66 protein-coding genes, 1 other RNA gene and 1 pseudogene (2 of these 68 only partly in view) are annotated in these 56783 nt (G+C 42.7%); 33 read left to right on the top strand and 35 right to left on the bottom strand.

Going from position 1 to position 56783, the window contains the following annotated elements:
- The 3 genes from NAF17_RS05625 to NAF17_RS05615 all read left to right on the top strand — a co-directional run.
- Positions 1-509, top strand: the 3' portion of a protein-coding gene (locus tag NAF17_RS05625) for a 2'-5' RNA ligase family protein (RefSeq protein ID WP_252756999.1). It extends 94 nt beyond the left edge of the window; the window shows 509 of its 603 coding nt (coding positions 95-603); its start codon lies beyond the left edge, outside the window; the stop codon is at positions 507-509.
- Positions 510-701: 192 nt separating this feature from the next.
- Positions 702-800, top strand: an RNA gene (gene ffs, locus NAF17_RS05620) — signal recognition particle sRNA small type.
- 109 nt (positions 801-909) lie between these two features.
- Positions 910-1866 carry a YpdA family putative bacillithiol disulfide reductase gene (locus NAF17_RS05615; RefSeq protein ID WP_252756998.1) on the top strand — a complete coding sequence of 319 codons (957 nt, stop codon included), beginning with the start codon at positions 910-912 and terminating at the stop codon, positions 1864-1866.
- Here the strand turns inward: NAF17_RS05615 and NAF17_RS05610 are convergent, their stop codons facing one another.
- Positions 1867-2376: a 2'-5' RNA ligase family protein gene (locus NAF17_RS05610; protein WP_252756997.1), complete on the bottom strand. Its 510-nt coding sequence runs from the start codon at positions 2374-2376 to the stop codon at positions 1867-1869.
- A 347-nt stretch (positions 2377-2723) separates the two neighbouring features.
- On the opposite strand from NAF17_RS05610, the gene NAF17_RS05605 reads away from it, so the two are divergent.
- The 9 genes from NAF17_RS05605 (at position 2724) to NAF17_RS05565 (ending at position 9556) form a co-directional block, all read left to right on the top strand.
- Positions 2724-3383, top strand: a complete 660-nt coding sequence (locus NAF17_RS05605; protein WP_252756996.1) for a GNAT family N-acetyltransferase — start codon at positions 2724-2726, stop codon at positions 3381-3383.
- A 6-nt stretch (positions 3384-3389) separates the two neighbouring features.
- Entirely contained in the window at positions 3390-3752 is a 363-nt protein-coding gene (locus NAF17_RS05600) for a four helix bundle protein (protein ID WP_252756995.1), read from the top strand.
- A gap of 30 nt (positions 3753-3782) precedes the next feature.
- A complete protein-coding gene (gene argG, locus NAF17_RS05595) occupies positions 3783-4976 on the top strand; it encodes an argininosuccinate synthase (RefSeq protein WP_252756994.1) in 1194 nt (397 codons plus the stop codon).
- Positions 4977-4978: 2 nt separating this feature from the next.
- Complete coding sequence (locus tag NAF17_RS05590; RefSeq protein WP_252756993.1) at positions 4979-5329, top strand: cupin domain-containing protein; 351 nt, start codon at positions 4979-4981, stop codon at positions 5327-5329.
- A complete protein-coding gene (gene argC / locus NAF17_RS05585) occupies positions 5310-6305 on the top strand; it encodes an N-acetyl-gamma-glutamyl-phosphate reductase (protein WP_252756992.1) in 996 nt (331 codons plus the stop codon). The genes NAF17_RS05590 and argC overlap by 20 nt, the downstream gene beginning before the upstream one ends.
- Before the next feature lie 56 nt (positions 6306-6361).
- Positions 6362-7492 (top strand): aspartate aminotransferase family protein, encoded by a 1131-nt coding sequence (locus NAF17_RS05580; RefSeq protein ID WP_252756991.1) that lies wholly within the window; start codon positions 6362-6364, stop codon positions 7490-7492.
- A 112-nt stretch (positions 7493-7604) separates the two neighbouring features.
- Positions 7605-8555, top strand: a complete 951-nt coding sequence (locus NAF17_RS05575) for a Rossmann-fold NAD(P)-binding domain-containing protein (RefSeq protein ID WP_252756990.1) — start codon at positions 7605-7607, stop codon at positions 8553-8555.
- A 10-nt stretch (positions 8556-8565) separates the two neighbouring features.
- Entirely contained in the window at positions 8566-8946 is a 381-nt protein-coding gene (locus NAF17_RS05570) for a hypothetical protein (protein WP_252756989.1), read from the top strand.
- Position 8947: 1 nt separating this feature from the next.
- Positions 8948-9556, top strand: a complete 609-nt coding sequence (locus NAF17_RS05565) for an FMN-binding negative transcriptional regulator (RefSeq protein ID WP_252756988.1) — start codon at positions 8948-8950, stop codon at positions 9554-9556.
- Here NAF17_RS05565 and NAF17_RS05560 read toward each other — a convergent pair.
- The 6 genes from NAF17_RS05560 to NAF17_RS05535 form a co-directional block, all read right to left on the bottom strand.
- Positions 9553-10794, bottom strand: a complete 1242-nt coding sequence (locus NAF17_RS05560; RefSeq protein WP_252756987.1) for a cation:proton antiporter — start codon at positions 10792-10794, stop codon at positions 9553-9555. The genes NAF17_RS05565 and NAF17_RS05560 overlap by 4 nt on opposite strands.
- A 20-nt stretch (positions 10795-10814) precedes the next feature.
- Positions 10815-11294 (bottom strand): NAD(P)/FAD-dependent oxidoreductase, encoded by a 480-nt coding sequence (locus NAF17_RS05555; protein WP_252756986.1) that lies wholly within the window; start codon positions 11292-11294, stop codon positions 10815-10817.
- A gap of 77 nt (positions 11295-11371) precedes the next feature.
- Complete coding sequence (locus tag NAF17_RS05550; protein ID WP_252756985.1) at positions 11372-11509, bottom strand: FAD-dependent oxidoreductase; 138 nt, start codon at positions 11507-11509, stop codon at positions 11372-11374.
- A gap of 166 nt (positions 11510-11675) precedes the next feature.
- On the bottom strand, positions 11676-11897 hold the full coding sequence (locus tag NAF17_RS05545) for a hypothetical protein (protein WP_252756984.1): 222 nt from the start codon (positions 11895-11897) through the stop codon (positions 11676-11678).
- Positions 11898-11919: 22 nt separating this feature from the next.
- The gene (locus NAF17_RS05540) at positions 11920-13359 is read right to left on the bottom strand and encodes a M56 family metallopeptidase (protein ID WP_252756983.1); all 1440 of its coding nucleotides are present in this window, start codon (positions 13357-13359) and stop codon (positions 11920-11922) included.
- Positions 13356-13724 carry a BlaI/MecI/CopY family transcriptional regulator gene (locus NAF17_RS05535; RefSeq protein WP_252756982.1) on the bottom strand — a complete coding sequence of 123 codons (369 nt, stop codon included), beginning with the start codon at positions 13722-13724 and terminating at the stop codon, positions 13356-13358. Before NAF17_RS05535 ends, NAF17_RS05540 begins: the two co-directional genes overlap by 4 nt.
- Positions 13725-13991: 267 nt before the next feature.
- Here NAF17_RS05535 and argB point away from each other — a divergent pair, with 267 nt between their 5' ends.
- Both argB and proC read left to right on the top strand, forming a co-directional pair.
- The gene (gene argB / locus NAF17_RS05530; RefSeq protein WP_252756981.1) at positions 13992-14783 is read left to right on the top strand and encodes an acetylglutamate kinase; all 792 of its coding nucleotides are present in this window, start codon (positions 13992-13994) and stop codon (positions 14781-14783) included.
- A gap of 1 nt (position 14784) precedes the next feature.
- Positions 14785-15600, top strand: coding sequence for a pyrroline-5-carboxylate reductase (gene proC, locus NAF17_RS05525; protein WP_252756980.1), 816 nt, complete (start codon positions 14785-14787; stop codon positions 15598-15600).
- Positions 15601-15785: 185 nt separating this feature from the next.
- On the opposite strand, the gene NAF17_RS05520 is transcribed toward proC, so the two are convergent.
- Complete coding sequence (locus tag NAF17_RS05520) at positions 15786-15989, bottom strand: hypothetical protein (protein WP_252756979.1); 204 nt, start codon at positions 15987-15989, stop codon at positions 15786-15788.
- Between the two features lie 352 nt (positions 15990-16341).
- Between NAF17_RS05520 and NAF17_RS18070 the strand changes: the two genes are divergently transcribed.
- Both NAF17_RS18070 and NAF17_RS05515 read left to right on the top strand, forming a co-directional pair.
- Positions 16342-16464 carry a hypothetical protein gene (locus NAF17_RS18070; RefSeq protein ID WP_256474428.1) on the top strand — a complete coding sequence of 41 codons (123 nt, stop codon included), beginning with the start codon at positions 16342-16344 and terminating at the stop codon, positions 16462-16464.
- Between the two features lie 4 nt (positions 16465-16468).
- Positions 16469-16792 (top strand): hypothetical protein, encoded by a 324-nt coding sequence (locus NAF17_RS05515; RefSeq protein ID WP_252756978.1) that lies wholly within the window; start codon positions 16469-16471, stop codon positions 16790-16792.
- A 101-nt stretch (positions 16793-16893) separates the two neighbouring features.
- Here NAF17_RS05515 and NAF17_RS05510 read toward each other — a convergent pair whose 3' ends face one another.
- The 4 genes and pseudogenes from NAF17_RS05510 to NAF17_RS05490 all read right to left on the bottom strand — a co-directional run bounded on the left by NAF17_RS05510 (position 16894) and on the right by NAF17_RS05490 (position 21824).
- Entirely contained in the window at positions 16894-18243 is a 1350-nt protein-coding gene (locus NAF17_RS05510) for a PhoH family protein (RefSeq protein ID WP_252756977.1), read from the bottom strand.
- Positions 18244-18380: 137 nt separating this feature from the next.
- Positions 18381-18780: pseudogene (gene arr / locus NAF17_RS18185) on the bottom strand (NAD(+)--rifampin ADP-ribosyltransferase).
- Positions 18781-19806: 1026 nt separating this feature from the next.
- Positions 19807-20568 (bottom strand): TIGR03915 family putative DNA repair protein, encoded by a 762-nt coding sequence (locus NAF17_RS05495; protein ID WP_252756974.1) that lies wholly within the window; start codon positions 20566-20568, stop codon positions 19807-19809.
- On the bottom strand, positions 20568-21824 hold the full coding sequence (locus tag NAF17_RS05490) for a putative DNA modification/repair radical SAM protein (protein WP_252756973.1): 1257 nt from the start codon (positions 21822-21824) through the stop codon (positions 20568-20570). Before NAF17_RS05490 ends, NAF17_RS05495 begins: the two co-directional genes overlap by 1 nt.
- 115 nt (positions 21825-21939) lie before the next feature.
- Between NAF17_RS05490 and NAF17_RS05485 the strand changes: the two genes are divergently transcribed.
- From NAF17_RS05485 to NAF17_RS05475, 3 genes are read left to right on the top strand one after another with little or no spacing between them, the layout of a single operon-like run.
- A complete protein-coding gene (locus NAF17_RS05485) occupies positions 21940-22287 on the top strand; it encodes a DUF3140 domain-containing protein (protein ID WP_252756972.1) in 348 nt (115 codons plus the stop codon).
- A gap of 40 nt (positions 22288-22327) precedes the next feature.
- Positions 22328-22486, top strand: a complete 159-nt coding sequence (locus tag NAF17_RS05480; RefSeq protein WP_252756971.1) for a hypothetical protein — start codon at positions 22328-22330, stop codon at positions 22484-22486.
- 7 nt (positions 22487-22493) lie between these two features.
- On the top strand, positions 22494-22598 hold the full coding sequence (locus tag NAF17_RS05475) for a hypothetical protein (RefSeq protein WP_252756970.1): 105 nt from the start codon (positions 22494-22496) through the stop codon (positions 22596-22598).
- A gap of 112 nt (positions 22599-22710) precedes the next feature.
- On the opposite strand, the gene NAF17_RS05470 is transcribed toward NAF17_RS05475, so the two are convergent.
- From NAF17_RS05470 to ribD, 6 genes are all read right to left on the bottom strand, one after another.
- Positions 22711-23397 (bottom strand): DUF6624 domain-containing protein, encoded by a 687-nt coding sequence (locus NAF17_RS05470; protein ID WP_252756969.1) that lies wholly within the window; start codon positions 23395-23397, stop codon positions 22711-22713.
- 19 nt (positions 23398-23416) lie between these two features.
- Entirely contained in the window at positions 23417-24433 is a 1017-nt protein-coding gene (gene bioB, locus NAF17_RS05465; RefSeq protein ID WP_252756968.1) for a biotin synthase BioB, read from the bottom strand.
- A 27-nt stretch (positions 24434-24460) separates the two neighbouring features.
- Positions 24461-25810, bottom strand: coding sequence for a magnesium transporter (gene mgtE, locus NAF17_RS05460; RefSeq protein WP_252756967.1), 1350 nt, complete (start codon positions 25808-25810; stop codon positions 24461-24463).
- A gap of 81 nt (positions 25811-25891) precedes the next feature.
- Positions 25892-26506, bottom strand: coding sequence for an IMPACT family protein (locus tag NAF17_RS05455; RefSeq protein WP_252756966.1), 615 nt, complete (start codon positions 26504-26506; stop codon positions 25892-25894).
- Positions 26507-26509: 3 nt separating this feature from the next.
- Positions 26510-27373, bottom strand: coding sequence for an EamA family transporter (locus NAF17_RS05450; protein WP_252756965.1), 864 nt, complete (start codon positions 27371-27373; stop codon positions 26510-26512).
- Between the two features lie 12 nt (positions 27374-27385).
- Positions 27386-28438: a bifunctional diaminohydroxyphosphoribosylaminopyrimidine deaminase/5-amino-6-(5-phosphoribosylamino)uracil reductase RibD gene (gene ribD, locus NAF17_RS05445; RefSeq protein ID WP_252756964.1), complete on the bottom strand. Its 1053-nt coding sequence runs from the start codon at positions 28436-28438 to the stop codon at positions 27386-27388.
- A 33-nt stretch (positions 28439-28471) separates the two neighbouring features.
- Between ribD and prmC the strand changes: the two genes are divergently transcribed.
- On the top strand, positions 28472-29341 hold the full coding sequence (gene prmC / locus NAF17_RS05440; protein ID WP_252756963.1) for a peptide chain release factor N(5)-glutamine methyltransferase: 870 nt from the start codon (positions 28472-28474) through the stop codon (positions 29339-29341).
- Between the two features lie 130 nt (positions 29342-29471).
- Here prmC and NAF17_RS05435 read toward each other — a convergent pair whose 3' ends face one another.
- A complete protein-coding gene (locus tag NAF17_RS05435; RefSeq protein WP_252756962.1) occupies positions 29472-30377 on the bottom strand; it encodes a site-specific tyrosine recombinase in 906 nt (301 codons plus the stop codon).
- 40 nt (positions 30378-30417) lie between these two features.
- On the opposite strand from NAF17_RS05435, the gene aroQ reads away from it, so the two are divergent.
- Positions 30418-30840, top strand: coding sequence for a type II 3-dehydroquinate dehydratase (gene aroQ / locus NAF17_RS05430; RefSeq protein WP_252756961.1), 423 nt, complete (start codon positions 30418-30420; stop codon positions 30838-30840).
- 101 nt (positions 30841-30941) lie between these two features.
- Positions 30942-33506: a mechanosensitive ion channel family protein gene (locus tag NAF17_RS05425; RefSeq protein WP_252756960.1), complete on the top strand. Its 2565-nt coding sequence runs from the start codon at positions 30942-30944 to the stop codon at positions 33504-33506.
- 19 nt (positions 33507-33525) lie between these two features.
- Here the strand turns inward: NAF17_RS05425 and NAF17_RS05420 are convergent, their stop codons facing one another.
- Both NAF17_RS05420 and NAF17_RS05415 read right to left on the bottom strand, forming a co-directional pair.
- Complete coding sequence (locus NAF17_RS05420) at positions 33526-34584, bottom strand: glycosyltransferase family 2 protein (RefSeq protein ID WP_252756959.1); 1059 nt, start codon at positions 34582-34584, stop codon at positions 33526-33528.
- Positions 34581-35441, bottom strand: coding sequence for a lysophospholipid acyltransferase family protein (locus NAF17_RS05415; RefSeq protein WP_252756958.1), 861 nt, complete (start codon positions 35439-35441; stop codon positions 34581-34583). Before NAF17_RS05415 ends, NAF17_RS05420 begins: the two co-directional genes overlap by 4 nt.
- Before the next feature lie 59 nt (positions 35442-35500).
- Between NAF17_RS05415 and NAF17_RS05410 the strand changes: the two genes are divergently transcribed.
- Together NAF17_RS05410 and corA are read left to right on the top strand one after the other, a co-directional pair.
- Positions 35501-36112, top strand: coding sequence for a WbqC family protein (locus tag NAF17_RS05410; protein ID WP_252756957.1), 612 nt, complete (start codon positions 35501-35503; stop codon positions 36110-36112).
- Positions 36112-37236 carry a magnesium/cobalt transporter CorA gene (corA, locus tag NAF17_RS05405; RefSeq protein ID WP_252756956.1) on the top strand — a complete coding sequence of 375 codons (1125 nt, stop codon included), beginning with the start codon at positions 36112-36114 and terminating at the stop codon, positions 37234-37236. Before NAF17_RS05410 ends, corA begins: the two co-directional genes overlap by 1 nt.
- Here the strand turns inward: corA and NAF17_RS05400 are convergent.
- A complete protein-coding gene (locus NAF17_RS05400; protein ID WP_252756955.1) occupies positions 37233-37514 on the bottom strand; it encodes a helix-turn-helix domain-containing protein in 282 nt (93 codons plus the stop codon). The genes corA and NAF17_RS05400 overlap by 4 nt on opposite strands.
- Before the next feature lie 295 nt (positions 37515-37809).
- On the opposite strand from NAF17_RS05400, the gene NAF17_RS18065 reads away from it, so the two are divergent.
- On the top strand, positions 37810-37941 hold the full coding sequence (locus NAF17_RS18065) for a hypothetical protein (protein WP_256474426.1): 132 nt from the start codon (positions 37810-37812) through the stop codon (positions 37939-37941).
- Here NAF17_RS18065 and NAF17_RS05395 read toward each other — a convergent pair.
- The 8 genes from NAF17_RS05395 to NAF17_RS05365 all read right to left on the bottom strand — a co-directional run bounded on the left by NAF17_RS05395 (position 37938) and on the right by NAF17_RS05365 (position 42722).
- Positions 37938-38075 (bottom strand): hypothetical protein, encoded by a 138-nt coding sequence (locus NAF17_RS05395; protein ID WP_252756954.1) that lies wholly within the window; start codon positions 38073-38075, stop codon positions 37938-37940. The two genes, NAF17_RS18065 and NAF17_RS05395, sit on opposite strands and share 4 nt — an antisense overlap.
- A 33-nt stretch (positions 38076-38108) precedes the next feature.
- Positions 38109-38234, bottom strand: coding sequence for a hypothetical protein (locus tag NAF17_RS18060; RefSeq protein ID WP_256474425.1), 126 nt, complete (start codon positions 38232-38234; stop codon positions 38109-38111).
- Positions 38235-38439: 205 nt separating this feature from the next.
- Positions 38440-38598, bottom strand: a complete 159-nt coding sequence (locus NAF17_RS05390) for a hypothetical protein (RefSeq protein WP_252756953.1) — start codon at positions 38596-38598, stop codon at positions 38440-38442.
- A gap of 326 nt (positions 38599-38924) precedes the next feature.
- A complete protein-coding gene (locus NAF17_RS05385; RefSeq protein WP_252756952.1) occupies positions 38925-39128 on the bottom strand; it encodes a hypothetical protein in 204 nt (67 codons plus the stop codon).
- A 37-nt stretch (positions 39129-39165) separates the two neighbouring features.
- Positions 39166-39516 carry a hypothetical protein gene (locus NAF17_RS05380; protein WP_252756951.1) on the bottom strand — a complete coding sequence of 117 codons (351 nt, stop codon included), beginning with the start codon at positions 39514-39516 and terminating at the stop codon, positions 39166-39168.
- Positions 39517-39540: 24 nt separating this feature from the next.
- Positions 39541-39978, bottom strand: coding sequence for a hypothetical protein (locus NAF17_RS05375; RefSeq protein WP_252756950.1), 438 nt, complete (start codon positions 39976-39978; stop codon positions 39541-39543).
- 9 nt (positions 39979-39987) lie between these two features.
- Positions 39988-42351, bottom strand: a complete 2364-nt coding sequence (locus NAF17_RS05370; protein ID WP_252756949.1) for an endonuclease MutS2 — start codon at positions 42349-42351, stop codon at positions 39988-39990.
- Positions 42351-42722: a DUF4296 domain-containing protein gene (locus tag NAF17_RS05365; RefSeq protein WP_252756948.1), complete on the bottom strand. Its 372-nt coding sequence runs from the start codon at positions 42720-42722 to the stop codon at positions 42351-42353. Before NAF17_RS05365 ends, NAF17_RS05370 begins: the two co-directional genes overlap by 1 nt.
- 43 nt (positions 42723-42765) lie before the next feature.
- Here NAF17_RS05365 and NAF17_RS05360 point away from each other — a divergent pair, with 43 nt between their 5' ends.
- The 4 genes from NAF17_RS05360 to NAF17_RS05345 are packed head-to-tail and all read left to right on the top strand — an operon-like array spanning position 42766 to position 46062.
- A complete protein-coding gene (locus tag NAF17_RS05360) occupies positions 42766-43446 on the top strand; it encodes a YggS family pyridoxal phosphate-dependent enzyme (protein ID WP_252756947.1) in 681 nt (226 codons plus the stop codon).
- 37 nt (positions 43447-43483) lie between these two features.
- On the top strand, positions 43484-43999 hold the full coding sequence (locus NAF17_RS05355) for a GNAT family N-acetyltransferase (RefSeq protein WP_252756946.1): 516 nt from the start codon (positions 43484-43486) through the stop codon (positions 43997-43999).
- A gap of 4 nt (positions 44000-44003) precedes the next feature.
- Positions 44004-44819, top strand: coding sequence for an RsiV family protein (locus NAF17_RS05350; RefSeq protein WP_252756945.1), 816 nt, complete (start codon positions 44004-44006; stop codon positions 44817-44819).
- Positions 44806-46062, top strand: a complete 1257-nt coding sequence (locus NAF17_RS05345; RefSeq protein ID WP_252756944.1) for an aspartate kinase — start codon at positions 44806-44808, stop codon at positions 46060-46062. Before NAF17_RS05350 ends, NAF17_RS05345 begins: the two co-directional genes overlap by 14 nt.
- A gap of 1 nt (position 46063) precedes the next feature.
- Here the strand turns inward: NAF17_RS05345 and NAF17_RS05340 are convergent, their stop codons facing one another.
- From NAF17_RS05340 to NAF17_RS05320, 5 genes are all read right to left on the bottom strand, one after another.
- Positions 46064-46768, bottom strand: coding sequence for a DUF92 domain-containing protein (locus tag NAF17_RS05340; RefSeq protein ID WP_252756943.1), 705 nt, complete (start codon positions 46766-46768; stop codon positions 46064-46066).
- A 178-nt stretch (positions 46769-46946) separates the two neighbouring features.
- Entirely contained in the window at positions 46947-47123 is a 177-nt protein-coding gene (locus tag NAF17_RS05335; RefSeq protein ID WP_252756942.1) for a hypothetical protein, read from the bottom strand.
- 77 nt (positions 47124-47200) lie between these two features.
- A complete protein-coding gene (locus NAF17_RS05330) occupies positions 47201-47515 on the bottom strand; it encodes a DUF6686 family protein (RefSeq protein WP_252756941.1) in 315 nt (104 codons plus the stop codon).
- Positions 47516-47614: 99 nt separating this feature from the next.
- The gene (locus NAF17_RS05325) at positions 47615-48235 is read right to left on the bottom strand and encodes an HmuY family protein (protein ID WP_252756940.1); all 621 of its coding nucleotides are present in this window, start codon (positions 48233-48235) and stop codon (positions 47615-47617) included.
- A gap of 28 nt (positions 48236-48263) precedes the next feature.
- Positions 48264-50354, bottom strand: coding sequence for a TonB-dependent receptor plug domain-containing protein (locus tag NAF17_RS05320; RefSeq protein ID WP_252756939.1), 2091 nt, complete (start codon positions 50352-50354; stop codon positions 48264-48266).
- Between the two features lie 96 nt (positions 50355-50450).
- On the opposite strand from NAF17_RS05320, the gene NAF17_RS05315 reads away from it, so the two are divergent.
- The 4 genes from NAF17_RS05315 to NAF17_RS05300 form a co-directional block, all read left to right on the top strand.
- On the top strand, positions 50451-51419 hold the full coding sequence (locus tag NAF17_RS05315) for a helix-turn-helix transcriptional regulator (RefSeq protein WP_252756938.1): 969 nt from the start codon (positions 50451-50453) through the stop codon (positions 51417-51419).
- A 104-nt stretch (positions 51420-51523) separates the two neighbouring features.
- Positions 51524-51973 carry a DUF4112 domain-containing protein gene (locus tag NAF17_RS05310; RefSeq protein ID WP_252756937.1) on the top strand — a complete coding sequence of 150 codons (450 nt, stop codon included), beginning with the start codon at positions 51524-51526 and terminating at the stop codon, positions 51971-51973.
- Positions 51960-53849, top strand: coding sequence for an AAA domain-containing protein (locus NAF17_RS05305; RefSeq protein ID WP_252756936.1), 1890 nt, complete (start codon positions 51960-51962; stop codon positions 53847-53849). Before NAF17_RS05310 ends, NAF17_RS05305 begins: the two co-directional genes overlap by 14 nt.
- An 81-nt stretch (positions 53850-53930) precedes the next feature.
- A protein-coding gene (locus NAF17_RS05300; protein ID WP_252756935.1) for a DEAD/DEAH box helicase crosses the window boundary here: on the top strand, positions 53931-56783 show its 5' portion. The gene runs 519 nt beyond the window's last position; the window shows 2853 of its 3372 coding nt (coding positions 1-2853); the start codon lies at positions 53931-53933; its stop codon lies beyond the right edge, outside the window.

Raw genomic sequence — 56783 nt, 5'->3', positions numbered from 1 at the left:
TTGGTAATTTCAAAAGCATGGATGCGCCCGCCCATATCTCGGTAATACATATGGAACGCCAAAAGCCGTATTATGCCAATCATACCGTATCTCAAATTGAACGGGCCATTAACATCATGACGCCGGTTTTGCTTCATATCAACGGGTTTAAATATTTTAGTCACCTACATAGCCAATATACTATTTATGCGCACATCCGCATTACCACTGCGGTAGATGCCTGTTTTACCCTGCTCAAGAAAAACCTGAGCATCCGCAAAACGCTGGTGCCGCATGTAACCGTAGTTCGGAATGTTTCTGAGGCTGATTTCAAAACGCTGTGGCCGAATTTTAACAATAAAAAAGTTGTTGAGCCATTTTTGATCAAAGAACTAAAAATAGTAAAGCGTGAAACGTTTGGCGGCTCACTAAAATGGGAGGCATTTAAAACTTTCGACTTTAAAGGAATGAGGAATTTAGAGGTGGTAAATGATAATAAAGAAGTACGGAAGCAAATAAACTTATTTTAGATTTTTTGTCATCCTGAGCGATAGCGAAGGATCTAATGTACAACATGCAAATCGACGAGTAGATGCTTCACTATCATTCAGCATAACAAGTGGTTTGATTTTACCCCGCTGATTATCAACACCTCCACTCCTCAATTTCCTTTTTTAATAATTTCTTAACCTAAAATGCATCCTTTTTCTATCTTTGCGGCGGGATAAGTCTTTTACGGCCAGCTCCTCTTGAACTCCCCCAGGGTGGGAACACAGCAAGGGTAGAGAGTTGAGCGGCGCGATAAAAGTAGCTTATCCCATTTTTTTACCTTTTTTTCTGGGAGGTAGTCCATTCGCAACAACTTCGAAATTTTACATTCGGCATTTATTATTCGATATTATTTAGCTGCAATCTGCCTATCTTCGCCTTATGTTCGATATACTCATTATTGGCGGTGGCCCCATTGGTTTAGCATGCGGACTTGCAGCACAAAAAGCCGGTTTAAGTTTTGTTATTGTGGAGAAAGGATGCCTGGTAAATTCACTTTACAACTACCCTTCTACCATGACTTTCTTCTCCACTTCGGAGAAACTGGAGATTGGCGGTGTACCGTTTGTTACCGTGCACAACAAACCCACCCGTAATGATGCTTTAGAATATTATCGCCGTGTAGCATTATCAAATAATCTTCCGCTTAATTTATTTGAAGAAGTTACCAATGTAAAATCAATTCATGGTGGTTACGAGATATTGACAATTAAAACCACATACCAAGCTAAAAAAGTGATCCTGTCGACCGGGTTTTATGATATAGCCGTTAACCTTAATATCCCCGGCGAAGACCTGCCTAAAGTAAAACACTACTACCAGGATCCGCATTATTACACCTCGCAAAAAGTTGTGGTCGTGGGCAGTAGCAATTCGGCTATTGATGTGGCATTAGAAACCTACCGCAAAGGTGCTGAAGTTACTTTAGTTGTTCGTGGTGCCGAGGTAAGCAGCCGGGTTAAATATTGGGTTAGGCCTGATATTATTAACCGCATTAAAGAAGGAAGCATCAAGGCCTATTTTAATTCGAGCCTTTCAGCCGTTCGCCAAACTGAGGTAGATATTAATACTCCAGAAGGTAATGTGACCATCCCCAACGATTTTGTAATGGCCATGACGGGTTACAAACCTAACTTCGATTTCCTGGCGATGATAGGCATCCGGCTAACCGAGGATAAATTTATTCCAACCTATAACCCTTATACAATGGAAACCAACCAACCGGGTCTTTACCTTGCAGGTGTTGTGGTTGGTGGACTGGATACGCATTTGTGGTTTATAGAGAATTCGCGCATCCACGCGGATATGATTATTGCGGATATTATTGCTAAGCGATAGTTAACCAGTAAAATCAAAACTTTCTATAAACTTCCACGGCCCGCCCTGGTATTCCCAGAGGCTTAGGCCGGTTGCCTTTATCTCAAATGGCTTGAAATCGAAGGAAAGTTCTTGTAGTAATTGTTTAGCTTTTTCGGGGCTAACCTTGTTTTGTATGGTAATATGCGGCCAAAATTTGTTTTTATCTTGCGGAATAAGCAACTCTGCCCATTGTATTTGTAACTTCTTATAAAAAACCTGTAACTCATCGCTTACTATTTTGTAAGCAACACCATTGCCAATGCTGGATAATGCCGTTACCCGCAAAGTCATGTTTTTATACTCTCTTACGCCAGCATTGATGTCCTCGAAAATCTTTTTCTCATTAGCGGGCAATTGGTGAAACAACATTAAATGCGCATCCAAAAAATTCCGTTCGGGCGGGAAATACTGTTTCCGTAATTTATTAAAAAACAAGTGCGCCTCTGGCGTAATGTTAAGCGTGAGTAATAGCGGGTTGATTGTATCCATTAACAAATCTTAACCTCGGTATCAAATTAAAAGTTTTTCTTGCATAAGTAAATTATTATGCAATAATTTGCACAAAACTTTTAAATTATAACACTTTACACATAATGATCAAACAAAACATAAACAGAATGGATACCGAGGCGTTTTTTGCTATGGTTGCCACTGCTTTATTTTCTTTTGTTTTATTTTTCTCTCCCACCCGACGACGACTGTTCATCCCAAGGGTTTTAATCAGGCTTTAGTCTACCCTTTCAAAACAAAGAAGGATTATTAAACTTCTTTAAACAATGTCCCTCTAATTATTATGGCTTAAGCGCCAATAATTTAACGGTAACTTTTCTATTATAATGACCATACAAGATTTTGACATAACAGTAGCCACTGCACAACATGCAGATTTTGCGGCTACGATATGTGATGAAATGGCAGAATCGGCCAAGGCACGAGGTACGGGTATTGCCCAGCGTTCGCCAGAGTATGTCGCCAATAAAATGCTGGAAGGCAAAGCGGTGATAGCATTACATAAAGACGGTACCTGGGCAGGTTTTTGTTATATAGAAACCTGGAGCCACGGTGATTTTGTGGCCAACTCGGGTTTGATCGTAAATCCAATCTATCGTAAAGCAGGTTTGGCTAAGGCTATCAAACATAAAATATTTGAACTTTCGCGCAGTAAATACCCTAACGCAAAGCTATTCGGTTTAACCACGGGCCTGGCTGTAATGAAGATAAATTCCGAAATAGGTTACGAACCCGTTACCTACTCAGAGCTTACCCAGGACGAAGAATTTTGGAAAGGCTGCCGCAGCTGCGTTAACTACGATATTTTGATGAGTAAGGACCGTAAGAACTGCATGTGTACCGCCATGCTCTTTGACCCGGAAGTTGTTCAAAAACAACACGAAGAAAAGATGAAAAAGATTACGCACAAAGCGACATTGCTTGAGCGTATTGAAGCTGCCATTAAAAAGCGGATGGAGAAAATGATTCTGTTAGGTTTAAGGTAAAAGGTAATGAGAGATTATAAAAAACTTGATATTTGGAAAAAAGCCCACTTGTTTACAAAACAGTTGTATCAGGAAATATTACCTGTTATGCCGCCCGAAGAAAAATTTGCCTTAACCAACCAATTACGTCGATCAGCATATTCTATTCCTATGAATATTGTTGAGGGATGTGGAAACAATACTGATAAAGATTTTACGCATTATCTTGATAATGATTTAGGTTCGGCCCTTGAAGTAGAGTACACATGTTTGTTAATTTTCGATTTAGGATATATTTCACAAGAACAACACGATTTAGTTTACCAACCCATAAACGAGATTAAAGCAATGCTTATCTCATTCATTAAATTTTTAAGAGATGGAAAATAACCTTTCACCTTTTACCTTTTACCTTTTACCATGAAAAAGAAAGTAGTACTGGCTTACAGCGGCGGATTAGATACATCATTTTGCTGCATTTATTTAACACGCGATCTGGGTTACGAGGTTCACTCGGTAATTGTAAATACAGGTGGTTTTAGCGACGAAGAGCTTAAAGGCGTTGAAGAACGAGCTTACCAAATGGGCGTTACATCTCACCACGTGGTTGATGAGACCACTAACTTCTACAATACCTGTGTGCGCTATTTGATATACGGTAACGTATTAAAGAACAATACCTACCCTCTTTCGGTAAGTGCCGAACGTGTTAGCCAGGCCACTGCCATTGCCAACTATGCCAAAGAAATTGGTGCTGAATATGTTGCCCATGGCAGTACAGGTGCCGGTAATGACCAGGTGCGTTTCGATATGATATTTAACATATTGGTACCCGAGGTAAATATCATTACCCCTATTCGCGACCTTAAATTAAGTCGCGAAGCGGAAATTGAATACCTAAAGAAACACGGCGTTGAAATGAACTTCGAAAAAGCTAAGTATTCTATTAATAAAGGTATCTGGGGTACATCAGTTGGCGGTAAAGAAACTTTGACCTCCAACTTAGGTCTGCCGGAAGATGCATGGCCTACCCAGGTTACCGCATCTGAACCAAGAACTTTAGAACTTGTTTTTGAAAAAGGCGAACTGGTTGGCATCGATAACGAAAAATACGACCATCCAACAAGGGCTATACAGGCACTACAAGCCATTGCACAACCTTACGGTATAGGTCGCGATATCCACGTAGGCGATACCATCATTGGTATTAAAGGCCGTGTAGGTTTTGAGGCTGCCGCGCCGATGGTGATTATCAAAGCGCACCACACCTTAGAAAAACACGTGCTTACCAAATGGCAGCTATCATGGAAAGATCAGCTATCTGCATTTTATGGCAACTGGCTTCACGAAGGGCAGTTCCACGACCCTATTATGCGTAATATGGAGGCCTTTTTGGCTGATACGCAAAAGAACGTTAGTGGTAAAGTATTTATCGAGCTGCACCCATACCGTTTCCAGGTGATCGGTATCGAATCGGAACATGACCTGATGAGCAACAAATTTGGAAGTTACGGCGAAATGAATAATTCATGGAGCGGCGAAGACGTTAAAGGGTTCTCCAAGATCTTTGGTAACCAGGTGATGATATACCACAAAGTAAACGGACAGGATTAATTATGGCAAACCCCATCTTTTCGAGAAGCGAATGTTTAAGTACCTATAAATGGGGCGATGACTGCTACGGCTGGAACTATGTTGACACCGAAGCGTTATCAATAAAGCAAGAATTAATGCCACCCGATACAGCGGAGCATTTACATTATCACGAGAAAGCCTCGCAGTTCTTTTTTATACTGAAAGGCAGGGCAACTTTTACCATCAACGGAGAGATAAGTGTTTTAAAGCCCGAGCAGGGCATAGAAATTAAACCGGGCCAAAAGCACTTTGTAAGTAACAAAGAAAGCAGCGACCTGGAATTTATCCTCTACTCATCACCATCTACAAAAAATGACAGAATTAACCTCTAAAATAAAGGCAGGTATTGTTGGCGGCGCCGGTTATACAGGTGGCGAAATGCTGCGGATACTCATCAACCACCCAAATGTGGAGATTGTGTTTGTGCATAGCAACAGCAACGCGGGCAACCACGTTTACGATGTGCATACTGACTTATTTGGCGATACCGCTTTGCAGTTTACCGACCAATTGGCTTACAACATTGATGTTCTTTTCCTTTGTGTTGGTCATGGTGACGCTAAAAAGTTTTTAGAGGCTAACGAAATTCCTGAACATATTAAGGTGATTGACCTGAGCCAGGATTTTAGGTTAAGCCCAAATGCTGAATTTAAGAATAAAAATTTCGTATATGGCCTGCCTGAGTTAAACCGTGAGGCTATTAAAACCGCGGCCAATATAGCCAACCCCGGTTGTTTTGCTACTTGTCTACAATTGGGTTTATTACCGCTTGCAAGCAAAGGTTTGCTAAATAGCGAGGTACACATCACGGCAACAACTGGCTCTACAGGTGCAGGGCAAAGTCTCTCACCCACTTCACACTTTACCTGGAGGAATGATAACCTTTCGGTTTATAAAGTTTTTAACCACCAGCATTTGGGCGAGATCGGTCAATCGCTAAGGCAATTACAAGCAGGTTTTGATAAGGAACTTAATTTTGTGCCTTATCGTGGTGGCTTCACCCGTGGTATCATTGCATCGATCTATACGGAGAGCGATTTGAGCGAAGCGGAGGTTTTAAACCTTTATAAGGAATACTATGCAAGCCACCCATTTACACATGTAACCAATAAGAATATCGATCTCAAACAAATTGTGAATACAAATAAATGTTTTATTCAGGTTAATAAGCACGATAATAAGATTTTTATAATGAGTATAATGGATAATTTACTTAAAGGCGCGAGCGGCCAGGCGGTACAAAACATGAACATCATGTTTTGTCTGGATGAACGCGCCGGATTACGACTTAAGGCGACCGGTTTTTAAGCTGCGTTCGCCACTTTAGCGTTAGTCCATTAAGTATTAATTTTTTCAATAATAAAATGAAATTATTCGACGTATATCCAATCAATCCAATTAATGTCGTAAAAGGCGTTGGTAGCCTTGTTTATGACGACAAAGGCACCGAATATCTTGACCTTTACGGTGGGCACGCTGTTATCTCAATCGGCCACACCAACCCGTATTATGTAAAACGGTTAGAAGACCAGTTGCACCAGATAGGTTTCTATTCTAACTCGATAGAAATTCCATTACAAACCCAACTGGCAGAAAAATTAGGCCATATTTCAGGTAAGGAAGATTACCAGCTATTCCTTTGTAATTCTGGTGCTGAAGCAAATGAAAATGCTTTAAAACTGGCTTCTTTCTATAACGGAAAAAGGAAAATAATCGCCTTTAAAAAGGCTTTTCACGGCCGTACTTCGCTTGCAGTTGCGGCTACCGATAATCCTAAAATTATTGCCCCGGTTAACGAAACCGATAACGTAATATTTTTGCCATGGAATGATGAGACGGCTTTGGAAGATGCTTTCAAAAACAATGAGGTGTCCTCAGTAATTATCGAAGGCATCCAGGGTGTTGGTGGGATACAAGTTGCCCCTGTTAGCTTCCTGCAAAAGATAAGGTCGCTTTGCGATGAATATAACGCCGTTTTTATTGCGGATTCAGTGCAATGTGGTTATGGCCGTACAGGTAAATTTTTCTCGCACGATTTCGCTGGTATAAATGCCGATATTTATTCCATGGCAAAAGGTATGGGTAATGGTTTCCCTATCGGCGGTATTATTATATCCCCTAAAATTGCACCTGCTTATGGTATGCTGGGCACTACATTCGGTGGTAACCACTTAGCTTGTGCCGCGGGTTTAGCTGTGTTAGAAGTTATAGAACGCGATAACCTGATGCAAAACGCAGCAGAGGTTGGTTCTTATTTAATAGAGGAGTTAAAGAAATTCAATAAAGTAAAAGAAGTTCGCGGCCGTGGCCTAATGATAGGTATCGACCTGCCAGAGGAGTTAAGCAACGTTAAAAAAGACCTGCTGTTCAAGCACAAAATATTTACAGGGGAAGCAAAACCAAACGTGGTTAGGTTGCTGCCTGCATTGAATTTAACAAAAACTCATGCGGATAGGTTTCTGGAAGCTTTTGCTACAACTTTACGCCCCCTCTAAATCTCCCCAAGTTGGGGAGGCTTGATATTGAGCGGTTTAGAATTTAATTATATTTTTACAGAAATAAAATAATGTCCCTCTCCCCCGGAGAGGGACTTAGGGTGAGGCTATTATGAAACTATTCTCTTCGGTAAATGATGTTAAAGATGTTAAGGCGCTGGTTGCCGAAGCATTACAATTAAAACAAAACCCATACGCGCACCAGCATTTGGGCAAAAACAAAACCCTGAGCCTTATTTTCCTGAACCCAAGCCTGCGTACGCGCATAAGCACCCAAAAAGCGGGCGCGAATTTGGGCATGAATGTTATTGTGCTGAACATCGATAAAGAAGGTTGGGCACTTGAACTGCGCGACAACATGATCATGAACGGTACAACCGTAGAGCATATTCGCGAAGCTGCCAGTGTTATGGGCGAATACTCTGACATTATTGGCGTGCGCTCTTTCCCGGGATTGAAAGACCGCGAAGAAGATTACAGTGAAACCATTTTTAACAAGTTTGTTGAATTTTGTAAAGTGCCGGTAGTGAGTTTGGAATCGGCTACCCGCCATCCATTGCAGAGTCTCGCCGACCTGGTGACCATCGAAGAATTAAAAACCAAACCCCGCCCGAAGGTAGTATTATCCTGGGCGCCGCATATAAAGGCCCTGCCGCAAGCTGTGCCCAATTCTTTTGCCGAATGGATGTGCAAGGCCAATGTGGATTTCACCATTGCCCACCCGGCCGGATACGAGCTTTCTGCTGATTTCACTAACGGCGCAAACATCACTCATGATCAGGACGAGGCTATAAAAGACGCGGATTTTATATACGTTAAAAATTGGTCGGCATACGAGCCTTACGGTGCGGTAATCGGTGGCAACGAGGATTGGATGCTGAATAATACCAGGCTGGATGCCGTAGCCCCAAATGCCAAAGTAATGCACTGTTTACCTGTACGCCGCGACTTGGAGCTGTCATCAGAGATCCTGGATAGCCCAAAATCTATTGTTGTTCATGAAGCGGGTAACCGTGTTTGGGCAGCGCAGGCGGTTTTAAAGCAAATGCTGGAAGCATTGTAATATATGCCTTATGATTGTTGAATATGATATCTTTCTGGGTGATCTAAAAATTGGGGTTACCAAACTCGAAAAAGCTGATGCGCCAATGGGTGTAGTATTCGGAATTATCTATGGCGATGATAATAAATTTGAGTACGATTTTTTGAGAAATTATTGTATTACTCGAAATATAGAGTTTTCAGAATATATCGAGGACAAATGGATAAATACATACAATATCCCAACTTTGCACGTAAAAGACAAAAATCTAAACATCATACAAGGATTATCGTGTTCTATTTCTGGTATGGATAGCGAAGGCTTTGAGATTTCGATTTTTGGAATAGCATATCCACTATATGAAACACTGTTTACACATCACGTTAATAATTATAATAATTTATTTAAATAACGTGTATACGCCTAAACACTTTCAAATATCTGACCATCTGGAAGCTATCAACTTTATGCAGAAGTACAGCTTTGCTACGATGGTAACGATGATGAATGGCGTTCCAGAGGCTACACACCTAACCTTTATAGTTGAACAACGCGGCGATAAACTGGTATTGATCTCTCACTTTGCCAAAGCAAACCCGCAGGCGGAATCTGTATTTAATGAAACCTTACTGGTGATCTTCACCGAGCCGCATGCGTACATTTCTCCTACCAATTACGAAAAAGAGCAAAATGTACCTACATGGAATTACCTCTCCGTACATGTGTATGGTAAAGCTACTTTGATTGATAATAACACGCAGGTTGCAGCTTTGCTGGAGAAGATGATAGGCTTTTATGAAGCCGATTACCGCAAGCAATGGGATACCCTGCCCGATGACTATAAATCTAAAATGATGAACGGCATCACGGCGTTCGAAATAATAGTGACCGATCTGCAGGGCAAAAAGAAACTCAGCCAAAACCGCACGGAGTTAGAGCGCGAGAACATTATTGCCTCATTAAGTAGATCTATAGATCCAACGGAGCGCGAGATTGCGGCTTATATGAAAAAGAATGCTTAATTTTTTTTGTACGACGCGTTGATAAGCCTGTTAAGCGATAAGCCCTGCACCACGATAGAAAATATCACAATAAAATAGCTTCCCGATAGGATCATATGCCTGTACGGCGATACGGGTAAAGCCAATGCTAACGCGATAGAAATTCCTCCTCTTAAACCTGCCCAAGTAAGTATATTTATACTATTGTAATTCACATTTAGTGATTTCCTTAAAAAAGTTAGTGGCAACATTATACTCATCCATCTTGCTCCAAGAATAATTACAATAGCTATACCACCAGTGATCCAGTAGTTGCTGATGAACGGTACATTAACCATTTGCAGGCCTATCATCACAAAAAGTACCGCATTGAGGATCTCGTCTATCAGTAGCCAAAAATCCTCCAGCGCCTCATGCGATTTTTCTTTATTGTCAGCATTGATAGACCTGCCACCCACAAACAACCCTGCTGTAACCACTGCAAGTGGGATAGATAAATTTAAAAACGAAGCCAATACCGAATCGAACATTACCAAAGCTAAAGAAACCAGCACAATGGTTTGGAAATCGTTTATGGATTTCATTAACTTGAACGCCAGCCAACCTGTTACAGCGCCTAATATTATCCCTCCAAAAACTTCCTGGATAAAAAGTAATATAGCTTTGGTAATATCCAAATTATTTACCCCCGACTGCGTAACCTCCAATATCAACAGGAACAACACCAACCCTACGCCATCGTTAAATAGCGATTCTCCTGAAATAATTGTTTCCAGGTTTGCAGGTAATTTGGAGCCTTTTATCACAGCCGCCACTGCAACCGGATCGGTAGGAGAAACCAATGCTCCAAAAAGCAAGCAGTATACAAAGGGGACCTTAATATCTATAAACCCGGTTATCCAGTAAAATAAAGCGCCAAATACTGTAGTTGAAATTATAACGCCTAAGGTGCTCAATATCAATACCGGGCGCATTTCTCTTTTAAGTTTTCGGGTATCTAAGTTAAAGGCTGTTGCAAACAGTAAAAAGCCCAGCATAACGTTTAGCACAGTAGTAGAAAAGTTAATGTGCTTGGCCAAAACGGTAAGGTATCTGGCTATACCGGGGTCAAGATTTTCGATAACTATTGTTAAAATAGAGCCCAATATTGCGAGTGTGACTATTCCTATTGTACCCGGTAGTTTTAAAAATCGGGCATTAATGTAAGAATAAACGGCGCTCACAATAATTAGTAGCGCTATAATGAGGAACATATCCATGGGGTACGTTTTGTGATAATTTACCGGGCAACCGGGTCCATCGTCATAGTATTTGTTTTAAAATAATGAATAATTAACCTGTTATCGCTGTTGCGGGTTAGGTAGTTAACCGCCCAATTAAAAATTACGATTGCCTTATTGCTGAAACCGGCCAGCGACATTAGGTGCACGAACATCCACAACAACCATGCAAAAAAGCCCTTGAAACGCAGTTTATGCAAATTGGCAACTGCTTTGTTACGGCCAATGGTTTCCATGGTACCCAAATCTACGTAAGTAAAAGCAATCATAGGCTTGCCGTTAACCAGATTAATGATGTTCTTAACCAGCTGCTTGCCCTGCTGCAATGCAACCTGCGCCACACCGGGGAAGCCTACGGGATTTTTCTCTGTTACTACTGCCGATACATCGCCAATGGCAAAAACGTTGGTAAAACCTTTAATTCGGTTTATTCCGTCGGTTATTAAGCGGCCGCCTTTCAAAACGCTTTCTTCGGACATGCCGGTAGGTGCCTCGCCACTAACTCCCGCCGCCTAAAATACATTGCGGGTATTGATGGTAGTGCCGTCATCTATTTTCAAAAAGTATGGTAATTATGTTTATCCAGCAACAGGACTTCTAAAGGTGCGTGCTTTAATTTTTTAGCCAGTTGTACGCCGCCAAAGCCACCGCCAATAATGATAACGCGGGGCATAGCGCTTGTTTGTTTATCCATATGTTAGTTAACCGGCTGCAAATTAATGAATAAACAACCGCTGGGTTTATTACCTAACAGGATAAAGCGGATATGTGTTTTAACAAGGGTTATTTTTGTAGTGATCAAACAAAAAAAAGCGACAGGCGTCCCCATAACTTTTCTTAATTAACTGAGTTTAGGTTTATTATATTTTTTCGTAGAATTTGTGAAAGAAGTCGGGGTTTTTAACGCCATAAAACTTGTTATCGTTACTAATAGCTACCCAATCATCAACTGTATAATCTTTTTCGCCGGTTTTAACTTCGTGCACAAAGCGGAAAGTTACATTATCGCCCTGTTTAATGTTAGTAAACTCCGGAGCTGATGGTTTAATATTAAATTTGATGTAAAAACCGTTTGACTCCACTACTGCGCTTTTCCAGTTACCTTTAGGGTGTTTCTTTGATGTTTGTTACTAAGCCATTTGCGTAGCGCACTGTGTTAACTTCGTATAAAAATGCGCTTTTACGCAATGTATTTTTTGTTGATTGAAATATTATCTGCTCATCCTTTTTTATCAATGTCGGCTCAATAATTAATGGGAACTCTTTTGTCCACATCGCACCCGATGATTGTAATTGGATTTCATCGCCAACTTTAAACAATCCTTGGATAGATTTTGTCAATCCATATCTGTATCTAAGTGCAAATTCATCTTTGCCTTGTGTTAGTTTATACCCGGTAAAATGGTATGATTTAGCTGTGCTATCAATTATCCCTACTACTTTATAAGTAAGCAATTTCATTTGCACACGCGTGGCCAGTTCATTTTTATACCTGCTATCTGCCGATTTTGTGTAAGTCCTAAATTCTACTGCAGAACTATCATCTGCTATTTTTTGGGCGGACGTACGTTTGGTTTTTGAGCGATATCTTTTTAAAGTATCCATTAATACCGTATCCGTTTTAGTTGATGCTTTAGAAGATGATGTTTTAGCCGGGGTTTTCCTTTCCAGGTTTGCAAAGGCCAGGCAGCTTATGGCTACAACAGGTAGCACAAGCGCATAAGTTATCTTTTTCATATTTGAGGTGGGTTTGTTAAACAACATGGCTATTCGGCTTTTAAGCGGCACTTTACTAAAGCTGTGCATCAGATAACTCTGGCCCGATACCGATAATTTGAACAGCAATGTGGCGTACATGCTTTTATCGGCGGCGCCAGCGGCTATACGGTCAACCTCAAACTCGTGGTTCTCTTCTATCGACCGGATGTAGCAATAGGCGAACGGGTTAAACCATATCACAATAAGTACCAGCCTTGCAAAAAGCCTGTCTGCGCTGTGCCTCAACTTTACGTGTAGCAGTTCATGAGCGATGATTTGTTTGATCTCATGCGGCTCCAGTTCATCGTCATTGATAAATATTACGTTAAAAAATGAGCTGTTGCCAAGCGTTTTGCTGCCTCGCAAAACTTTAACGTTGCCTATCTGCATCAACTCCTTGTTTTTCATCTGCCTTGCGAAAACCAATAATGTGAACAACAGATGAACAACCGACAATAATGCAATAGCCAAATAAACGGTTTGGATGAGTTTAACCCAATCAAAACGGTGCTCAATAGCCCGTTGCGGGGTAAATTGAATTGCTTGGATGGGCTCCTCTACCAACTGCATTATATTCACAAAAACCACAGGCTGCATAATGGCAGGTGGATGCGTAGCATCTACAGGCAGGTTTATTGCCGGTATCATTAAACTTAGTAATAATGTACCCACCAAATACCAGCGGTTAAGCTTAAAAAAGGTCATCCTGCGCAGCAGCAGGAAATAAAAAACATAAAAGATACCGGTACATGCCGACACCTGTAGCAGATAAATTATGGTCTTCATCGTTTTGAGTTTTTATCGATCATGTCCTGAATTTTTTTGATATCGCTTTCCCCCAGTTTTTGCTCTTTCACCATAAAGGATAAAAGGCTGTCTACCGAGTTGTCAAAATACCCCGTAAACATCTTTTTAAAAGATGCCTTACGATAATCTACTTTGCTGATGGTTGGGAAGTATTCGTAAGTTTTGCCATAAGCTTTATAGTCTACATACCCCTTTTTCTCCAGCAGCCTAACTACCGATGATATGGTATTGTACGGCGGCTTGGGGTCATCGGGCATGGCTTCGATGATGTCTTTCACAAAAGCCTTTTTCAGTTCCCAAAGTACCTGCATTACGCGCTCTTCTGTTTTTGTTAACTCGTCCATAACCAAACTTATAACTTATATTTCAGTTATACAACTATATTTTAAGTTATATAACTTATTTATCAGTTTTTAATTCTAAGTAATTGATTTTCAAGTTAGTATTTTTAAAAAACGTGGTTCACAAAGAAAAGAAATACGAAATTCACTAAGGTTTGATTGATAGATCGGTGCTCTATGCGAAAAAACCATATGCCTTTTGTGGTTAAAAAACCTACGCCATCCCCAAAAAATAACTATAATTGCCATCGAACTTATATATAATACCCTATGCAAGCCCTGCACATCATTAAAATTGGCGGTAACGTAATAGATAACTCAGAAAACCTGCACCGTTTTCTGAAAGATTTTACTGCGCTTGAGGGTTTTAAAATACTGGTGCATGGCGGTGGCAAGGTTGCAACACAAATCTCGGAAAGTATGGGCATCGAAGCCAAACTGGTTGATGGCCGCAGGATAACCGATATTGATACCCTGCGCGTGGTTACGATGGTTTATGGCGGATTGATCAACAAAAACGTTGTGGCACAATTGCAGCGTTACGGCAATAACGCCATTGGCCTCACCGGTGCAGATGGCGACTTTATCCGAGCCAAAAGACGGCCTGTCAAAACGATAGATTATGGTTTTGCGGGCGACCTGTTCGATGGTTCTATCAATCCCAAAAATGTAAGCAAGTTGCTTGATGGCGGCTTCATACCTGTTTTTTGTGCCTTAACGCACGATGGTGAAGGCCAGCTATTAAACACAAATGCCGATACTATTGCATCTGCACTGGCGGTTGCATTATCAAAGCTGTACGAAACCACGCTTATATATTGCTTTGAGAAAAAAGGCGTATTACAGGATATTAATGATGAGGATTCGCTTATCAGGGATATAAACCCCGAGCGATACGAGAGATTGAAGAAGGAAAAGATCATCCACAGCGGGATGCTTCCCAAGCTGAATAATGCCTTTACCGCAATTTCATGCGGTGTAAAGGCGGTTATTATAGGCCACTCAGATGATTTGGGGCAGTTAAAGGAAAAAGAGGGTTTTGGTACCCGTTTAAGTAAGTAAAATGGAAACACAACAGCATATAGCCATATTAGGCAGCGGTAATATAGGGCTTGCATTAGCCAAAGGATTGGTAAAAGCAGGCATTTTTACCCCGCAGCAAATCACTCTTACTCGCCGTAATGTACCCGCGCTGTCTGCTTTGGCAGATGAAGGCTACAATGTAACCTCCAGCAATGCAGATGCTGTTACCAAAGCAGATATTGTGGTATTAGCCATTCTTCCGCAGCAATTGAATAAGTTGCTGGACGAGATAAAACCCACCACTAATCAAACCAAACATTTGTTAATTTCGGTAGTATCGGGCGTAAGCTGTCAGGATATACGGAAACAGCTGGATTTGGATGTGCAGGTAATCCGCGCGATGCCTAACACCGCTATTGCCATAGGCCAAAGCATGACTTGTATTGCTACCGATAATGCATCCCCCGCAAACGTAAGTTTAGTGCTATCCTTATTTGATACGGTTGGTGTAAGCATCCAAATCAATGAAGAATTGATGACCTCTGCCACGGCACTTTGTGCATGTGGTATAGCGTTCTTTTTGCGCTCTATCCGTGCGGCATCACAAGGCGGTACCGAAATTGGTTTCCACGCACATGATGCACTTAAAATGGCTGCGCAAACCGCTAAAGGCGCTGCCGATCTGCTATTGCAACTGTCATCACACCCCGAGCAGGAAATTGATAAGGTTACCTCGCCCAAAGGTTGTACTATTGCCGGCTTAAATGAGATGGAGCATAATGGTTTTAGCTCGGCTATGATAAAAGGTATTAAAGTATCGGCCGAGAAAGCCGGTGCACTTTACAAAAGCGAATAGTTTTATATAAAAACGTGTTTATTAAACATATCAAATTGTCCTGTGTTTTTTAACAAGAGATTTGATTGTTTAATAAGAATATGTATGCACTTAATGGTGTTGTATATTTACTAGGCTTAACAAAAAGGCGCTGCCCTTTTAGGAGAATATTGGGGCAAGGCCATCTACAAATATCTCTGGCGGGGTTATTCGTCGTCAGTTTGGGTTTTCTTCTCGGGTGGGGTTGATACGATCTCGCCAAATTCATTAACGTAGGCCATCATACCGTCTAAGTCGCCGCCGGTAGAACTTTCCTGGCGCTCTTGTTTACGTTGTGCTTTATCTTCTTTCTTTTTTGCTCTGTTTTTTTCGAGCTGCTTTTTCATGAACGTTGCCTGGGATTTAGCCATAGTTTTTATCGGGGTAAGTTAATAAAAAAAGCACCTGCTTTAAAAGCGGATGCTTCGTAGGTGTACAATATAGGTATTTGAAACGGATTTTCCTATAAATAAAATCTTTTAAGCTTTGTTTAAACTGATAGCGTGCTGTAAATCAGCTCATAATATTTCAAGCTTTTTATAGTTATTTAAGTACTATTTTATTAAAAATGCGAAACCTGCTCATTTACAATAAATAAAGGTTAGCTTTAAGAAATTCCTTATTTATACATAACCATTTTAATAAGGCATTGCCGATAGTTTTAAGCTGCATTAACTGCAGGCTCGATTATCGGATTTTGATAAACATCAAATATCTAACACCATGAGTAAAGACAGAAAAACGGTAAAGGAAGTTAAAAAACAGCCTACCGTAAACGTGAACAAAAAACAATCAGCATATCAATCAGGTAAAGGCTCGGCTTCCTCCGATTTAGGCAAAAAATAATTAAATGAGCGAACAAAGCATTGAGACACAAACAAAAATGTACCTGTATGAGCTAAATAACCTTTCGAAAGAACATGGTTTTAAAGCCGACGATAATTGGGAATTTAGCATGGCATCCAATGCCGACAGGATCAAGATACAACGTAATTTTTTTCCAACCAATGCTACTAAAATGGGCCCCGAAATATTGTTGCAGGTTTTAAATCTTGTAAAAGCAGGGCTTAAGCAATCGTACACGCGAGATGACAGCCAGGTTGACAAACGAACCATTATAGCCGATGAACTGGATTACTTGGTGGCGTTTAACCCAAAAAGGCCAAGGACATAAATCAAGCCATCATGCCGAATTTATTTCGGCATTTCACTTGCAAAGACTATACATATTCAGCCGAGATATCCTGAAACAAATTCAGGATATCTCGGGCTTTTTTACAACCTCTCCGTAGCTAAATTAGCCAGTTCGCTCCTCTCCCCTTTTTGCAGGGTAATGTGTGCGTAAAGTGGGTGCCCCTTGGCCTTGTCTATCAGATACGATAACCCGTTACTTTCGGCATCTAAATAAGGAGTGTCAATCTGGTAAATATCTCCAGTAAATACAAACTTGCTGTTTTCGCCTGCGCGGGATATAATGGTTTTTACCTCGTGAGGCGTCAAATTCTGCGCCTCATCCACTATAAAAAAAATCTTACTCAGCGTACGCCCGCGGATAAATGCCAGCGGTGTGATAGAGATCTTATCATTTGCCACCAGTTCGTCCAACTTGGCCTGTATTTTCTCATCTTCGGCAAATTGGTCTTTAATAAACTTCAGGTTATCCCATATCGGGGCCATGTAAGGGTCTATCTTTGATTTTACATCGCCGGGTAAAAAGCCTATATCTTTATTGCTAAGCGGTACAATGGGGCGCGTTACGAAGATTTGTCGGTAATGCTTACGCTGCTCCAGCGCGCTGGCAAGAGCTAACAGGGTTTTACCAGTCCCGGCGTTGCCTTGTATGGTTACCAATTTAATATCGGGGTGCAATAAAGCGTGTATGGCATAAGCTTGTTCCGCATTACGTGGGTATATGTTCAGTACGGGTTGCTCGGTTACTTTCTCCAACAATCCGCTTTGCGAATTATAGAAACTTGATGTTGAGCCATTCTTGCTATTTAATATATAAAATTGGTTGCCGGCTTTTGGGTCGATGTCTAGGTCATCAATGGGCAGGCTATCATTCTTGTTGAGTTTAGCTAAAAGTTTCTCGGTGATCTTGTTCAGCGTAGTTTTACCGTTGTAAAGTTCTTCGAGGTTTTTTACTTTACCGGTTTCGTAATCTTCGGCATAAAGGTTAAGAGATTTGGCTTTCAGCCGCAGGCAGATATCTTTTGATACCAGGATTACCTTTTTATCAGGGTTCTCGAATTGCACACCCAGTGCGGCGTTCAATATGCGATGGTCTATTTTATCCGATCCAAAAACTACCTCGGCATCGGCACTGCTATTTTTGGCATCCATAATAACCTTAAAGCTACCCTTGCTTTTGCCATTAAGCGGAATCCATTGGTTTATAAGGCGGCTTTTCGACATATCGTCAATCAGCCTTATAAAGCTGCGGGCTTCAAAGTTGCGGGTATCGTTACCGCTCTTCATATTATCCAACTCCTCTAATACCTGTATGGGTATTGCTACGTCGTGTTCCTGGAAGTTCTCAAAGGCGTTATGGTCATAAAGTATAACCGAGGTATCCAGCACAAATATTTTCTTTTTTCCGTCCGTTTTTCCTGTAGATTCCTTCATTAATGTAAAATAGGCATTTTGGTTGGTGACTTGCAGCAGATGTTGAAAATGTTATAATTGTTGGGAAAGGTATGCACACCGCCTTTTAAGCGTGGACGCCTGACTTGACTATTGGTTAATCTTCTATAGCCTTTTTGTCAAGTTCTTTTAATGTTATCATGCATTTGCTTTAACAGTTTCGGCGGGTGCCCTTCCCAGTCTTTAACTTCACCAATAATAAGAAGTGGTTTTACTGTGCGGTATGATTTGGTTGGGTTGCCGGGGATTTTTTTGTTGGTTAAATTTGGGTCGTCTTCAAAAAAAGCCGGTTGGTTGCACAATGTAAATCCTACCATGCGCCTCGCCCAGAGCAAGTTCGGCTCCCCAGGTAGTAGCATCCATGGTCGCTGCGAAGTAGACGTATTTTGCTTTGTTTTGCTTGCCATAATTTGAATTGAAGCCAGCGGAAATAATGTCTCTTTGCTTTAAATTCGCCTTAGTACCATGGAAAAATTGCTGTGCATTTAGTTCGTTTTTGATATCGGTCGATGTGTTCATTTTATCAGATTGAAATCAAAAATATAAGATATAAAGCACTAATAATGTACTTTTTACTATTTTTTTAAAGCACAATGTAATAATTATAATGGCGTTCTCATAACATCAAAGTCTCATTTATAAATCCAGCGCGGGCGATTAAGGAGTGATTATCAAGTAAAGTATGGATACTTGAGATGGCGGAAAGTAAAATCCTCTTAAAATAGGAAAACAGAAGCCTCTTCTTGCGAAATGACCCCCGTTTTTCCTGACCTCATGAATGACCATAGCCGGCATGAAGCACCAAGTTTTGTGTGAAATTAACCGACCTGCTATCCTCTTTGTTATTGCGAACGCTGATGTCTCTTTATTTTTTGCGAATGCCGATGCTTCAAATATTAACAATGATGCTGATCTTGTTTGTCTGCTTGCGGTTGGTGACGCATTCAGGTCCGTTTCGTATGTGTCCATCTTTCCTCTTGCGAGTACTGATGAATCATCTCATATACTGATGCTGATTTGGTCACTTCTCCCGAGGGGAAATCGACTCCTTCGTTATCTGTGCAACACTGCTACTTCTTTATTCGTTTAAATGCCGATATCTTTTTGTTACGCTAACGCCGATTCCTCCAAGGCCATTACTTTGTTTGCTGCTGCTCTTAGGCTTTCGCAAAACCTGTAATACCTCGTTAACCATTACCGCGGTAAATTACTTTCGTATCCTATCCCCTTCAAATGACTCAGGCACTTCCCTTATCTTTAGTTCACCTTAAGTTCACCCGATTAAGTTTTGTATTCCTGTAAGGTTGTCAAAGTACGTCGTTCTTGATAGATAATATAGGGACATGAAGCCCTTTTCGCAAATGTTTTTTATTTTTCTTATTAACACGTTTTCAACAATTATTTAAGGTTTATCCACATGGCTTTGGCATTATCATATAGTAATTTACGCCACCAACTGTAAGGTTATAAACATCGCCCTTTACACACATGTATCAGCTAAATTCTCACATCTATCTAAATAAAAAATGCTTAAAATGTATAATTTTAGATTTTTTCCGTCAAATGCTTCCAGTATCTTTTGGGTATATGGCGTACATGTAACTTGGTGTTTTTGCGGGATGGGATGTTTACGCTGGTAAAATAGTTCTTCCAAAGATGCTGGTAAATCTCCTCATCCTCAGTAAAGGCGGCAACCACATCGCCGGGCTTACTTTCGTTAGCAAAATCGAGCGAGATATATTCGCAGTTATGCAGGTTGTAATAAATACCATACTTACGTTTAATATCATATATGATCCATTTCTGATCGGCATAACGGCTTTTAAAATGGCGGATAAGCAAGGGCAGCACATTAAAGTCTGGCTCTACTGCGGCATAAAAAAGACCATCCTTCAATTTCTGAAAACGGACAAAGGCCTCCATCCTATGTTTTTCGCGCCTTACCATACGTACTACTTCTGATACGCGTAATACAAATTTATTCCCGTAATCTTCCTCAATATTTTGCCTGGCATCAAAAGCATAGCGGATGTACCCCAATAAATTATTATCCTCACCGTCCATCTCCGCCAAATGCGCTGAGTAAAGGCGCTGTAACCCCATCGACGAGATCTTTTGCTTTAAACCTTTCAACACCCGGTTGGCGCGGCCATTATCAGTTATTACATTCAGCTTATCTTCAAAGAGGGCATTGCTATCCAACCGCGTCTTTTGCAAATTAACGCGGTCCAGCTTACGGTCATAAACCTCAAAAACCGAGGTAAGCAAACCTTCAAAAGTGCCGTCGTAAACTAAAGTAGTCATCATTAAAAAAGGCTTAACTGTACTTGGGTATTCTTTAAATATTTGCTTTGCGATGTTGCCAATATAAATTGCTTAATATTACTTCCCGTTAAATCCCTCCGTTCAAATTCATTGCTATTACAGGTAACAAAATACTTGGCGCGGTTTAGGGCTACCCCCATTTTCTTCAACTGATCCCAATTCAGCTTGCCAAACATGCGTGCCTTCACAATTTTTTGTGCCGATAATAAGCCAATGCCCGGCACCCGCAAGATCATCTGCAGATCGGCTTTATTGATATTTACTGGAAATGCCTGCATATTACGGATGGCCCAGCTCAATTTTGGGTCGATGTCCAGGTCTAAATTTGGCTGGCTGTCATTTACAATCTCATTCACTTTAAAACCGTAGAAACGCATCAGCCAGTCGGCCTGGTAAAGGCGATTCTCGCGCACCATAGGCACGCTGGTATTTAAAGCAGGCAAACGGCTATCGGCCAATACCGGCACATAACCAGAATAATAAACCCGCCTTAAGTTAAAATTTTTATAAAAGTAATTGGCAGAATGTAGCACTTCGTTATCATTTTCTGGCGTGGCGCCAATAATTACCTGTGTACTTTGCCCGGCGGGTGCAAATATGGGCGCTTTTTTAAACAGTTTCTTTTCTTCCGTTCGCTGGATGATGGCATTCCTTATGTAGCCCATTGGTTTGATCATATCCGCCTGGTTCTTGTCTGGCGCTAAAAGTTTGAGGCCTGCTTCTGTTGGCATTTCCAGGTTAACGCTTAGGCGGTCGGCATACAGGCCCGCTTCATTCATCAGTTCATCACTGGCACCGGGAATAGATTTGAGATGAATATAGCCATTGAACTTATGCTCTGTGCGGAGTTTTTTAGCGATTCGGACAAGGCGTTCCATTGTGTAGTCGGCATCTTTAAAAATCCCTGAGCTGAGGAACAAGCCCTCGATATAGTTGCGGCGGTAAAAGTTAATGGTGAGATCCACAACCTCTTGCACAGTAAAAGCAGCCCGCTGGATATCATTATTCTTACGCGATACACAATAAGCACAATCAAAAATGCAATGATTGGTAAGCAGGATTTTTAGTAACGACACACAACGACCGTCCTCGGTGTAAGAGTGACAAATGCCATTACTGGCGTTCCCTAATCCTTTATTTTCATTTTTACGCTTGCTGCCGCTGCTTGCGCACGATACATCGTACTTTGCCGCATCTGCCAATATGTTTAACTTTTCCGTTATCCTGTCTACATTCATATCATTTCAAAAATACTAATATAATTAGTAAATTATGTGCCGATATAAAATTATATTTAGATGTTTTTGGAATAAAAATTTAATAATCTGGTACAGCTATTGCTTTGTATACTTTATGAATAAGGTAACAGATAAAGAAAAACAGGAACACGAAGAGATTTATAAGGAATTTAATAAAACGGTAAATATGACAGTCCCCACATTAGAAAAATGGCTTATAACGGAAGAATCGAAAAAAGTTGGCTTTGATAGCGGAGACGGCGAATCTATTGGACATAAATCAGGTAAACATATTATTAAAATTTTAAAGAAGAAGAAAAACGACTTAACGGATGCTGATTATAAACATATGCAAAAAGTACACGGTTATATTGCCCGTCATATGGCACAAAAGCCAAAAGAGCCAAAAGGTTCCAATTGGGATTATTCGTTGAAAAATTGGGGGCATGATTATTTGAAGTAAATCGGATGACTTACTATCTTAATGAATAAGTTATCAACTTATGCCTGATATCAACCCAAGCTTTTGCCAGCACCTGCAAGCCATTAAAGAAGTAAAATTAAGCGATGACCACGTCTGCGAAGAGTGCGTTAAACAAGGTGCCAAGTGGTTTCACCTGCCAAACCTGCGGCGTTACCCTGTAATGCGACCAAAGCGATGAGCAACATATGACCAAACACTATCATGCCGGGCATCATCCGGTAATAGCATCGGCCCAACCTGGCGAGCGCTGGCTTTGGTGTTACCCTGACGAGCAATTTGCGGATTATTAATTAAAAAAGGTTTTATTTAGCGAAATACATTTAATAGCTGTGGCATTTCGACCAAAGATACTTCGTTCGAAAGATTGTATAAAAAGCGTTTTGTTACAGGAATATTTTGTGCTTAATCTATCTGGCCTTTAAGTGCCTGTTCCAGCGTGTAAACTTTATAGGTGATACCCATGCGTTTCGCATTTTCCTCGGCTGTATCCGGGAAACCGGCTTCTTTGCGGCGTTGATTAACATTGGCCGGGGCTATCACAGGCCATATAAAGAATGTCCACCTGGGTTTACTTATTTCTTTATTTACTATATTCATTCCTTTTGCCTGTGTCCCCCAAATTTGCTCCTTATTATTATACATCAGCGAACGGTCTTTCATCATGGCGTAAAGGCGAAACGGCAATTGCTTTTCTTTAGCGGCATTTTCAATTAGGGAAAGATATTTATCTATTATGGTAGAATGCTGCAACACAAAAAAAGCAGCTTCGTTGGTGGGTTCGCCAACTAAAGTTTTACCGGGATAGCCATATTGTTTAATAATGGCCTCCACCCTTCGTACATTTGATGAATCTGCCTCAGTTTGCAGTTTCCAAATATGATTAGTTAAATCTGTTTTATTAACGCCATAAAGTTTAGTAAGCGAATCAACCTTATTGCTATTTAACTTAATAGAAATAAGCTCCCGGTAATGCTGATCCAGCACATACATGCTGTCTAGTTCGTGCTTTAAGGGTAAGTTTATTTTAGTTTGCGCCTGCGCAAAAGCAAAGGCACAAATAAAAAGCAGTATGGTGGTTATACGTTTCATTTGTACCGATTATTTAAACTTATATCACCTCGTTAATGCTCATTTCCCTAATTTCTTTAGAAACATTAGGGCGGCCATTTTTGAATGCTTTACGCGGGGTTAAGCCTAACAGCTGGAACATCGCCATATCCTCGTCAAATGATGGATTTGGCGTGGTTAACAGTTTCTCGCCGGCGAAGATAGAGTTGGCGCCTGCCATAAAACACATGGCCTGCTCCACAGTGCTCATTTTGGTACGGCCTGCAGAAAGCCTTACAACGGTTTTAGGCATAATGATACGGGTTGTGGCTATCATCCTTACCATATCCCAAACAGATACGCGTGGCTGATCTGCCAATGGAGTACCTTGTACCGGTACCAAAGCATTGATCGGTACAGATTCGGGGTGCTTTGGCATATTTGATAATGTTTTCAGCATCGAGATCCGGTCTTGCGCGGTTTCGCCCAGGCCAATGATACCGCCGCTACAAACCGAGATTTTTGCTTTACGCACATGGTCTAAGGTTTGTAAGCGTTCATCATAAGTACGGGTGGTGATGATCCGCTTGTAATCTTCTTCAGACGTATCTAAGTTGTGATTGTAAGCGTAAAGGCCTGCATCGGCCAAGCGTTGCGCCTGGCTCTCGGTAAGCATGCCCAGTGTACAGCAAACTTCCATATCCAGTTCGTTCACGGCTTTCACCATGTCAATCACCTTATCAAAATCGCGGTTATCGCGTACCTCGCGCCATGCAGCACCCATACAAAGCCTTGAAGCGCCGCCGTTTTTCGCTTTTTGCGCTACCGCGATTACTTCTTCTTTAGGCATAATGGCATGTACATCCACACCGGTGTTGTAACGTGCTGCTTGCGGGCAGTATGCGCAATCTTCGGGGCAACCGCCTGTTTTTATAGAGATAAGCGAGCTTATCTGCACCTCTGCATAATCCTTATTCTCGCGGTGGATGGTTCCTGCGCGAAAGATCAGGTCGAGCAAGGGTGAGTGGTATATTTTTGAAATTTCTTCCTGTGTCCAGTTGTATCTAACTTCGGTCATATTCGTATTCGTTTTGATGGGTCAAAATTATAATAAAAGTTGGCTTGCAAGCCACAAAGGCAGCAAAAATCCAATACAGTCGGTAAATGTGGTGATGATGATAGATGATGCCACTGCCGGGTCTATCCCTACCCTTTTAAGTATCAGCGGTATGCCCGCGCCTGTTAAACCGGCTACAATTAAATTACCGGTCATAGCCAAAAATAATACTACACCCAACATTGGGTTTTTATCATAAAAAATAGCGAACGCCAACACAATAAGGCCGTTAGCCGCGCCATTTATTAAGCCTACCGAAAGTTCTTTTATAACCGTACTATACGTTTGCCTGTCGGTTAGGTCACTTAAAGAAATACGTCTAACGGTTACAGCAAGCGCCTGGGTAGCGGCATTACCACCCATACCGCCAATAATAGTTACATAAGCTACAATAATGGGCAGTTCTTCTTGTACATGGGTAAACTGCCTAATTACAGATGCAGCCAAAAAAGCGGTGCCAAGGTTAATGATGAGCCATGGCAAACGGCTTTTTACCGCGTCCTGCCAGTTACCGCTCAATTCTTCATCTTCAGACACACCCGATATTTTCAGGATATCCTCGGTATTCTCGGCCTCCATAACGTCGATGATATCATCCACCGTAATGCGGCCGAGCAGCTTCATATTATCGTCAACAACGGGGATGGTGGTCAGATTATATTGCGAGATCAATTTGGCAACCTCTTCCTGGTCAAGCTCGGCTTTTACGTAAACGTAATCCGTTTGCACCAGGTCGCGTACTTTGGCCTCGCCGCGGGCTTTTATAATGTCTTTAATAGAAACAATGCCCTGCAAGATCTTAGTATCATTCACCACGTAAATTGTGTAAAACTCCTCCATCTCTTCGCTTTGGCGGATGATCTCGTCCAGCGCTTCTTTTTTATCCAGGTTGATGTTTACGCAAATCACCTGCGAGTTCATCAAACCACCGGCGGTGTCTTCGTCGTAATTTAATAGCGCGCGGATGCTGGTGGCATCTTCGTGGTCAATATCCTCTAAAATTTCCTGCTGGTCTTCCTTGTCAAGCTGGGAGATAATGTCCGTCGCAACGTCATAGTCCATTTCCTCTACGATCTCGGTACGCTTCCCGGGGTGCAGGCCTATCAACAGCTCTTCCGGGTGGTCTTCCTCGTTCATCTCAGAGATTACCTCGGTAGCTATCTCGGTAGAAAGAAGATTGATGATGCGTTCCTTGGCTTCCTGCGGCAAACGCTCAAACAAGATAGCAATCTCCGAAGAGTGGTACTCTTTCAGAACCGCCTGTAATTGAGCATCGTCGCCCTCAAGAGCAATTTTGATGCGGAGCAGGTCAGTTTTATTTATTTCAAAAGATTGCATGTGCAGGCAAAATAAGCAATTTTAGTGAGAAGGAGAACCGGCATTTATAGGATATTTTCGATTAAAAGGATTTTGATTTGCTTATCCACTATAATTATAAACCGCCTTCACCCCGCTTACTTTATTCAGCTTGCCCATAATCTGTTCAACCTGGGTTTTGCGGATAGATAATTTTATCCGGCAGTTCAATTCAGATACCTGCCCCAGGACCTGTAGTTGTTCATCTTTTATAATGCGCATTACATCGTTCATCTGCACATAATCGAAGGTAATGGTGTAAATGTCGTTAACGGTTTTTTCGATAATCTCAGCCACATCCAGCACCATTTCGGTAGCGGTTTTGTAGGCATTGATGAGGCCGGGTACACCCAATAAAGTGCCACCAAAATAGCGGACAACCACCACCAGCACATTAGTGATATTGCGCGATAATAGGATATTAAGTATCGGCTTCCCTGCTGTACCAGATGGTTCGCCATCATCGTTAACACGGAACACAGAGCGGTCGATCCCTAACCTGATTGCCCAGCAATGGTGGTTTGCTTTTGGGTGCTCCGCCTTTAGCTTGGCAATGATGGGTTTGATATCACTATCTGAGGTAACCGGGTAAACATACGCCAGAAACTTGCTCCCTCGATCACGGAAGATATTTTCGGTAGGTGCGATAATGGTTTTGTAGGTATCGTCGAACAGCACGCGTTAGTTATTTGAAAGGGTTATTACAACAATGGCTACAACGGCTAAGGCTACGCCTATCTTATTAAGAACGCTTAAGCGCTCGTTAAATACAACCAGACCTACAAGGGTACCTAATGCTATAACACCAATATTCATGGCCGAAAATACGGTTGAGGGTGTGCCGGATAATTCCTTGTGCGCTTTTAAGTAAAATAAAATATTACCAAAGTTTGCCACACCCAGCAACCATCCAAAACCAATGTGCGGCCAGGAAAATTTGGTTTGTTTAATAAATATCCTGATACCAAGGATAATAAGCGCTATCACAAACGACAAAATATAGATCACAAAAAGCGAACTGGTATAAGGCACGGCTGTAAAAGCGGCCACCTGTTTAAACAGGATATCAATAATGCCTATGCCGAAGAATACGATAAGCAGATACATCCACGCGTTAGAAACCACCTTGCGGTTGGCTGTTTTCTTTTGCCATGGTATAGAACATAATATGGCTATGAAACCAATAATTAACCCCATAACTTTCAACGTATTCAGCTTATCGCCAAACAGCAGGAATGAAGCCAGCAACGGGATAAACAGCGACAACCGTTGCGCAACATCCGTACGTACAATACCCGCAACCCTTACCGATACTGCCATCACCATAAAAATTATCGGCAACAAAAACCCCACAGCCAAATAAATACTTATTGGTGCATTTTGCAGACTGGGTACGGTGGGTTTAAAAAAGAACCAGGTTAGCAATATGGCCATGCTATAGTTCCACGTAATGGCTTGGAAAACGTCTATCTGGTAGCGTTTAGCCAGTTTCAGCATAACGGAAACAATTACGCTGCAGCAAATACTTAAAAAAACGTATAACATTTTTTTTATAAATTAGGTAGGTGTATTTGTAATGATCTGTAAGTTATCGGCACCGATAGTTTGTTCGGAAATTTTAATGCCGGTAACCATAGGTGCTTTAATGCCGGTTTGTAATACAGATGCGCCTGTAAAAATACGTGCTTCGTCCCATAAACCCGCATCAATAAACGAGTTTAATGTATGCGCGCCACCCTCAATTATCACCGATTGGATATCCTGTAGGTATAATTGGAACAAAATATACTGCGGCACATAACGGTCAAAGTCTTCCAGAGCGATGTATTTATTTTTTCCGTCTTTATCAAACTTCACCTCGTTAAATATTAATGTTTCAACCGATTTGTCAAATACGTTCAACGTATTACTTAACTCTAACCTGCGGTCTATCACCAAACGTTTAGGCGACTTGCCTTCCGCGTAGCGAACATTAAGTTGCGGGTTATCCGCCAGTACTGTGTTCTTACCAACAAGTATGGCATCCTCTTCGACGCGCCATTGGTGAACTAGTTTGCGGCTTTCGAGGCCGGTTATCCAGTGCTGGCTACCATCTGTGGTGGCAAAAAAGCCATCAACTGTTTGCGCCCACTTCAGGATAATGTAAGGCCTTTGCTTTTGTACCTTGGTAAAAAAGCGGCGGTTTAGCCATTGGCATTCTTTTTCTAAAACACCAACTATAACGGATACACCTGCCGCCTGCAACTTTTCGATACCTTTTCCATCTACCTTTGCAAATGGGTCGCGGCAGCCAACTACTACATTGGGGATGCGGTGTTTAATGATAAGATCGGCACAGGGCGGTGTTTTGCCATAGTGCGCGCAAGGCTCTAAAGAAACATAAATGGTGCTTTGCTGCAACAGATCAGCATGGTTACTATACTTGTCTGTCAACATTTTAACGGCATTTACCTCGGCATGGGCTTCGCCATATTTTTGGTGGTAGCCCTCGCCTATTATTTTGCCATCGCATACTATTACAGCGCCAACCATAGGGTTCGGACTAACCGAGCCTGAGCCCAAAGCGGCCAGTTCAAGGCAGCGCTGCATATAAATATCATGTAATGCCATTGTGCAAAAGTAGGTTTTATGTTACTTTGTTGCATGAAAACTATTAAGGATGTATTTCTTTCCTTTCAGCAGGTTTTAAATCAGGTTTATGATGACCGTGAAATACAGTCGGTTGCATTATTAGTAATGGAAGAAATTACCGGTATGTCCCGCGCAAAAATAAAGGCATTCCCGGAGGATAATATTCCCAGTGAAGCTGCTGAAAAGATCCAAAGCATTCTTGATGAGCTTAAAACCAGTAAACCGGTACAGTATATTTTAGGAAGTACGGAATTTTACGGACTGAACTTTTTAGTGACCCCTGCTACGCTAATACCAAGGCCGGAGACAGAGGAGTTGGTGGAATGGGTTCTTGAAAGTCAAAAGTTAAAAGTTAAAAGTCAAAAGTCGGTTTCGATATTAGATATTGGTACGGGCAGTGGTTGTATTGCCATCAGTATTGCAAAGAACCTACCCGGCGCGTTGGTGACTGCTTTAGATATTTCTGTTGATGCTTTGCATACGGCTAAGCAAAATGCAGTGATCAATGAAGTTGAGGTGGATTTTGTTCATGATGATATTCTCCATACAAAATTCGAAATTAAAAATTCGATATTCGATATTATTATCTCTAACCCCCCATACGTTACGCTGGAAGATAAACTTCAAATGCACCAAAACGTAACCGGCTTTGAACCTCACAAGGCGTTGTTTGTACCTGAGCATGACCCACTGATATTCTACAAAGCTATAACTGATTTCGCGATTAGAGGGCTGTCGGATGGCGGCCAACTTTTCTTTGAGATAAATGAAAATTTCAGTAAAAAAATTATTGAGTTACTATCTCGTAAAAAATTCATTAACATTGAGTTACGTAAAGACATGAGTGGCAGGGATAGGATGGTAAAAGCTGAAAAAAGCTAAATCTACTACCCGCTGCATTGCGATTGCGAAGCAATCTCTTTAGGACAATTATACAACTCGCATGGAGTGGCTTAAAGAGATTGCTTTGTCGCTACGCTACTCGCAATGAAGCGTGGAGTAGATTGGATTGTTAATTCCTTGGATGAAATTCAATGATTGTACTCTTTAAATATTCCCTGTCCAGGTGAGTATAAATCTCCGTGGTAGTGATACTCTCGTGTCCAAGCATTTCCTGCACGGCACGCAAATCGGCCCCGCCTTCAACTAAATGCGTGGCAAATGAATGGCGAAAGGTATGCGGACTAATGCTTTTTTTGATGCCCGTCAACTCCGCCAGTTGTTTTATCAGCAAAAAAACATAAACTCGGCTAAGCCTTTTACCGCGGCGGTTTAAAAATACGAGGTCCTCCTCTCCTTTTTGGATGGGCGTATGCACACGAATCTGCCCGATCCATATATTCAGCGCTTTTATGGCTTCGCCACCTATAGGCACTAATCGTTCCTTACTGCCCTTACCGGTCACTCTTATAAATTCTACGTCGGGGTCGAGGTACAGGTTGGAGAGGCGTAGCTCTGTCAACTCAGATACGCGTAGGCCACAGCCGTATAAAACCTCTAGTATGGCTTTATTACGGCCGCCTTCGGGTTTGGAAAGGTCAATAGCAGCTATCATTTTGTTGATCTCATGGATGCTGAGCGTATCGGGCAGTTTACGGGTTATCTTAGGGGTTTCTAATAACTCCGATGGATCACTGGCTATAAGATCGTCCATCAACAGATACTTATAAAAGGCTTTAATGCCAGAGAGGATGCGCGATTGCGTAGACGGAATCACCCCTAACCCGTTTACCCAATTGATGAAATTACGAAGATCGGTAAGGGTGAATTTGATGGGCGATGGCTTCGCAGGTAGGCTATCGGCGTACTGGTATAGCTTCTCTAGGTCGCGGGTATAGGCCTCAATGGAGTTGGCCGCAAGCGAGCGTTCCAGTTTCAGATAAGTTTTAAAACCTTTTATTACCCGTGGCCAGTCCAATTGATTTTAATTTTAATGTTTTATACCTAAGTTTGAACAAATGAATATACAAATTATAAACGGACCAAATTTAAACCTGCTTGGCGTACGCGAAAAATCCATATACGGCAGCAGCGATTTTGAAAGCTACCTGGCCGAATTGCAAAAACATTTTACAAACATCACCATTAATTATTACCAAAGTAATGTTGAGGGCGAAATTATAAATAAACTGCACGAAGTTGGCTTTACATGCGATGGAATCGTGCTTAACGCGGGCGCCTACACTCATACGTCTGTTGCCATTGCCGATGCTATTGCGGCCATAAGATCGCCAACAATCGAAGTGCACATTTCTAACGTATATAAGCGTGAAGAGTTTAGGCACCACTCTATGCTGGCCGCAAGCTGCAAAGGTGTTATTGCTGGGTTTGGCATGCATTCATACAGGTTGGCTATTGAGAGTTTGCTGCTGAAATACTAAGCTTGTTACTCAAAATTCTAAATACTAAAACCTATCTAAATGAAAGGTTAAAATGTCAAATCGATAAGGAGAAAATCCGAAATCGAAATTCCGAAATCAAAATGAATAAAGTATTCAAAATAATTTCCGTTTTTCTACTCCTGTTTACTTTGTACATGGCGAATGCATCGGCGCAAGGCCACCGCAAGCCTCAAACCGTGCGCGATTCGCTCCGCAGGGCTATTCTGCGCCGCGATTCGATGATGCGGACGTTCAAAAAATCTGATACCTCTATCAATAACCTGCTACAAAAGGTAGAGTATTACACCGCATCCTTTAACTCTATAAAAACCAGCCTGTCGCGCAATATCGATACGGTCGAGGTCAGCCAAAAGCTACCCGCTTTCGAGAAACGCATCGGTCTCATTAAAAACCTGATAGACGATGATCAAAGCAGCACCCTGCGCTATTTGTACGCTATTCGCGATATCCTAACCCGCAGCGATGACCAGCTGGACTTGTGGCAGGATAAACTCGCCGATATCAACACCAAACTAGTACAAAATCAAAACGAACTGGCCTCAATGGATAAGGATTCGACCCTTAAAATTGTACCTGCCGATAGTAGTTTATTAACCAGCTTTCTCATCCAGAAGATAGCGATAGAAAGCAAGCATAAACATCTGGATACTACCAATAAAAAACTACTTCTTAAAGTTGGCTTGTTACAAAATAGGATTTCGTCGGTGTATATTTCCCTGCTTGATCTGAAAGACCAGATAGACATCAAGATCCGCGAGTTTAGCATCCAGGCCCTAAGCGACGAGAATAACAGCATTTGGGAATTGGACAGGAATACCCAAAGCACCTTTAAAACAGCGCTTACCAAAACGGTGAGCATGAACACCAAATTGCTAACGTTTTTCCTGGGCCGCGATCCGCTGATCCATTTAAGTGGCTTTTTAATCCTGATATTGTTTTTTGTATGGATCTACAACAACCGCCGCAAAGTTTTAAAGATAAAAGAAACTCCGCAGGGGGTGTTTAGCCAGGCAAAATATGTAACCTTATACCCTATCGCTTCAGCAATTGTAATTGCCTTCGCCATTGTGCCTAACTTTTATGACCATCCGCCGGTGGTGGTGTTAGAATTGTTTTTTGTGGTGCTGATAAGCGCTGTTTTGTACCTTGTTAAAAAAACCTGCCCGCAAGAGTTGTTCAAATACCTGCGCATCATGTATTGCCTGGTTATTGTTTACAGCTTTAGCAACCTGTTTGTAGAAGTATCAAACACCGATAGGGTTATTGTGCTGATACTATCGGCTATCACTGCGGTAGTTAACTATTACTTCTTACAAAAAGCAAGCAAAGCCCCTGAGGAATTCTTGCCGCATACTAAAAATATTGTCAAAGTATTTATTGGGTTGCAGGTTATCTCGTTCCTGTTTAATGTGTTTGGGCGGGTTACCTTAGCCAAAATTATTGGGGTAACCAGCATTTATAACCTTTGGCTTGCTTTGGGGATGTATTACTTAGTGCAGATAATTATGCAGAGCCTTTTCCTGCAATTAGAGGCCAATAAAAACAGCAACGGGTTAAGTTCGTTCATTGATTTTAAGATGCTGCAGAATAAGTTCAGAAGCATATTAACCATTTTGGCTAGCGTACTTTGGCTGATCATGCTGTTTCAGAACCTGAGCGTGGAAGACGCGGTGTTTAACTGGTTGGGGAAATTCCTGACGGAAAGCCGCAGCATTGGCGGTACCAATACCAGTTTTACCTTTCAGAGTATTATCATATTTATAGCAGTGATATGGTTATCGTCCGTAGCCGCAAGGATCATCAGCTACCTGTACGAGGTTGCAGGTAAACATGCCAATGATATGGATATGCTGAAAAAGAAGAACCGTACATCTACCCTGCTTATTAAGCTGGGTGTATTTTCCGTAGGCTTTTTATTGGCGATAACCGCTTCGGGCTTCCCGTTGGATAAGATCACCATCATCATCAGTGCCTTTGGTATTGGTATCGGCTTTGGCTTGCAAAACATTGTAAACAACCTGGTGTCGGGTTTGATACTGGCCTTTGAGAAACCTATCCAGATAGGAGATATTATTGAGGTGGATAACCGTAGTGGTACTATCATGGAGATTGGCATCCGTTCCAGCAAAATAGCTACCAGCGATGGCGCTGAAGTTATTATTCCTAACGGCGACCTGATATCGCACCACGTTATCAATTGGACACTGAGTAATAATAACCGCCGTATCGAACTGGTTATTGGTGTGTCCTATGGTTCGGATATTGAAAGGGTCAAAGGCATCTTAACTGACCTGCTTTGCAACCGCGAAGAGATAATGGACAACCCTGCCCCGTTGATATTTGTACATAACCTGACCGAAAATTCAGTCGATTTCAGGTTGTTGTTTTGGGCGGCTGATATCAATACCTGGTTATCGCTTAAAAGCCAGGTGTTAACGGATATCTATGCCACGTTCGACATAGAAGGCATCAAAATCCCATTCCCACAACGCGATCTTCATTTAAGATTGACAACCGGACAGGAAGAACTCTTTAAAAAGAAGAAGAAAAAAGCGGTTATCGAAGAACCAACTGAACCGCTTGCTGATACTGCCGATACCGATCTGCCGGATGCAGGCACAGGACTTATTGCGCCGGATCAGTAGGGTTAGCGGGTTTATAAACCTAAACCAAATACTTCTTCTCCAGATCGGTAAACTTGGTTTTTTTATTCACAAAAAAGTCCCACACCAAACTGCGCGAGTAAACGCCGGTAATGTGATGGTACTTCTCGTTCGAGATCTGCTTGTGGTATTTCTTGATTATATCGCTCTTAACTTTTGAATTAAACAAGCGCCTCACAAAGTTTTGGTGCGCGCGGCTTATTGCCCAGGCATCCTTGCGTTTGCCCTCCATCAAGAAGCGTACAAGTGCCAGCAGGTCCATCCAAAAGCGAAGGCTGATAGTCCAGAATGCACGCCAGAATGGTAGGTTGTTCTTCAGCAGTAACAGGTTGTTACGGAAGTTAAGGTATGTTTTAAAAGGGTTTTCGGCATTAAGCGTGCCGCCGCCTACGTGATATATCACCGATTGCGGGCAATACATCACTTTGTATCCCATATTTTTTAATCGCCAGCAAAGATCTATCTCTTCCATGTGGGCAAAAAAACTTTCGTCGAAACCACCTGCTTCGTCCCAGTTTTTCTTTTTGATGAACATGGCCGCGCCCGATGCCCAGAATATCTCGTCCTCCTGGTCGTATTGGCCCTTATCCTGCTCTATCTCGTAAAATATCCGCCCACGGCAAAAAGGATAACCAAACTTATCAATAAAGCCTCCTGCAGCGCCTGCGTGCTCAAAATGACCCTTCTGCGCGTATGACATGATCTTGGGTGCGGCTGCCGCGATTTGTACATCAGTTTGCATTAAGGCTATGACAGGCTCTATCCAGCCAGGCTGTACTTCAACATCAGAATTTAGCAGGATATAATAATCAGCTTCAACTTGTGCTAATACACGGTTATAACCACCGGTAAAACCAAAGTTCTCTTTGTTTTCGATGATACGTATAGATGGATAGTTAGCGCGCAAAAACTCCAGCGAACCGTCTGTCGACCCATTATCCCCCACCACAATATCCAGGTTAGGCCAGGTAGAGGCCAGTACAAAAGGCAAAAAATCGCGGAGGTATTTAATACCGTTCCAGTTCAGAATTACTACGGCAACTTTTTGTGTATCTATCATTTATTCATATCCTCCGGCTTGTATTTCCACCTGCGGTGGCTCCAAAGCCAATATTGGGGCGTTTCCCGGATTAGTTTTTCGAGGTATTGCACATGCGCCTCAGTTATCTCGTGACCGGTTGTTTCTTTTGGCTGCTCTATCAGCGGCACCAGCGTGTAAGTATAATAACCGCGACTAATACGGTCTATGCGATAAAATATAACTACCGCATCAATCAGCTTCGCCAGTTTTTCTATCCCCAAAAAAACCGCGGTTGGCTGGTTTAAAAAGGTGGTAAAATAGTTTATTTCGTGCTTAACGGGGGTTTGGTCGCTTACAAGTACGCTAAACGTCAGGTCGTTTTTAAAGGCGATCATGGTGCGCAGGGTTTGTTTCATAGCAACCAGTATGGCACCAAAGCGCGCCCTTACCCGGTTAAATAACCCGTTAAAAACTTCGTTAGAAAGTGGCTTGTAAACGATGATGCGTTTTTCTTCAGTCAGTAACCCAAAAGCCAGCGCAGCCATTTCCCAGTTGCAGTAATGCCCGGCTGCGGCAATAATGCTTCGGCCCTGGCTAAAGTAATGCGGAACAAGTTCAGGATTGGTGGGCTTCATCCGTTTGCGGAGCGATCTCTCGCTTACGCTTATCATCTTAATGGTTTCCACCATCAGATCGGCCATGTAGCAGTAGTATCGGCGTTCAATTTTGTGGCGCTCGGCCTCGCTGCGTTCGGGGAAGGAGTTGGCAAGATTAATCTTCACCACATCGCGTCGGTAACGTATAACGTAGTATAAAACGAGGAAGATAACATCGGCTACGCCATATAAAAACCAAAAAGGCAGCAACGATACCAGGTACAAAAAAAATATACCCATATTTAAAGCCGCTTTTCTTAACATTTTTACCAATTTTGCCACAAACATAAAAAATATATATGATTGAGAACGGTGCTGTTTTACCGATGTTTTACCTGCCCCCGGTAGATTATTTTACAAATCTTGTTGCATTTACGCCGGATGTGGTGTTTGAGCGCGAAGAACATTTCCCAAAACAAACCTACCGTAACCGGGCAAACATCTACTCGCCCGATGGCCGCCAAGTGCTTACCGTGCCTGTAATAAAAGGCTCCAAAAATCATACAGTAACTAAAGACGTTAAAATAAGCTACGATTTTAGGTGGCAGCGCGCGCACTGGATGGGTTTGCAAACCTGTTACCGCAACTCGGCTTACTTTGAATATTACGAGGACGATTTTGCGCCGTTCTACGAAAAGCAAACTACCTTTTTATTAGATTATAACACCGAACTGATGGCCTTATTGCTGCGTCTGCTTAAAATAAAGATGGATATACAGGTTACTGATACCTACGAGGCCACCTACCCCAACCTTACCGACCTGCGTAACATACTAAACGGTAAAAATGCAGACCATACACAACAAAAGCCGTACTTTCAGGTTTTTGAAGAACGACGGGGCTTTTTGCAAAATTTAAGCATTGTAGACCTGTTGTTTAACCAGGGGCCACAAGCCTTAAACTATTTGTAATGGGAACTTTTACCAAACGTGTACACTTTAAAAGTAAGAAACGACATATTAATGTGGGTGCGCGCCCCGGTAGTATCATCATCCCCGATGATGCCCTCCCACCAAAGATCACCATATACTCCTTTACGCAGGACGACCTGCAGACCAGCAAGGGCAAGGATATGGAAACCATTACCAAACAAATTGCCAAGTGTAAAGACCATACTCACTGGATAAAAATTAACGGCATTGGCGATGCCAAACTGATAGAAGATATCGGCACGTTCCTGGGCATCAACCAATTGGTGTTAGAAGATGTGGTAAACACCCATCAGCGCCCAAAATTTGACGAATATGAGGATTATGTATTCGGTACAAGCCGCATTATATATTTTAATAAGGAAGATGAACTGGTGAACTGCCAGTTTAGTGGTATCGTAAAAGATAACATCATCATTAGCTTTGAGGAAAGCCACCTGGATTACTTTGAAGTGGTTACAACCCGTTTAAAGGCTGGTAAAGGCGTTATCCGCACCGCGGGGCCGGGCTATATATTTTACGCCCTTACCGATACCATCTTGGATAATTACTTTGTGCTGCTCTCTAAAATTGGCGACATGATAGACGCCACCGAGGATAAGCTTTACCGAAGCCCCGATAAAAGCATCATGTTTGACGCGCAGCAACTGAAACGGACGCTCATCATCATCCGCCGCTCGTGCTGGCCGGAGCGAGATAAGATCAACGACATGATCCGTAGCGAAAGCCCTGAAATTACCAAGGACACCAAGCTATTTCTTAGAGACGCATACGACCATTGCATCCAGGCGATGGACATGGTGGAAAGCTACAAAGAGGTAACCAGCAGCATCATAGACCTTTACCTGAGCATGGTAAGCAACCGCATGAACGAGATCATGAAGGTATTAACCATCATCTCCGTAATATTTATCCCGTTAACTTTTATAGCCGGGATCTACGGCATGAACTTTAGCCGCGAGGACGCCCACGGGCATGTAATACACGATAACATGCCCGAACTGTATGTGCAGCACGGGTATGTATATGCGTTAATAGGAATGTTTTTGATTGGCGCCTTTCAGGTGTTTGTATTTTGGCGCAAGGGATGGTTTAACAAGCTTTAAGTCTGCAAATGTGATAATACGGGATTTTGAACCAGTTTGTAAGGCGCTTTTGGCTTGCGCGGATGCAATACATCCACCAAGTTCACCTCCAAAATATTGCAGATCTGCAATAACTTAGCGAGTGTTAATTTAGAGTAACCCAGCTCCAGTTTTGAATAGGCGTTTTGCGAGGAATTCATTTTCATGGCGATGTAATCCTGACTGTAGTTTTTACGCTCCCTTATCACCCTGATGTTATTTATAATATCTTCAACTTTTCTTTGAAACTCGTTTTTCATTAAAATTTAGCTATTTTGGTTATACTGCTACATACGAGAATGTTGGATATTTGGATTTTAAATTATCTTTATAATTAAACCTTAAGACACTATATTTTCTTAAAAATCATAAAATATATCTAAAACTTAAAAACAGTTGCTTTAAACATGCACGTACCGGCTCGTCATAAAGCCTTAACGCGGCATAAGCTATTACGATAATGAAGAAGAATAACCCGACCGCGACAGGGATCACCTGCTCTGTCGTCGGTTTTTTTGTGGCGATCTAAAACGTATACATATAGATGAACGGATAGTGTGTGATGAGATCGGGTACGAGATCCAGCCAGAGAATTTATACAACTTAGCCCAGCGCCTGCTTACCTGCCCGCCTGACTCTGCCGCTATGATGAGCGGGAAAGCGATGATGATGACAGCCGCTTCCTAGTAACCATTCTCGCTGTACCACGGGAAAATGAACAGCCCTGCCAATGCCAGCGAACAAAACGCATAAGCCACTGGCACACTGATCAGCTTACCTGCGCGAAACAGCAGCAAACCTGCAAAGAACCGGAACATCATGCGCACCGGAGCAACCCAAACGTTAGGGTAACCCTATACCCCCGGCCCATAAAACCAACCCGCAATAAATTCGGATTTTATTTTGGCGAAGCCCCAGCCCGTACCCAAATCGCCATGGTCTACCGCTAAGACGACGAAGATGATGCCGCTGATGATCACTATAAACCAAAGTGCGGTCTTGCTAATTTTAGGGCCAAATACGGCGTAAATAATATTGGCGATGTATTCCCAGCAGCAAACTCCAACAGGGGCCGTCCAGCGGTTACGTTTCGGTCAAGCCGCGTACGTCTATAGGTGTTAGCAGCATGGTAAAGCCGATAAGCATGGCTGCAACCAGTTTCCAAACGTCAAAGTTCATGTTGGTTTAATAAGGGTCGAACCAGAAGGCGATGACGCCTATTACCGTACCCAGTATCATTAATGGGTGCAGGCGCACCAGGCGAATTTTTAAGAATTGCTTTATCGTCATACCCTGTGCCCAGCGGTCGTCATAGGCGTAACCTACTACAAAGCCCGAGAGCATATAAAAAAAACGACCGCCAGAAAGCCGTGGTGCATCGGGTGCTTATGTAATTCGGGGAAATAAGCTTCAAACAAATGGTATATCACAACTTACAGTGCGGCGTTTCCACGCAACTCATCCAGGATGGGGTAATGCGGTTTGGTCACAAAAAGGCTTATCAGGTTTAAATTATAAAGCCTTTAAAGATAATGGATTGGGGGTAGATGTGTAGATGAAACAAGTGCTGGCGACACGCGTACCGCGTGTGTCCGCTCTATTCCTATCCACAATATCATTTCGGTGAGTGGTTTTAATCTGAATGCAAACTAATCATCACTCACTAACCACTACCAGTTAAACGTCTTACCGATATACGCTATCATATCATCCCCCATAGCTTGCTGCTCTTTAACACTTGGGTGGCCGGGCGTATTCTTATGAGCAAAGAAATGGGTATAAACACCCTTGTCATTTAAGCCGGTAACGGCTTTTTTTATATAACCCGGCCATGCCGATCCCAGTTGCGTAGCATCCATAGAGCCTAGGCGCATACAATTTTAGCTTTGGGGTATTTGGCACGGATGCTTTTTATGAATGTCTGGTAATGGCTAATGACAAATTTGGGCGTTGGCGGGTTATTGCCAAAAAGCTTTTTAAATTGTTCGTGACTTTTGCCTTACTTAACCATGAGTAGTTCTGGAACAGGTTTACAACAACTAACTCGGGTGTAAACTTGTTAAAATCCCATTTGGCTTTATCGTACGCGCAGGCACGGTCGTAAATATCGGGCATTACGTAGTTGAACCAGCATATAAATACGCCTATCCCGCTTTTGGAGATCGAACTGAATTCCGCATCAAAATGCCTTGCATCCACATTCGCGTAGCTTGCATAACCGTTCTCGTCCCTATCCTTGCCAGTGGTATCTTCATCGGCCATGCCGCAGGTTATAGAATCCCCGTATTATTCTATTTTATGCTTGAAGGTTGGCGGAACAAGCAGCTTGCCGTTAATGCTTAAGCCATAAAACCAGGTGCGACCCCAATCATACTCGGTGCGTTTAAATAGTTGCAATTTATGCGGTCCTTTTGCTAAGTCGGATATCAGCTCATACTCCTTTTTGCCTTTATTTAACTTCAGCACCTTGGCTACGTTGCCATCAACTACTACATTATAATAATTCATGCGGTTCTCATCGTTCATGATTGCTTTTACAGCTGTACCATTAAAATTAATGATGACAGATGCGGCAGTCCACGATAGTTCGGCAGTGCTGTCTGTCATAGGCGTGCGCCCCATGTAACGGATCTTGACGTTATTAGAATTAATAATGGTTTGAGCGTTTGTACCAACAGTAACTGATAGTAAAAGCGCGATTAAAACTATCTTAAACCGTTTCATTAAGCCTAACTATTTAAAATAAACATAAGTAATCCCGTCACCGCCCCTGTCGGGGTGTTCATCTTCCATACGGTCAACCTGGTCGTATTTCTTCAGGTACTGGCGGATCATTTTCCGCAGGATGCCATCGCCTTTGCCATGCAAAATCTTCAAGGTACCAAAACCCATCATTAATGCACGGTCAAACAGTTTTTCAATTGCAAAAAGCGCATCTTCGGTACGTTGGCCGCGTACGTCAATCTCCGGGCTAAAGCTTGCTATATCACCAGTTTGGCTAACGGTGTTTCGTCTTGCCTCTTTCGGGATGGTAGATCTGGCTACTTTTTCAAGTCGCTTTCTTTTAACCACCGTACGCAATTCGCCCATAGCAATTACCACGTTGTCTTTTATCAGTTCAAGAATTTGTCCTGTGGTATCACCATCAATCAGTTTTACCCAATCGCCAACTTTAAAGTCTTCATCCGTGGCAACTTTGGGTTTCACTACATCCTGCTTAACGGTATTCTTCTTAACCTCGTTATTAAGGTTTTCGCGCAGGTTGCGGGTAATCTCTTTATCGGCATTGCTGCTTTTTATTTCGGCAATGGTATTTTCTACCAGCTTATTGGCGTTCAGGATAATGTCTTTTGCTTCCTGCTTGGCCTCTTTCAACAAGGTTTTGCGATTCTCGTCCAAAAAGCTTTTCAGCTCTTCGTTCTCTGCAAGCAGGGTATCTACCCGGCGCTGTTGCCTGTCCAGTTTTAGTTTGGTATCGAAGATCTCTTTCTTCTCGCGTTCGAGGTCTACAAGTAAACTATCCACCTTTTTCTGTCCGCTGCTAATTTTATTTTTGGCTAAATTGAGCACGTTTTGCGGCAGTCCTATCTTTTGTGCTATCTCAAAAGCGTACGAGCTGCCGGGTTTACCAACCTCCAGCATATACATGGGCAGCATTTCGGTATTGTTAAATAGCATCGAAGCGTTCTCGATACCTTCGGTATGGCTGGCGAAGATCTTTAAATTGGAGTAGTGGGTAGTAACCATACCCCTCACCTTTTTATGGTTTAGCGCTTCCAGCACCGCTTCGGCAATGGGGCCGCCAAACTGCGGGTCGGTACCGGTACCAAACTCATCTATCAATATCATGGTTTTGCCGTTGGCATCTTCCACAAACTTTTTCATTTTGGACAGGTGAGCGCTGTAAGTACTCAGGTCGCTTTCTATCGACTGGTCATCACCAATATCAACAAAGATTTGCTTAAACACACCTACTACGCTATCTGCACTGGCAGGTATTAATAAACCGGCCTGTACCATCATTTGCAGCAAGCCAACGGTTTTCATACAAACAGATTTACCACCCGCGTTAGGGCCTGATACTACGATCACGCGCGTACCTTCATCAATGCCCACATTTAACGGCACAACGGTTTTACGCTCTTTTTTAAAACTAAGGTATAATAAAGGGTGGCGGGCATTTAGCAACCTCAGCTTTGCCTCGTTAACCACCTTTGGCATTTCAGCCTCGATATCAATGGCGAATAAAGCCTTGGCACGCACAAAATCCAGTTTGGTAAGCAAACCATGATAGGAGAGCAGAAGCGGCACATATGGCCTTAATTCGTCGGTTAAAACGGTTAATATCTTGAAAATCTCGCGGCGGCGGTCAAATTCCAGATCACGGATGCGGTTATTGAGCGAGAAAACTTCCTCGGGCTCCATGTAAACCGTTTGGCCTGATGCAGATTCATCGTGGATGAAACCTTTCAGTTTGCGCTTATTTTCGGCAAGTAATGGGATACAGATCCTGCCATCGCGCACGGTTAACGAACCGTCGGCCGTCCACCCGTTGCCTGTTGCTGTTTTAAAGATCTGGTCTATTTTTTTGCGTGCCTCCTGCTCGGCTTTGGCAATGCCAGACGTTATTTCCATCAGCTCGCGCGATGCATTATGGCGGATCTTTCCTTTCGGGTCGATAATGGCATCTATCTTTTTCAGGATGACCTTTTCTGTCTGCAGGTGCTCAAACAAGGCTTCGAGGTTTGGGTAAACGCCTGTGCGTTCATTAAAGTAGGCGATCACCGCGAAAACCGTGGTAAGCGATGCCTGCACCTGGAAGAACTCCTCTTCAGACAAAAAAGCACCTTCTATCCGGGCTTTGTTAGCCAGCGATTTAATATCGTAAAAATTATTGATGGGCAACGCTGCATCATTTTGCAGGATGTTCTTAAACTCGTTGGCCTGGTTCAGGAATTTGGTTATAAGGTCGTAATTGCTCATCACCTGTATCTTTTCAACCATCTCCTGGCCCATAACACTCAGGCAGTGAGCCTTTATCAATTGTTTAACCTCGGTAAAGCCAAGTTTATCAGCGCTATTTTGTGGATATAGCATTATTTAGCGGGTTTTAAAGGTTTTTTAGATGCCTTGTTGATAGAATCTATTTTGGCCTTGATAACAGCATCTATCTTGTTGTACATGTCCTGCACCTGCTCGGGGTGTACCGAATAATATTTAAGGCTCTTTTTAAATTCGGCGTCGGTTGTGTGATGCTTTTTAAATACGGCATCGTATTTAGCACGGCCATATTTGTACAAACTATCCGGCACTTGCGGGGCGCTGTAAATGGCACCATCGGTTAGATGAATATCGGTAAGCAGACTAATCATTTGCTGCTCCTGTATGATGTCGTTAGGTACACTGTTACGCTTGCAAGCAGTCAAACAAATCAATCCCAAAAAAAATAAGCTTATATATTTTTGCATTCTGTAATTTAGCGGCGTTTATAAAAAACAAAATTACGTATAAATGAGCATTGCAGATAATATCAAAAGCTTAAAAAAAGAAACCGACGAAATAAAGGTAAAGCTACTGGCCGTTTCTAAAACGAAACCGGCAGAAGACCTCCAGCAAGCCTACGATGCAGGCCAGCGCCTGTTTGGCGAAAACACCGTGCAGGAAATGGTTGAAAAACAGGAGCAGCTACCCAAAGATATTGAATGGCACCTGATTGGCCACCTGCAAAGTAATAAGGTAAAGTACATTGCCCCTTTTGTGAGCATGATACAGTCTGTAGATAGTATTAAACTGCTTAAAAAAATAAACAAGCATGCGGAGAAGAACAAACGCGTGATCGACTGCCTGCTGCAGATCTATATTGCCGATGAGGAAAGCAAATTTGGTTTAGGGTTTGATGAGGTGATTGAACTTTTACGCAGTGAAGAGTTTGCGGATTTAAAGAACATCCGCATCCGCGGAATGATGGGCATTGCCACCAATACCGACAGCGAAAAGCAGATAAAAGACGAGTACTACGAGTTGAAGACCTTTTTTGATGGTATGAAAGTTAGTTTTTTCCGCAAGGAGGAATCGTTTGATACCCTATCGATGGGCATGTCGTCGGATTATAAAGTAGCCATTGAGCAAGGCAGCAACCTTGTACGCCTGGGCAGCACCATTTTTGGCGGCAGGGTTAAAAAAACTGTCTGAATCAAAATTTACAAAATTTTATAATTAACAGAATATAATGAGTGAATTAAACTCAACTGATCAAAATCTCCCCCCTCAGGGGGTTGGGGGACTAAATATCCGCGTTGCGGTAAAAGCAGATTGCCCGCGCCTGATGAAGCTGGTGAACGAACTGGCGCTGTTTGAACGTGCGCCCGAGGAAGTTACCGTATCGCTCGAAGAATTTGAAGATGCCGGCTTTGGCCCAAAACCTGTTTGGAAGGCTTTTGTAGTGGAAACCGACAATATGATCGTTGGGTTTGCGGTATATTATATTCGCTACTCTACGTGGAAAGGCAACCGTTTATACCTCGAAGATCTGATCGTAACCGAGGAATACCGCGGTAAGGGCATTGGTAAATTACTGTTCGACAGGCTATTTCAGGAAGTGCGCGAACTGGGCTTTAGCGGCATGGTTTGGCAGGTATTGGACTGGAACGAACCTGCTATTAAATTTTACGAAAAATATGGCTCGAACATTGAAGCAGGTTGGTTAAACGCATCGTTATCTAAAGAACAGATAGCAAACTTATAAGCTTATGAAAATTACATCAATCCTGCTTTTGGCTGTTTTAGGCCTTAGTTCATGCAAATGGGGCGACGATAAAAAGAAAGAAACCGACGGCATATTCAGGGACACAGTTGCCTACACTTACCAGGCCATCCACGAACGCGCTGCAGATTGCGGCAACAAACCCGATAGCACCTGCACCGTGGTAAATATAAAATATCCCGTTTTTAAGGGCAAGCCTGTTTTAAACGACACCGTTAAACATAAACTGCTTATTATGTTTATGCTGGGCGAAAAACAGGATACTAGCTTAAACATGATGACCGCGGCTTTCTTAAAATCGTACACCGATTCTAAAAAGGACAACCCACGGACTGAAATGTATTACACGCTAAAGAGTTACGCCAAGGTTATTGGCCAGGATTCGGCATTGATCGCTTTGGAATATGGCGGTTACGCGTTCCATGGTGGTGCGCATGGCAGTAGCTTTACCGGTTTTATAAACTGGGATGGAAAAACTAACAAAAACGTTACCCTTGATGATATTTTAATAGCCGGCTACAAACCCGAGCTGAACAAAATTGCTGAACGCATTTTCCGGAAAGATGAAAAACTAACAACAACAGCACCATTGGATGATTACTTTTTCGACAAGAATATTTTTAAGCTGAATGAGAATTACTCAATAACACCTTTAGGGCTAAGGTTTATGTATAACCAGTACGAGATAAAACCATACGCGGGCGGTCAAACCGAGTTGCTGATCCCCTTTTCAGAAATTTTTAAACTTATGCGGCCTCAATCTGTCGCTTCACAATATTTACATAAAAATGCTGGTATTTAAGTTCGGCGGTGCATCAGTTAAAGATGCGCAGGGTGTTATTAATTTAGGAAACGTTGTCGGCAGTTACGCGGGTAACCAAATTTTGGTTGTGGTATCGGCCATGGGTAAAACCACCAACGCGCTGGAGCGATTGACCAACGCCTATTTTAATGGCACGGATGATATGCACGAGATTTTCGAGGAAATTAAAGAATATCATTACCACATCGCTCATGAACTGTTTGGCGAGAATCACCCGGTATTTAATGATATCGCCAATACCTTTGTGGAGATCGACTGGGCCATTGAAGACGACCCGCACGATGATTACGACTTTATTTATGACCAGATCGTATCAATCGGCGAACTGGTATCTACCCGTATTGTAAACGCCTGGTTTAACCATACTGGCATCACAAGCAAATGGCTTGACGTGCGCGGTTATATCCATACCGATAATACTTACCGCGAAGGTGTGGTTGATTGGGATAAAACCCGCGCTGCTATCCAGAAAGACATCCCGGCTATGCTCAACAAAGGCGTTGTGGTAACACAAGGCTTTTTAGGTGGCACATCAGAGAACTTTACCACAACGCTTGGCCGCGAAGGGTCTGATTATACGGCATCTATCATTGCGGCCTGCCTTGGTGCTGAATCTGTTACTACGTGGAAAGATGTCCCCGGAATTTTAAACGCCGACCCAAAGCATTTTGCCGATACCATAAAGTTTGACGAACTAAGCTATCAAGAGGCCATAGAAATGACGTACTACGGCGCAAGTGTTATCCACCCAAAAACAATAAAACCTTTACAAAACGCCAGGATCCCGCTATTGGTAAAACCTTTTAACAATCCTAACGACCCCGGCACAGTTATAAAAGAAGGCGCGGTAAACAAGTTTGAAAAACCGGTCATTATTGTAAAGCAAAACCAGGTGTTATTATCTATTTCTGCTAATGATTATTCCTTTATATCTGAACGCCATTTGAGCGAGATCTTCGGGTTTTTTGCCAAACACCATGTAAAGGTTAATATGATGCAAACGTCTGCACTAAGCTTTACTGCGTGCATAGATTACGCTGCCGATAAATTTGAAAAGCTTTTACAAACTTTAAAGGAATCATTTAAAGTAAAATACAATAACGAGCTTACGCTGATCACCCTTAGGCATTACACCAATGCCGCTGTTGATGAGATTACTGAGGGCAAAACCGTTTTAATGAAACAAACCAACAGGAATACCGCACAGGTAGTGCTGAAGTAGATTACAGAAATATTATTAAGCCGCAGGCTATGACCGCGAATAATGTGTTCAGAAAGTTGATCTCGTTGTTTCCCATATAGCCCCTCCGCTCCAGCGTAGCGCCTAAAACAGAATCGATAAGATTACCGATGGTACCGGCTAAGATAATGCTTAAAAACACGCTGTTCAACCCAAAATTTAGGGCAAATATCACGGCGATGATTACAGAGCCTGCAAGGCCGATGAGAGTGCCCTCTATGCTGATCACCCCGTCTCTGCCTTTTTCATCGGGATGGAAATTAATGATATTATAAAACCGTTTACCGTAAACCGTCCCCAGTTCAGATGACAGCGTATCCGCTGTTGCCGATGCGAACGCGGCAGCCATCAGTATAGTTGCTAATACAACGTTTCCCGGCAAGATTAAAGCCATTAAACCCAATATTGCAGGTAAACCACAGTTTGCCAGTACTTGCCGGGCATCGCGCTTTTCAGCATGCTCTCCCGTAAGCTTGCGTTTCTCGTTTTTTTTATGCGATGTTGCCAACGTTGACAGCAGGAAAAACATCGCCAGCATGGCAATGCCAATATAGCCCGTACCCAGGTAAATAAGCAGAGCCACCGCCCCACCAGTTATGGCACCGGCAACTGTAAGCTTGCCTGTTTTGTTACTGGCGTAACTGGCAGCGAGTACTATAATGGCGAATATGATGTGTGCTAATTGCATTGTATCAAACATATAAATTTTCAACTCCAAACCGTCATGCCGAATTTATTTCGGCATCTCTCATGATATTCGCTAACCGGTCCTGTGGGATTCCGAAATAAATTCGGGATTACTTGAGATTAATAGCATAAAAAAACGCCCTTGGTTTTCACCTTGGGCGTTAGGGGTATTAAATGTATTAGTTTTTATTCTCGTGTTTGCGGGTGTTGTCCCTGTTTGATGTTTGATCGGAGCGCTGCCCACCGCCATTGCTTATACCCTTTTGTTTTTGTGTTTCCTTAGCATCTACGTACGCGCGGTCGGCGGTTGATGATCCTTGTCCGGTTACGTTGTTCTTTGTTTCCTGGGTTTTCATAACAGATGTATTTAAGTTTATAAATAAGCTTTAAAGCTTTATTATAAACCTTGCAACAACTGTGCCTATCTGCTTTATTAAATTGTATTATACACTTCCATCATGTATAATGCCTCCAGCATGCCTGCGTTAAAGTCCTCCCATTCGGTATCGGTAAACACAAGGTTAATATCACGGTTTGGCGTGCAAAGAACCAATCGCTCACTCCCATCCGGGAATGGGAAACTCCTGTCCTCAAAGTCCATGTCCTGCGTAAAGCGGTGGAACGACATAAACTGATCTGGGGTAAAACACAGCATCAAATTTTGGTGCCATATATTTAACATTCCGCATTCGGCACAGTGGCTTATCAATGTGTTACCATTTTGGGTTAGAATCCTGGTTTCGCACATAATGGTGATATTTAATTGGTCCCTGCATGCCCGTGGCAAACGCTCTATAAAACCACGGGCAAAAACAGGACTTATTATTTTTAATTACTTATTTAGCTATTATAAAGTTGTGCTTCCATCAGCCTGGTAAGCAAACCTAAAGGTGAAGTATGATGATGCAGGCCTGGTAGTCAGATCGGCAAAGGCAGGCGTGGTAATGTCCGGGTTGCCTTTGTAATAGCTTTTCATTTCAAGCTTGGCATATTTACCATAACTTGTTTTGACAACGATAATCTTACCCGGAACCATAAGCACCGCGTGATTTGGTACACTATTGGTGTTAGTATAAATAGACCAATCATTACTAAGTATTGCATTTACACCTATCGCATCAGTCTTATAACCAGTGGTTGGCGCCGTATTTACATCATTAAAAATACTGTTCACAATTTGTGCTTGCGTTGCACCGATGCCCGAAGTGCCTCCGTTAACAAATATGTTTCTGTCAGAAAATTGGATATCCCATTTTCCCGCCGTGATGTCATCACCTAAAACTTGTTTGTTGGTGCTAAGGCTATAATAAACGGCACCTTTACTGCCGTCTAAATCGATAACAGTGTTAACGCTCAGGGTTGTAGCTTTCACCGGTTCTGATGTAGCGTCGTTTTCTTTTGTACAAGATGTTGCCAATAAAGCGGCGCTGTTAAATAATACTAATGCAAGGGTTTTAAATTTATTCATGCTGTTTGTTTAAGTGTGTATTTGATTTTTATGGTTTGTTAAAATTATAGGTGATGCCTGCGTAAACCAATGTGCCCGGTAGGTTGCTTATAGCACCATGGTTTTTATAATTGCCCAGGTTTTCTCCCGTTACCTGCAGGCGCAACTGGTTTTTCAGGAACATTTTTGATACCGATGCATTAAACAGCACGTAGCCTTTCACATACTCATCGTCGCGGTTTACGATTCCGTTTCCATCTACGTCAGAGAAACCATAGCGGCCGCGGTAAATAGCACGTAAAGATGTAATTATGCCCGTTTTATCATCCTGATAAGCAATACGTGCGTTACCCATGTATTTAGACCGGTTTAGTAGCCCGCCATACTGGCTCTTGGTAACCTTTACTGTTTCGCGGGAAGCCTGATGGTTACCAAACACCTGCCCTTCTTTAATTTTGTCTAATACGCTTTGGTCATAAGCTTGCAGGAATTGCATGCCGCCGGCTACTGTCCAGTGCTTTGAAAAGTTGTAGGTAACATCCGTCTCGGCACCTTGCGTATATACATTCTGAAGGTTTAGGTAAGAAAATACCGATTGACCGTTGGTTTTGATGGCGATAGGTTCAGAGTCTATCAGATAGCGAATGTTATTGCGGAACATGTTAACCGTCCACATCAAGCCATTTATGGGGCGATAACGGTAACCAAAATTGTAAGCGGTAGAACTTTCTGCATTTAGGGTGCGCAGGGTTGCCGGGTCTATTAATATGCTTTGTATTTGTCCCGCATCTTGCAACTTTTTCAACTCAAAAACGGCTTCCTCGGTACCAAACACACTATAGCCAACCACCGCATTGGTAAAGTTTAAGTACAGCTGCCTAAAATCGGGCGCTTTGTAGCCTTTACCGGTTGAAGCCAGTATCACAAACTTTTCGCTCAATTGGTAGCTTGCTGCCAGCTTAGGGCTAAATTGCGAGCGGTAAACACTGTGCGTATCAAAACGGCCACCGGTAATAATGTTTAACCTTTTAAACGGCGTCCAGTCGGCTTGCCCGTAAGCGTAACCGGATTGAAAGTTTTTTTTATCGTTATACCTCGTGGCTACAACACTCTCGGTTTGGCCGCCAACGCCGCCGGTAAAGCGTAGGCTGTTGATGATCTTATAATCGCCCTGCAACTCGGCTCGGTTAAAGTTTTGGTCGAAGAAGGTCTGGTCGTAAACAGAGCCATCGGTGTTATTTATCAGCAACGATTTGGTGCTGTAACCCGCGTGGTAAAGCCTTGCATCACCCGTAAACTTATCCGAAAATTTATGTGTTAACCCGGCAGACATGTTCAGGTCTTTTTCGGTACCATCGCCCGTTATACGGTCGTTATCTACCAAAAAGTTATTATCGGCGGTATTGGTGTAATTACGTACCTGTACCTTAAAGTTTGTGGCATCGCTAAATTTATAACCCACCCTACCATTTAAAGTATAGCCTACAAATGGCGATACCGTAGCGCTGCCGGATTGCGGCACAAGCGAATACCCGCCGCTGCTGTATCGGTTCACAAAGCCGTATAAGGATAACTTGTCGGTAGCATAACCGCCATTTAAGGAGATATCCGCGTTCTTGTTAGTGCCATATCGCGCGGCAATACTCCCCGAACCACCCAATTGTGGCGTGGCCAATATGATATTGATAACACCCGCCATAGCCTCGCTCCCGTAAAGCGAGGATACCGGGCCTTTTACTATTTCTATTTTATCAATGTTGTTTGTGGTGATTCGGCTCAGGTCGAGGATGCCCGTGGAACGGCCTATCAGCGGCATCCCATCCAGCATGATCATGGTATAATCCGGACTAAACCCTTGAATCTGGATGCCCTGCCCGTGGGCATCAGGTAAAACGCTTAAACCTGTTTGTTCGTTCAGTATCTCGTTAAGGCGCACCATGCCGCGGTTCTTAATTTCTTTATTGCTGATGGTGGTTACCGGTAAAGGCAATTGCATTAGGTTACGTGCGGTACGGGTAGCAGTTACAACAACTTCTTTTAACTTTTTGGCTTTTGTAGTATCGGCAGATAATGTATCTACCTGCTGAGCTTGAGCACTTAAGTTGATGTTAGCGAGCAGGCAGACGAAAATATATTTCATTTATTTAGACTAATTAAAAATAATGATGCAAATTTGCGGTAAGATTAGCAGTTTGGTTAACGCCAAACGGATTGAAAACAACGCCAAACGGATTTTATGAACCTCACCTTTACTTCACAGGCATCCAAAGCAAAAACAATAAGACTGGCCTACCCTGCCAATTTTGCAGGCATCGGCTGTTATGAGGAAAGGAATACCGCTTTATCAGAAAACTGGGGTAAATTCAACATTAGCGATCTATGGTTTGAGGGTGTTTGCATTTGCCATACCGCCATCAAGCCCAAACAGCCATGCGCCGTAAATTTGCAGTGCGATAGCTTTTGCTGGATAATGAATTTTGTACTTAAGGGAGAGTTGAACGCGCGTTTTGACGGGGTTAAACAACTGAGTTTAAAAGATGGCAGTCACCATACCTTTTTTACCCGATCTTTAAACACCGACCTGGTATTTGAGCAACATGCTAACATTTTTACCATTTGCCTTACCCGTAAATTCATAAGTAAGCTTATTGGGAAGGAACTTTTAAAAGACAAGCCAGATACCAACGCAGGGAAAACTTTTACCCTGGTTACCAATGGCAATTACAGACATACCAGGCCGCATGCAATTATTAAAGAAATTATTGAGGCCGAACAAACAGGCTATATCCGCCGGATCTTTTTAGAGTCGAAGATCCTGGAACTACTCTCCCTGCAATTACAACAGGCCGATAGCGACAAAGCACCAACCAAAGGCTTTAACCGCGAAGATATTGCCCGTCTACAGGAAGCAAAGGCCTACATCAATCAAAACATGCAAACGCCCTGCTCGCTTATAGAGCTTGCCCGCAAAACAGGGTTAAATGATTTTAAGCTTAAAAAAGGCTTTAAAGCCCTGTTTGGTAATACGGTTTTTGGCTACCTGTATAATGTACGTATGGATAGCGCTCACACCCTTTTACAGGATGATAAAAGCGTTAGCGAAGTGGCAGAACTGATAGGCTACAAAAACCCCCACCATTTTACAGCCGCCTTTAAAAGGAAGTTTGGCTTTTTGCCCAGCCAGGTAAATAAGATGCAGGTTTAAAACAAAAATGGCGTTTGTTTATTCATTTATGAGCATGGAAAAGTCAAAACAGATTGTGTTAAGCGGCTAGTTTAAGTGGGTAGAGCGGGTAGCATCGGTAATGGATGATAAATTTTAAAGTACCGGGTACCAACTTCCGTTTAAGGCTAGACCCTATTCTTAATCTTATCCCTTTTGCGAGCGATCTATCGGATTTTATCGTATCGGCGGTATTGCTTTATGTAATAGCCAAAAACGGCATAAGCCGCAAAGTGCTTATCCTCATGGCCATCAATATAAGTATAGACACCATCGTAGGCACAATACCTATTGTGGGGCAGATCTCCGATTTTTATATCAAAGCCAACATTCGCAACATCAAACTATCAAAAGAACATTACCGCGAAGGCAAGCACACCGACAGCGGCAATGGTATTATCACGATATTATTGATAGTTCTCTTAATAGTTATCAGCGCGGTTTTACACTTAAGTTACCTGCTCTTACACTTGCTATTTAAATTGTTTCCTTACGGTAAGGCTTTAGCTTACCTTTGCAGCAATGGACTATTTTAAAGACCTGCTCTCGCTGCTTAAAACCGAACGTGAGGAAGACAGGGGTACATATTTAAAACTCACGCAAACTTCATCCGTAACCGACAGGCGCGCGGCAGGCATCACCTGGTACCCTGTCGCCATCCGTGGCTCGGAACCAAGCCGGGGCGATTACCTTACGGTAGAAGTTGAACGTACTACCAATAAAGATCTATCGCATCAGTTTAAGTTTGGTGCCCCGGCGGTGCTGTTCTCTAACCATGATGCCGGCACCGACCGCGTGGAAGGAACAATAGCTTATACAGGTGGCGACCGCCTCAAAATAACCCTATTTACCGATGAACTGCCCGACTGGACACGCAACGGCAAACTGGGCATCGAGCTGCTTTTTGATAATAACAGCTATGATGAAATGCAGAATGCCCTTAAACAGGCATCGGCATTAGCGGATAAACCAGAGGGTAAACTAATCCGTGTGTTAACAGGACAAGCAGAGCCATCATTTAACGAGATCTACGAGGCACCTATAGAGGGGCTAAACGTTTCGCAATATTCAGCCGCGCAAAAGGTATTGGCCGCGCAGGACCTTACCATTGTACACGGCCCGCCAGGAACTGGTAAAACCACCACCATTGTGCAGGCCATTAAACGCCTCATTAAACAAGATGGCAAACAGATATTGGTGGTAGCACCAAGCAACACCGCTGTAGATCTATTAAGCGAAAAACTGGCAAATGAGGGCCTGAATGTTTTGCGCGTAGGCAACCCGTCTAAAGTATCAGAAAAGTTAATATCGCTTACTTTGGATAGCAAGATGGCGGCGCATGCTTACACCAAGGACATTAAGCAGCTTAAAAAGCAGGCTGCGGGGTATAAAGATATGGCCCACAAATATAAGCGCAGTTTTGGTAAAGCCGAACGCGACCAGCGCAAGGCCCTGTTTGACGAAGCCCACCGTATGATAAAAGATGTGGGCAAGATAGAGCAGTTCATTATCGACGACCTGGTATCAAAGGCTCAAATCATAACCGCAACATTAGTGGGCAGCAACCACTACACCGTGCGTGACGTAAAATTTAATACCGTTGTGATTGATGAAGCAGGCCAGGCGCTTGAACCTGCCTGTTGGATTCCGATACTAAAAGCGCAAAAATTGGTTATGGCAGGCGACCATTTCCAATTGCCGCCGACCATAAAATCTAATAAAGCCGCTAATGAGGGTTTGAGCACTACCCTGCTGGAAAAATGCGCGGTACTGCACCCAAATGCCGTTGTGTTATTGGAAGAACAATACCGCATGAACGAGTCCATTATGGGTTTCTCGTCCAAAGAGTTTTATGGCAACCGATTAAAAGCGAATACATCCGTAGCTAACCGTTTACTTTTTGAGGGTGATTTACCGATGAGCTTTGTGGATACCTCGGGTTGTGGATTTGACGAAAAACCAGATGGTACAAGTTCCGTAAACCCCGAGGAGGCGGTGTTCCTGCTAAAGCATTTACAGCAACTGGCAGATACTATTGAAGCCAAAGGTTTGCCATTCCCATCAATAGCTATTATTTCGCCATATAAAAGTCAAATACGAATCTTAAAAGAACTGTTTGACGCATCTGCCCTGTTGCCGCATGCCGATCAGATCTCTATCAATACCATAGATAGCTTCCAGGGGCAGGAACGTGATGTGGTCTATATCAGCATGACGCGAAGTAACCCCGATGGTATTATTGGTTTCCTGTCGGATATCCGCCGGATGAATGTAGCTATGACCCGTGCGCGCAAAAAGCTGGTGATCATCGGTGATAGCGCAACCATTACCCGCCTGCCTTTTTATGCGGATATGATGAGTTACGCAGAGCAAATTGGCGGCTATCAAAGCGCATGGGATTATACAAGTTAATAACTCTTTTGTGCATAATTTAATAGCATACTCTACTTTATTCTTAGGATATTTAATGCCTTAGGCAAAGGCGAAATTTAGGTGAGCAACGTAAAGAATAACTATATAACCGACCGTATTTTTATTTTGAGGGATATCTCCTTTCAAAATATCACCGAGGTTATTATTGCCAAAAATACGGCTTCCGGTGTTTATCCCGATGCCGACCAATACAAGGATATCAGCCCAAAGCATATTGCTGTAAACGAAGGGGTATTCATTAACCAAGCCGACGGAATATTCCCGTCCGTAGGTGTTTTGCAGCAAGCTGATGGTTTATTATTCACCTGCAATTGTGATACACCACCGGGCAAACTTTGCGAGCACCAGGCCCTTGTTTTAGGCGCCATTATCCGCCGGGATGAGCTGGGCATTTTCTTCAATAATAAGCGTCGCTACGAAAAATTTAAACGCTCAGCTTATGATTACGGGTTGGAAAACGAACCCGACCTTGACCGCTATTTTAAGCTTGATTATCAGCATAAATTAATCAGTGTTAGCCCGGTAAGCACCTCGCTTATGCCTGTTACCAAAGAAAGCTTATCTAGTTTAAATGATTTGATCATACCAGCTGTAAACCAGCCGGTTAAATACGATGATCGTACGATTTGTGTAGTTATCAAACAGCATAAATATTACCAGTACCTGTTCATTGAATTGTACTTGGCCCGAACCACAAAAGAGGGCAAGATCAAGAACCCGATGGCCGCCGTAAACCCCTTAGACCTGATCTGGGAAACGGAAGATAACAACCGCCTAAAGTTTTATACGGGCGTCAACAAATTTCAAAACCACCTTAACTCAAAACGCACCGAGGCTGATATAAAAGCCCTGCGCGCTATTGTTAAAAACACACCCGATTATCCTTTTTACTACCACGATAATACGCTCTCAGAAAATATTACGGCTACATCTGTAGTACCGGTTAAGATGGCCATGCTCCCTCATGATGTGAAGTTAACGGTTAACAGTAAGGGGCAGTTTTTTGAAATATTTGGCTCGGTTAAGATCGGCAAAACAGATCATCCGCTTAAATATCTCGATCTGCGTTTTAACTATTTTGTATTATTAAACGACACGCTTTACCTGGTAAATAATCTGCAGGTGTTGGCGTTGATAGACCTGCTCAAAAAAAGGCCGGATAATCTGCTTGTCCATCAATCAAAATTCGGGGAATTTAAAAGCGAGTTTTTGTCGAAGCTGGAGGATAATATATTAGTCGCCTACAAGCATGTTAAGCCAGCTACGCCCGTGCAGTTACAGCAGCAGGGCTTCGCAAAAGAAACCGAGCAGATCATCTACCTGTCGGATTTTGGCAGCCACGTGATGCTGTTGCCCGTGATGCGTTATGGCGAGGCCGAGATCCCGGTGCGCACTAAGCGCATGATCTATGGCAGGGATGCTAAAGGAAAAGAGTTTTTGGTTGACCGTAATGAAGAAGCCGAACTGGCTTTTACCTCCCTGCTCATCAAACAGCACCCATGGTTCCCGGAGCAGTTGGAGGGCGACGACCTGCCCTACTTTTACCTGCACAAACGTTATTTTTTGCAGGAGGATTGGTTCCTGAATGTATTTGAGGATTGGAAATCCAATAACATTACCGTTTTAGGCTTTAACGAATTGGAAGGCAATAAGCTTAACCCCAACAAGGTGAACATCACCATCAGAGTGTTGAGCGGCATCAACTGGTTCAATACTGAAGTTAATGTACGCTTTGGCCGCAAACGTGCCGCCCTGAAACAGGTAAACAAAGCCGTGCGCAATAAAAGTAAGTACGTGCAGCTGGACGATGGCACCATGGGAATCCTTCCTGCCGAATGGATAGAGAAATTTGCCGAATACTTTAACTCGGGCGAGATAGTAGATGATATGCTGCAGATCCCCAAAACAAACTTCCAGACCGTATCCGAGCTTTTTGACGACACTATGCTGGATGAGGAAGCTAAAATCGATATTCAAAACCTGAAGCTAAAGGTAATGGATTTTGATGTGTTGCAAGAAGTTTCCATCTCGCCCGATTTTACAGGGACGCTGCGCCCCTACCAGCACCAAGGCCTAAAATGGCTTAACTTATTGGATGACCTTAACTTTGGCGGATGCCTGGCCGATGATATGGGGCTTGGTAAAACCTTGCAGATTATCGCTTTTATACTATTGCAACGCGATAAAGTAAAGCATAACACCAACCTGCTGGTTGTGCCCACGTCTCTGATATTCAACTGGCAAATGGAGCTAAAAAAGTTTGCCCCATCCATCCGTATCCACACCATTTACGGTGCCGACCGCATCAAGAACACCGAGGAGTTTGATACTTTCGAGGTGATCCTTACCTCCTACGGTACTTTGCTAACCGATGTAAATTTCCTGAAAAGCTATCGTTTCAATTATATTTTTTTGGATGAATCTCAGGCCATTAAAAACCCGGATTCACAACGCTATAAAGCTGTGCGATTGCTTAAAGCACGCAACCGCATTGTTATTACAGGTACGCCTATTGAGAATAACACCTTTGACCTGTACGGGCAGCTATCATTCGCTTGCCCGGGTTTGCTGGGCACCAAGCAATACTTTAAAGATATTTACGCGGTGCCTATCGATAAATTCAAGAGCAACAAGCGTGCGGCTGAATTACAGACCAAAATAAAACCATTCATTTTAAGGCGTACAAAGCAGCAGGTAGCCGAAGAACTTCCCGAAAAAACCGAAATGGTGTTGTACTGCGAAATGCAGCCACAACAGCGCGGCATCTATGATGCTTATGAGAAAGAGTTTAGGGAATACATCTCAGCCACTACCGATGATGTGCTAAAACGCAGCCCGATGAATGTGTTGAAAGGCCTTACCCGCTTGCGCCAGATCTGCGATTCGCCCATGTTGCTTACCGGCGATAAGCCA

Origin of the sequence: Mucilaginibacter aurantiaciroseus (genome assembly GCF_024055595.1) — a bacterium.
Classification (GTDB): Bacteria; Bacteroidota; Bacteroidia; order Sphingobacteriales; family Sphingobacteriaceae; genus Mucilaginibacter; species Mucilaginibacter aurantiaciroseus.
This window is presented reverse-complemented; position numbering and strand designations above follow the sequence as displayed.

Coding starts and splice junctions, on each gene's coding strand:
- NAF17_RS05615 (WP_252756998.1), top strand. CDS start 910: ATGTTCGATATACTCATTATTGGCGGTGGCCCCATTGGTTTAGCATGC.
- NAF17_RS05610 (WP_252756997.1), bottom strand. CDS start 2,376: ATGGATACAATCAACCCGCTATTACTCACGCTTAACATTACGCCAGAG.
- NAF17_RS05605 (WP_252756996.1), top strand. CDS start 2,724: ATGACCATACAAGATTTTGACATAACAGTAGCCACTGCACAACATGCA.
- NAF17_RS05600 (WP_252756995.1), top strand. CDS start 3,390: ATGAGAGATTATAAAAAACTTGATATTTGGAAAAAAGCCCACTTGTTT.
- argG (WP_252756994.1), top strand. CDS start 3,783: ATGAAAAAGAAAGTAGTACTGGCTTACAGCGGCGGATTAGATACATCA.
- NAF17_RS05590 (WP_252756993.1), top strand. CDS start 4,979: ATGGCAAACCCCATCTTTTCGAGAAGCGAATGTTTAAGTACCTATAAA.
- argC (WP_252756992.1), top strand. CDS start 5,310: ATGACAGAATTAACCTCTAAAATAAAGGCAGGTATTGTTGGCGGCGCC.
- NAF17_RS05580 (WP_252756991.1), top strand. CDS start 6,362: ATGAAATTATTCGACGTATATCCAATCAATCCAATTAATGTCGTAAAA.
- NAF17_RS05575 (WP_252756990.1), top strand. CDS start 7,605: ATGAAACTATTCTCTTCGGTAAATGATGTTAAAGATGTTAAGGCGCTG.
- NAF17_RS05570 (WP_252756989.1), top strand. CDS start 8,566: ATGATTGTTGAATATGATATCTTTCTGGGTGATCTAAAAATTGGGGTT.
- NAF17_RS05560 (WP_252756987.1), bottom strand. CDS start 10,794: ATGGATATGTTCCTCATTATAGCGCTACTAATTATTGTGAGCGCCGTT.
- NAF17_RS05555 (WP_252756986.1), bottom strand. CDS start 11,294: ATGTCCGAAGAAAGCGTTTTGAAAGGCGGCCGCTTAATAACCGACGGA.
- NAF17_RS05550 (WP_252756985.1), bottom strand. CDS start 11,509: ATGGATAAACAAACAAGCGCTATGCCCCGCGTTATCATTATTGGCGGT.
- NAF17_RS05540 (WP_252756983.1), bottom strand. CDS start 13,359: ATGAAGACCATAATTTATCTGCTACAGGTGTCGGCATGTACCGGTATC.
- NAF17_RS05535 (WP_252756982.1), bottom strand. CDS start 13,724: ATGGACGAGTTAACAAAAACAGAAGAGCGCGTAATGCAGGTACTTTGG.
- argB (WP_252756981.1), top strand. CDS start 13,992: ATGCAAGCCCTGCACATCATTAAAATTGGCGGTAACGTAATAGATAAC.
- proC (WP_252756980.1), top strand. CDS start 14,785: ATGGAAACACAACAGCATATAGCCATATTAGGCAGCGGTAATATAGGG.
- NAF17_RS05520 (WP_252756979.1), bottom strand. CDS start 15,989: ATGGCTAAATCCCAGGCAACGTTCATGAAAAAGCAGCTCGAAAAAAAC.
- NAF17_RS18070 (WP_256474428.1), top strand. CDS start 16,342: ATGAGTAAAGACAGAAAAACGGTAAAGGAAGTTAAAAAACAGCCTACC.
- NAF17_RS05515 (WP_252756978.1), top strand. CDS start 16,469: ATGAGCGAACAAAGCATTGAGACACAAACAAAAATGTACCTGTATGAG.
- NAF17_RS05510 (WP_252756977.1), bottom strand. CDS start 18,243: ATGAAGGAATCTACAGGAAAAACGGACGGAAAAAAGAAAATATTTGTG.
- NAF17_RS05495 (WP_252756974.1), bottom strand. CDS start 20,568: ATGATGACTACTTTAGTTTACGACGGCACTTTTGAAGGTTTGCTTACC.
- NAF17_RS05490 (WP_252756973.1), bottom strand. CDS start 21,824: ATGAATGTAGACAGGATAACGGAAAAGTTAAACATATTGGCAGATGCG.
- NAF17_RS05485 (WP_252756972.1), top strand. CDS start 21,940: ATGAATAAGGTAACAGATAAAGAAAAACAGGAACACGAAGAGATTTAT.
- NAF17_RS05480 (WP_252756971.1), top strand. CDS start 22,328: ATGCCTGATATCAACCCAAGCTTTTGCCAGCACCTGCAAGCCATTAAA.
- NAF17_RS05475 (WP_252756970.1), top strand. CDS start 22,494: ATGACCAAACACTATCATGCCGGGCATCATCCGGTAATAGCATCGGCC.
- NAF17_RS05470 (WP_252756969.1), bottom strand. CDS start 23,397: ATGAAACGTATAACCACCATACTGCTTTTTATTTGTGCCTTTGCTTTT.
- bioB (WP_252756968.1), bottom strand. CDS start 24,433: ATGACCGAAGTTAGATACAACTGGACACAGGAAGAAATTTCAAAAATA.
- mgtE (WP_252756967.1), bottom strand. CDS start 25,810: ATGCAATCTTTTGAAATAAATAAAACTGACCTGCTCCGCATCAAAATT.
- NAF17_RS05450 (WP_252756965.1), bottom strand. CDS start 27,373: ATGTTATACGTTTTTTTAAGTATTTGCTGCAGCGTAATTGTTTCCGTT.
- ribD (WP_252756964.1), bottom strand. CDS start 28,438: ATGGCATTACATGATATTTATATGCAGCGCTGCCTTGAACTGGCCGCT.
- prmC (WP_252756963.1), top strand. CDS start 28,472: ATGAAAACTATTAAGGATGTATTTCTTTCCTTTCAGCAGGTTTTAAAT.
- aroQ (WP_252756961.1), top strand. CDS start 30,418: ATGAATATACAAATTATAAACGGACCAAATTTAAACCTGCTTGGCGTA.
- NAF17_RS05425 (WP_252756960.1), top strand. CDS start 30,942: ATGAATAAAGTATTCAAAATAATTTCCGTTTTTCTACTCCTGTTTACT.
- NAF17_RS05420 (WP_252756959.1), bottom strand. CDS start 34,584: ATGATAGATACACAAAAAGTTGCCGTAGTAATTCTGAACTGGAACGGT.
- NAF17_RS05415 (WP_252756958.1), bottom strand. CDS start 35,441: ATGGGTATATTTTTTTTGTACCTGGTATCGTTGCTGCCTTTTTGGTTT.
- NAF17_RS05410 (WP_252756957.1), top strand. CDS start 35,501: ATGATTGAGAACGGTGCTGTTTTACCGATGTTTTACCTGCCCCCGGTA.
- corA (WP_252756956.1), top strand. CDS start 36,112: ATGGGAACTTTTACCAAACGTGTACACTTTAAAAGTAAGAAACGACAT.
- NAF17_RS05400 (WP_252756955.1), bottom strand. CDS start 37,514: ATGAAAAACGAGTTTCAAAGAAAAGTTGAAGATATTATAAATAACATC.
- NAF17_RS05395 (WP_252756954.1), bottom strand. CDS start 38,075: ATGATGTTCCGGTTCTTTGCAGGTTTGCTGCTGTTTCGCGCAGGTAAG.
- NAF17_RS05390 (WP_252756953.1), bottom strand. CDS start 38,598: ATGCTCTCGGGCTTTGTAGTAGGTTACGCCTATGACGACCGCTGGGCA.
- NAF17_RS05385 (WP_252756952.1), bottom strand. CDS start 39,128: ATGCGCCTAGGCTCTATGGATGCTACGCAACTGGGATCGGCATGGCCG.
- NAF17_RS05380 (WP_252756951.1), bottom strand. CDS start 39,516: ATGGCCGATGAAGATACCACTGGCAAGGATAGGGACGAGAACGGTTAT.
- NAF17_RS05375 (WP_252756950.1), bottom strand. CDS start 39,978: ATGAAACGGTTTAAGATAGTTTTAATCGCGCTTTTACTATCAGTTACT.
- NAF17_RS05370 (WP_252756949.1), bottom strand. CDS start 42,351: ATGCTATATCCACAAAATAGCGCTGATAAACTTGGCTTTACCGAGGTT.
- NAF17_RS05365 (WP_252756948.1), bottom strand. CDS start 42,722: ATGCAAAAATATATAAGCTTATTTTTTTTGGGATTGATTTGTTTGACT.
- NAF17_RS05360 (WP_252756947.1), top strand. CDS start 42,766: ATGAGCATTGCAGATAATATCAAAAGCTTAAAAAAAGAAACCGACGAA.
- NAF17_RS05355 (WP_252756946.1), top strand. CDS start 43,484: ATGAGTGAATTAAACTCAACTGATCAAAATCTCCCCCCTCAGGGGGTT.
- NAF17_RS05350 (WP_252756945.1), top strand. CDS start 44,004: ATGAAAATTACATCAATCCTGCTTTTGGCTGTTTTAGGCCTTAGTTCA.
- NAF17_RS05345 (WP_252756944.1), top strand. CDS start 44,806: ATGCTGGTATTTAAGTTCGGCGGTGCATCAGTTAAAGATGCGCAGGGT.
- NAF17_RS05340 (WP_252756943.1), bottom strand. CDS start 46,768: ATGCAATTAGCACACATCATATTCGCCATTATAGTACTCGCTGCCAGT.
- NAF17_RS05335 (WP_252756942.1), bottom strand. CDS start 47,123: ATGAAAACCCAGGAAACAAAGAACAACGTAACCGGACAAGGATCATCA.
- NAF17_RS05330 (WP_252756941.1), bottom strand. CDS start 47,515: ATGTGCGAAACCAGGATTCTAACCCAAAATGGTAACACATTGATAAGC.
- NAF17_RS05325 (WP_252756940.1), bottom strand. CDS start 48,235: ATGAATAAATTTAAAACCCTTGCATTAGTATTATTTAACAGCGCCGCT.
- NAF17_RS05320 (WP_252756939.1), bottom strand. CDS start 50,354: ATGAAATATATTTTCGTCTGCCTGCTCGCTAACATCAACTTAAGTGCT.
- NAF17_RS05315 (WP_252756938.1), top strand. CDS start 50,451: ATGAACCTCACCTTTACTTCACAGGCATCCAAAGCAAAAACAATAAGA.
- NAF17_RS05310 (WP_252756937.1), top strand. CDS start 51,524: ATGATAAATTTTAAAGTACCGGGTACCAACTTCCGTTTAAGGCTAGAC.
- NAF17_RS05305 (WP_252756936.1), top strand. CDS start 51,960: ATGGACTATTTTAAAGACCTGCTCTCGCTGCTTAAAACCGAACGTGAG.